This is a genomic window from Roseibium sp. SCP15 (assembly GCF_040329435.1).
In the GTDB taxonomy this organism is placed as follows: domain Bacteria; phylum Pseudomonadota; class Alphaproteobacteria; order Rhizobiales; family Stappiaceae; genus Roseibium.
On record NZ_JBDZYI010000003.1, the window covers coordinates 1,136,326 to 1,193,996 of the forward strand.

Annotated in this window: 45 protein-coding genes and 1 tRNA gene (2 of these 46 only partly in view); 25 read left to right on the forward strand and 21 right to left on the reverse strand. The window is 55.8% G+C overall.

The window, feature by feature from the left end; genetic code table 11:
• A protein-coding gene (locus ABLO27_RS19310) for a GNAT family N-acetyltransferase (RefSeq protein ID WP_353034835.1) crosses the window boundary here: on the reverse strand, positions 1 to 410 show its 5' end (the start). It extends 1,255 nt beyond the left edge of the window; 410 of the gene's 1,665 nt are visible here — the first part of the coding sequence; the start codon lies at positions 408 to 410; the stop codon falls past the left edge of the window.
• Between the two features lie 472 nt (positions 411 to 882).
• Here ABLO27_RS19310 and mnmA point away from each other — a divergent pair, with 472 nt between their 5' ends.
• The 4 genes from mnmA to ABLO27_RS19330 all read left to right on the forward strand — a co-directional run bounded on the left by mnmA (position 883) and on the right by ABLO27_RS19330 (position 3,651).
• The gene (gene mnmA / locus ABLO27_RS19315; protein ID WP_353034837.1) at positions 883 to 2,061 is read left to right on the forward strand and encodes a tRNA 2-thiouridine(34) synthase MnmA; all 1,179 of its coding nucleotides are present in this window, start codon (positions 883 to 885) and stop codon (positions 2,059 to 2,061) included.
• Between the two features lie 112 nt (positions 2,062 to 2,173).
• Positions 2,174 to 2,250, forward strand: a tRNA-Met gene (locus tag ABLO27_RS19320).
• Between the two features lie 148 nt (positions 2,251 to 2,398).
• Positions 2,399 to 3,124: a hypothetical protein gene (locus ABLO27_RS19325; protein ID WP_353034839.1), complete on the forward strand. Its 726-nt coding sequence runs from the start codon at positions 2,399 to 2,401 to the stop codon at positions 3,122 to 3,124.
• A 293-nt stretch (positions 3,125 to 3,417) separates the two neighbouring features.
• Positions 3,418 to 3,651, forward strand: a complete 234-nt coding sequence (locus tag ABLO27_RS19330) for a hypothetical protein (protein ID WP_353034841.1) — start codon at positions 3,418 to 3,420, stop codon at positions 3,649 to 3,651.
• 522 nt (positions 3,652 to 4,173) lie between these two features.
• Here ABLO27_RS19330 and ABLO27_RS19335 read toward each other — a convergent pair.
• The 3 genes from ABLO27_RS19335 to ABLO27_RS19345 all read right to left on the reverse strand — a co-directional run bounded on the left by ABLO27_RS19335 (position 4,174) and on the right by ABLO27_RS19345 (position 8,714).
• Positions 4,174 to 4,404 carry a hypothetical protein gene (locus ABLO27_RS19335; protein ID WP_353034843.1) on the reverse strand — a complete coding sequence of 77 codons (231 nt, stop codon included), beginning with the start codon at positions 4,402 to 4,404 and terminating at the stop codon, positions 4,174 to 4,176.
• Between the two features lie 336 nt (positions 4,405 to 4,740).
• Positions 4,741 to 7,533 carry a bifunctional aconitate hydratase 2/2-methylisocitrate dehydratase gene (locus tag ABLO27_RS19340; RefSeq protein ID WP_353034844.1) on the reverse strand — a complete coding sequence of 931 codons (2,793 nt, stop codon included), beginning with the start codon at positions 7,531 to 7,533 and terminating at the stop codon, positions 4,741 to 4,743.
• A 308-nt stretch (positions 7,534 to 7,841) separates the two neighbouring features.
• Positions 7,842 to 8,714 carry an NUDIX hydrolase gene (locus ABLO27_RS19345; RefSeq protein WP_353034846.1) on the reverse strand — a complete coding sequence of 291 codons (873 nt, stop codon included), beginning with the start codon at positions 8,712 to 8,714 and terminating at the stop codon, positions 7,842 to 7,844.
• A 273-nt stretch (positions 8,715 to 8,987) separates the two neighbouring features.
• Between ABLO27_RS19345 and ABLO27_RS19350 the strand changes: the two genes are divergently transcribed.
• From ABLO27_RS19350 to ABLO27_RS19385, 8 genes are all read left to right on the forward strand, one after another.
• Positions 8,988 to 9,422 (forward strand): NUDIX domain-containing protein, encoded by a 435-nt coding sequence (locus ABLO27_RS19350; protein ID WP_353034848.1) that lies wholly within the window; start codon positions 8,988 to 8,990, stop codon positions 9,420 to 9,422.
• Entirely contained in the window at positions 9,415 to 11,049 is a 1,635-nt protein-coding gene (locus ABLO27_RS19355; RefSeq protein ID WP_353034850.1) for a phosphotransferase, read from the forward strand. Before ABLO27_RS19350 ends, ABLO27_RS19355 begins: the two co-directional genes overlap by 8 nt.
• Positions 11,042 to 11,923 carry a GAK system ATP-grasp enzyme gene (locus ABLO27_RS19360; RefSeq protein WP_353034852.1) on the forward strand — a complete coding sequence of 294 codons (882 nt, stop codon included), beginning with the start codon at positions 11,042 to 11,044 and terminating at the stop codon, positions 11,921 to 11,923. The genes ABLO27_RS19355 and ABLO27_RS19360 overlap by 8 nt, the downstream gene beginning before the upstream one ends.
• Complete coding sequence (locus ABLO27_RS19365) at positions 11,920 to 12,993, forward strand: HprK-related kinase B (protein ID WP_353034854.1); 1,074 nt, start codon at positions 11,920 to 11,922, stop codon at positions 12,991 to 12,993. The genes ABLO27_RS19360 and ABLO27_RS19365 overlap by 4 nt, the downstream gene beginning before the upstream one ends.
• Complete coding sequence (locus ABLO27_RS19370) at positions 12,990 to 13,679, forward strand: histidine phosphatase family protein (protein WP_353034855.1); 690 nt, start codon at positions 12,990 to 12,992, stop codon at positions 13,677 to 13,679. Before ABLO27_RS19365 ends, ABLO27_RS19370 begins: the two co-directional genes overlap by 4 nt.
• A gap of 11 nt (positions 13,680 to 13,690) precedes the next feature.
• The gene (locus ABLO27_RS19375; protein ID WP_353034857.1) at positions 13,691 to 15,010 is read left to right on the forward strand and encodes a metallophosphoesterase; all 1,320 of its coding nucleotides are present in this window, start codon (positions 13,691 to 13,693) and stop codon (positions 15,008 to 15,010) included.
• A 10-nt stretch (positions 15,011 to 15,020) separates the two neighbouring features.
• Positions 15,021 to 15,290: an amphi-Trp domain-containing protein gene (locus ABLO27_RS19380; protein WP_353034859.1), complete on the forward strand. Its 270-nt coding sequence runs from the start codon at positions 15,021 to 15,023 to the stop codon at positions 15,288 to 15,290.
• A gap of 376 nt (positions 15,291 to 15,666) precedes the next feature.
• A complete protein-coding gene (locus ABLO27_RS19385) occupies positions 15,667 to 15,912 on the forward strand; it encodes a hypothetical protein (protein ID WP_353034861.1) in 246 nt (81 codons plus the stop codon).
• Between the two features lie 188 nt (positions 15,913 to 16,100).
• On the opposite strand, the gene rfbA is transcribed toward ABLO27_RS19385, so the two are convergent.
• Genes rfbA through rfbC form a run of 4 tightly spaced genes read right to left on the reverse strand, consistent with a single transcriptional unit; the run spans position 16,101 to position 19,427 of the window.
• Entirely contained in the window at positions 16,101 to 16,970 is an 870-nt protein-coding gene (gene rfbA, locus ABLO27_RS19390) for a glucose-1-phosphate thymidylyltransferase RfbA (RefSeq protein ID WP_353034863.1), read from the reverse strand.
• The gene (gene rfbD, locus ABLO27_RS19395; protein WP_353034865.1) at positions 16,967 to 17,815 is read right to left on the reverse strand and encodes a dTDP-4-dehydrorhamnose reductase; all 849 of its coding nucleotides are present in this window, start codon (positions 17,813 to 17,815) and stop codon (positions 16,967 to 16,969) included. Before rfbD ends, rfbA begins: the two co-directional genes overlap by 4 nt.
• The gene (gene rfbB, locus ABLO27_RS19400) at positions 17,812 to 18,867 is read right to left on the reverse strand and encodes a dTDP-glucose 4,6-dehydratase (protein ID WP_353034867.1); all 1,056 of its coding nucleotides are present in this window, start codon (positions 18,865 to 18,867) and stop codon (positions 17,812 to 17,814) included. The genes rfbD and rfbB overlap by 4 nt, the downstream gene beginning before the upstream one ends.
• Positions 18,868 to 18,875: 8 nt before the next feature.
• On the reverse strand, positions 18,876 to 19,427 hold the full coding sequence (gene rfbC, locus ABLO27_RS19405; protein WP_353034869.1) for a dTDP-4-dehydrorhamnose 3,5-epimerase: 552 nt from the start codon (positions 19,425 to 19,427) through the stop codon (positions 18,876 to 18,878).
• A gap of 1,064 nt (positions 19,428 to 20,491) precedes the next feature.
• Between rfbC and ABLO27_RS19410 the strand changes: the two genes are divergently transcribed.
• Both ABLO27_RS19410 and ABLO27_RS19415 read left to right on the forward strand, forming a co-directional pair.
• Entirely contained in the window at positions 20,492 to 21,166 is a 675-nt protein-coding gene (locus ABLO27_RS19410; protein ID WP_353034871.1) for a sugar transferase, read from the forward strand.
• Positions 21,167 to 21,536: 370 nt separating this feature from the next.
• A complete protein-coding gene (locus ABLO27_RS19415; RefSeq protein ID WP_353034873.1) occupies positions 21,537 to 23,555 on the forward strand; it encodes a lytic transglycosylase domain-containing protein in 2,019 nt (672 codons plus the stop codon).
• A gap of 77 nt (positions 23,556 to 23,632) precedes the next feature.
• Here the strand turns inward: ABLO27_RS19415 and ABLO27_RS19420 are convergent, their stop codons facing one another.
• The gene (locus ABLO27_RS19420; RefSeq protein WP_353034875.1) at positions 23,633 to 24,640 is read right to left on the reverse strand and encodes a helix-turn-helix domain-containing protein; all 1,008 of its coding nucleotides are present in this window, start codon (positions 24,638 to 24,640) and stop codon (positions 23,633 to 23,635) included.
• Between the two features lie 194 nt (positions 24,641 to 24,834).
• Here ABLO27_RS19420 and ABLO27_RS19425 point away from each other — a divergent pair, with 194 nt between their 5' ends.
• The 3 genes from ABLO27_RS19425 (at position 24,835) to ABLO27_RS19435 (ending at position 26,939) form a co-directional block, all read left to right on the forward strand.
• Positions 24,835 to 25,215, forward strand: coding sequence for a hypothetical protein (locus ABLO27_RS19425; RefSeq protein ID WP_353034877.1), 381 nt, complete (start codon positions 24,835 to 24,837; stop codon positions 25,213 to 25,215).
• Entirely contained in the window at positions 25,212 to 26,426 is a 1,215-nt protein-coding gene (locus ABLO27_RS19430) for an HlyD family secretion protein (protein WP_353034879.1), read from the forward strand. The genes ABLO27_RS19425 and ABLO27_RS19430 overlap by 4 nt, the downstream gene beginning before the upstream one ends.
• A 213-nt stretch (positions 26,427 to 26,639) precedes the next feature.
• A complete protein-coding gene (locus ABLO27_RS19435) occupies positions 26,640 to 26,939 on the forward strand; it encodes a hypothetical protein (protein ID WP_353034881.1) in 300 nt (99 codons plus the stop codon).
• Between the two features lie 55 nt (positions 26,940 to 26,994).
• On the opposite strand, the gene ABLO27_RS19440 is transcribed toward ABLO27_RS19435, so the two are convergent.
• The 11 genes from ABLO27_RS19440 to ABLO27_RS19490 form a co-directional block, all read right to left on the reverse strand.
• Positions 26,995 to 27,912 (reverse strand): dimethyl sulfoxide reductase anchor subunit family protein, encoded by a 918-nt coding sequence (locus tag ABLO27_RS19440; protein WP_353034883.1) that lies wholly within the window; start codon positions 27,910 to 27,912, stop codon positions 26,995 to 26,997.
• On the reverse strand, positions 27,912 to 28,661 hold the full coding sequence (locus tag ABLO27_RS19445) for a 4Fe-4S dicluster domain-containing protein (RefSeq protein ID WP_353034884.1): 750 nt from the start codon (positions 28,659 to 28,661) through the stop codon (positions 27,912 to 27,914). The genes ABLO27_RS19440 and ABLO27_RS19445 overlap by 1 nt, the downstream gene beginning before the upstream one ends.
• Positions 28,658 to 31,480: a molybdopterin oxidoreductase family protein gene (locus ABLO27_RS19450; protein WP_353034886.1), complete on the reverse strand. Its 2,823-nt coding sequence runs from the start codon at positions 31,478 to 31,480 to the stop codon at positions 28,658 to 28,660. Before ABLO27_RS19450 ends, ABLO27_RS19445 begins: the two co-directional genes overlap by 4 nt.
• On the reverse strand, positions 31,480 to 32,619 hold the full coding sequence (locus ABLO27_RS19455) for an acetate/propionate family kinase (RefSeq protein ID WP_353034888.1): 1,140 nt from the start codon (positions 32,617 to 32,619) through the stop codon (positions 31,480 to 31,482). Before ABLO27_RS19455 ends, ABLO27_RS19450 begins: the two co-directional genes overlap by 1 nt.
• A 23-nt stretch (positions 32,620 to 32,642) precedes the next feature.
• Positions 32,643 to 34,421 carry a sulfoacetaldehyde acetyltransferase gene (gene xsc, locus ABLO27_RS19460; protein ID WP_353034890.1) on the reverse strand — a complete coding sequence of 593 codons (1,779 nt, stop codon included), beginning with the start codon at positions 34,419 to 34,421 and terminating at the stop codon, positions 32,643 to 32,645.
• A gap of 472 nt (positions 34,422 to 34,893) precedes the next feature.
• On the reverse strand, positions 34,894 to 37,335 hold the full coding sequence (locus ABLO27_RS19465; RefSeq protein ID WP_353034892.1) for a GcvT family protein: 2,442 nt from the start codon (positions 37,333 to 37,335) through the stop codon (positions 34,894 to 34,896).
• A 46-nt stretch (positions 37,336 to 37,381) separates the two neighbouring features.
• Positions 37,382 to 38,932: a trimethylamine methyltransferase family protein gene (locus tag ABLO27_RS19470; RefSeq protein WP_353034894.1), complete on the reverse strand. Its 1,551-nt coding sequence runs from the start codon at positions 38,930 to 38,932 to the stop codon at positions 37,382 to 37,384.
• 48 nt (positions 38,933 to 38,980) lie between these two features.
• Positions 38,981 to 41,422 (reverse strand): GcvT family protein, encoded by a 2,442-nt coding sequence (locus tag ABLO27_RS19475; protein WP_353034896.1) that lies wholly within the window; start codon positions 41,420 to 41,422, stop codon positions 38,981 to 38,983.
• Positions 41,423 to 41,445: 23 nt separating this feature from the next.
• Positions 41,446 to 42,006: a helix-turn-helix domain-containing protein gene (locus tag ABLO27_RS19480; protein ID WP_353034898.1), complete on the reverse strand. Its 561-nt coding sequence runs from the start codon at positions 42,004 to 42,006 to the stop codon at positions 41,446 to 41,448.
• Positions 42,007 to 42,303: 297 nt separating this feature from the next.
• The gene (locus tag ABLO27_RS19485) at positions 42,304 to 43,782 is read right to left on the reverse strand and encodes a PLP-dependent aminotransferase family protein (protein WP_353034900.1); all 1,479 of its coding nucleotides are present in this window, start codon (positions 43,780 to 43,782) and stop codon (positions 42,304 to 42,306) included.
• 192 nt (positions 43,783 to 43,974) lie between these two features.
• Complete coding sequence (locus ABLO27_RS19490) at positions 43,975 to 45,354, reverse strand: aspartate aminotransferase family protein (RefSeq protein WP_353034902.1); 1,380 nt, start codon at positions 45,352 to 45,354, stop codon at positions 43,975 to 43,977.
• Between the two features lie 314 nt (positions 45,355 to 45,668).
• On the opposite strand from ABLO27_RS19490, the gene ABLO27_RS19495 reads away from it, so the two are divergent.
• From ABLO27_RS19495 to ABLO27_RS19510, 4 genes are all read left to right on the forward strand, one after another.
• Positions 45,669 to 46,670 (forward strand): ABC transporter substrate-binding protein, encoded by a 1,002-nt coding sequence (locus tag ABLO27_RS19495; RefSeq protein WP_353034904.1) that lies wholly within the window; start codon positions 45,669 to 45,671, stop codon positions 46,668 to 46,670.
• Between the two features lie 80 nt (positions 46,671 to 46,750).
• Positions 46,751 to 47,557 carry a taurine ABC transporter ATP-binding protein gene (locus ABLO27_RS19500; protein WP_352941044.1) on the forward strand — a complete coding sequence of 269 codons (807 nt, stop codon included), beginning with the start codon at positions 46,751 to 46,753 and terminating at the stop codon, positions 47,555 to 47,557.
• Complete coding sequence (locus ABLO27_RS19505; RefSeq protein WP_353034906.1) at positions 47,554 to 48,816, forward strand: ABC transporter permease; 1,263 nt, start codon at positions 47,554 to 47,556, stop codon at positions 48,814 to 48,816. The genes ABLO27_RS19500 and ABLO27_RS19505 overlap by 4 nt, the downstream gene beginning before the upstream one ends.
• A gap of 689 nt (positions 48,817 to 49,505) precedes the next feature.
• Complete coding sequence (locus ABLO27_RS19510) at positions 49,506 to 51,548, forward strand: methyl-accepting chemotaxis protein (protein ID WP_353034908.1); 2,043 nt, start codon at positions 49,506 to 49,508, stop codon at positions 51,546 to 51,548.
• 172 nt (positions 51,549 to 51,720) lie between these two features.
• Here the strand turns inward: ABLO27_RS19510 and galE are convergent, their stop codons facing one another.
• Positions 51,721 to 52,743 carry a UDP-glucose 4-epimerase GalE gene (galE, locus tag ABLO27_RS19515; RefSeq protein ID WP_353034910.1) on the reverse strand — a complete coding sequence of 341 codons (1,023 nt, stop codon included), beginning with the start codon at positions 52,741 to 52,743 and terminating at the stop codon, positions 51,721 to 51,723.
• Between the two features lie 786 nt (positions 52,744 to 53,529).
• Here galE and ABLO27_RS19520 point away from each other — a divergent pair.
• The 4 genes in view from ABLO27_RS19520 to ABLO27_RS19535 are tightly spaced (at most 8 nt apart) and all read left to right on the forward strand, a layout consistent with a single transcriptional unit that may run on beyond the window.
• Positions 53,530 to 54,294: a glycosyltransferase family 2 protein gene (locus tag ABLO27_RS19520; protein WP_353034912.1), complete on the forward strand. Its 765-nt coding sequence runs from the start codon at positions 53,530 to 53,532 to the stop codon at positions 54,292 to 54,294.
• Between the two features lie 8 nt (positions 54,295 to 54,302).
• Positions 54,303 to 56,516 carry a glycosyltransferase family 2 protein gene (locus ABLO27_RS19525; protein WP_353034914.1) on the forward strand — a complete coding sequence of 738 codons (2,214 nt, stop codon included), beginning with the start codon at positions 54,303 to 54,305 and terminating at the stop codon, positions 56,514 to 56,516.
• Between the two features lie 6 nt (positions 56,517 to 56,522).
• Positions 56,523 to 57,356 (forward strand): polysaccharide deacetylase family protein, encoded by an 834-nt coding sequence (locus ABLO27_RS19530; protein WP_353034916.1) that lies wholly within the window; start codon positions 56,523 to 56,525, stop codon positions 57,354 to 57,356.
• A protein-coding gene (locus tag ABLO27_RS19535) for a tetratricopeptide repeat protein (protein ID WP_353034918.1) crosses the window boundary here: on the forward strand, positions 57,356 to 57,671 show its beginning. 1,397 nt of this gene lie beyond the right edge of the window; the window shows 316 of its 1,713 coding nt (coding positions 1-316); the start codon lies at positions 57,356 to 57,358; its stop codon lies off the right edge, out of view. Before ABLO27_RS19530 ends, ABLO27_RS19535 begins: the two co-directional genes overlap by 1 nt.

Here is a 57,671-nt window from a genome sequence, read left to right on the forward strand (position 1 = left end):
TCTTTCCGTCTTTTGGATGTCCGCACATACTCGAGCTTCAGAAACGCCCAGGACATCGTGTTCAGATGCGCCGCAAAGGCAGGGATCGCCTCATCCTCATATTCTGTCAGGCACAGAAAGCCGGTATAGTCCGCGGCGTAATTGCCAGCCATGTTGAAGCCGTTGATAAACTCTCCGCTCTTCCGTCGTTTCTTCAGCTTCAGTCTGAGAGGAAAAAAGGCAACAGGCGCGTCAGCCCCATCGGGCGTTGCGATCAGGACGACCCAGCCGTCATCCGTCTTGCTCATGAAATCGGTAAGCCACCACCAGGACAGGAAGAACTGGCTTTCCGGATCACGCCGATAGACGTCACACCAAGCGCTTTCAAGCGCCTGAAGCTGCTCGGTGGTTTCGACAAGGCTCACATGCATGACAACGCCTCACCTGGAAATACGCCCCATTATGAAACACATTTCATACTTCCCTTGCGGAAACTTTAGTAAATATTCAATCACTTAACAAGACAACATGGTAAACATGCTTAACATTGCCAGGCCGTTCAACGTCCAAACACCGCCACCGACCAGGCAAGGCAGCAATGACCGCGCCTGACGGCGCATTGCCTGTCAAAGGCCTGCGGGAACAGCCAATTTCAGCACCGTCCGGCAAGCGTCCCTTCGGTCCGAAGCCACCTCAAGAAGACAGTCCCGATCTGGTAAACGCAAGCAATTGGCATGAGCGATGCTTGTCTGTATAGTGCCGCCAACTTTGAAAAGACATGTACCGGTGCGTTTGCACTTGAGCGTACTTGCCCCTGGCGGTCAACAAGCTCCAAGGCACCAGCGCTTGAGCGCTGTCGCGCTCCGCCGCACCGGTCACGAAAGACTTCTGGAAGAGTAGTTCATGCGAAACAGTCTGGATTTGCCCGGCCGCCCGGAAGACACGCGTGTTGTCGTCGCCATGTCCGGCGGCGTCGACAGTTCCGTGGTCGCGGCAATGATGCATGCACAAGGGTATGATGTGATCGGCGTCACCCTGCAGCTTTATGATCACGGCGCGGCGGTCAGCAAGGCCAAGTCGTGCTGCGCAGGTGTCGATATTCACGATGCGCGGCGGGCAGCGGAAAAGATTGGCATTCCCCATTACGTGCTGGATTACGAAAGCCGCTTCAAGGAACAGGTGATGGACCGCTTCGCCGACAGCTACATTGCCGGCGAGACACCCATCCCCTGTGTCTCCTGCAATCAGACAGTCAAGTTTACCGACCTGCTCAAGACCGCTCGTGATCTCGGTGCCGACGCGCTTGCCACCGGCCATTACGTTCGCTCCGCACAGATGGGCAACAAGCGCGCGCTCTATCGTCCGACCGACCTTGACCGGGACCAGAGCTACTTCCTGTTTGCCACGACACAAGAGCAATTGGACTTCGTCCGTTTTCCGTTGGGCGGCATGCCCAAGGCAAAGGTGCGCGAGCTGGCTGCCGAGTTCGGGCTTTCTGTCGCCAACAAGCCGGACAGTCAGGACATTTGCTTCGTTCCCAATGGCGACTATGCCGAAGTCATCCGCAAACTGCGCCCCAATGCGGCCGAGCCCGGAGACATCGTGCATATGGACGGCCGTGTACTGGGCAAGCATGACGGCATCATTCATTTCACCATCGGCCAGCGCCGCGGCATTGGTGTTGCCACCGGCGAGCCGCTCTATGTCGTTCGTCTCGATCCCGATACCCGCCGGGTGATTGTCGGCCCGCGTGAGGCTCTCGCAACGAGAACGATCCTGCTTCGGGAGATGAATTGGATCGGCGACCAACCGCTTGACGAAGGTGATGAGATCGACGTCTTTGCCAAGGTCCGCTCCACGCGCCCGCCGGCACCGGCAACACTTCGTATTCTGAACGGCAAGGCTTTCGTCGACCTTGCAAATGGTGAGACCGGTGTTGCCCCGGGGCAGGCCTGTGTTTTCTTCGACAGCGACGACGAAACCGCACGCGTTTTGGGCGGCGGCTGGATCCACAAGACCGAACGCACCGGCACCTGGGCCGTTGATTTTCCACAGGCGGAAAGCCCGGTTTCTGCCGCCTGAAGGCAAACAAAAAAGAATGCGGGCAGACGCACATTCTGCGCTTGACGCCTGCCCGCAGCCTCACTATAAGCACCCCACATCGCGCGGGCGTTCCAAGCCTGATCGCGCAGATGGCGGAGTAGCTCAGGTGGTTAGAGCAGCGGAATCATAATCCGCGTGTCGGGGGTTCGAGTCCCTCCTCCGCTACCAAATTTCCAAAACCGTTAGCTTTGTTAGAACCGCTCAGGTGAAAGCGCGTTAGCGTTTTGTTTGAAAACTTCCCCCATAAGTTTCACCTGTTAGCTGCTACAATTTATCAATGCATCGTTGAGATTGGCGTGAAGTGATAGAAAGCCCGGTGAAACGATCGAGTAGGTCGTTCCTAAAATGGATTGCGTTTGCCATTGCTGGCTCAGCGGGGATGTGGCTTGCTTGGAAACACTATTTCCCGAAGTCGATCCTGCACTACCGGCTTGAAGCTACGTTCGTGGTTGACGGTGTTCCTGTATCGGGCTCCGGCGTTCAAAGGCTGGTTGTCAATCGTGTTCGCGGGCTCGGACAAAAACGAGCTGGCTGGTGGACTTTCGGGGAAGCTGTTCGAGTTGAGTTGCCTGGCTATGGAGCCGTGTACCTGCTCATGACCACTCCAACACCTGATGGCACGTACACCTTTGCAACCAAGGGCAGGTTCGACTTCCTCGTTTCTGATGCATGTAAGCTCAAGGAAAAACGTGGGAACCGAAGTTGGAGCGACTACGTGCGGATGGTTGGCGAGGTTTCAGGTACATGCCAAGTACCAGACCGGTCTCTGCCGCTAATGGTCCGCTTTAGCAATGAACTTGACCCTGAGACAGTAGAAAGAGTGCTCCCGTATCAACTCGAAAAGAGTTTTGGGCCGAACGTACATTTTGTCAGCGCAACAATAACGATCACTGACACCCCCCTGACACTTGGCATCAGTAATCATTTGCACTGGCTGACAGAGAAAAGAGAAAAGCGACTTACTCCGGGCTATGCGGGATCTGAAAACCCGTCGCTGTCAGACACGCTGAAGCACAGTTACTTTCTCAGACACGAAAGCTAAGAGGACATATAAAAATCCAGCTTCTCTATGTAGGAATCATGATCCGCGTGTCGGGGGATCGCGTCCTTACTTCACTACCGGTTTTCTCCCGCCTCCTGCTGCAAATCTCATCTAGCTGCTATTCATTACTCGGCTTTACGCAAAAACTGTTGCAAGCGAGATCACCTCTGACGATTGAAGCGCGCCTTTGACAAGGGCTTCCATCACCGCCCAAGTACATTCCCATCAACTCTTTTTGGTATCGGGCCCAATAATGTGTTATGCGCCCGAAAAACAACATCGGGAATGTACAAGTGAGCGAACTGACCGTAGCGGATGCGACCAACCGCATTTATCAATCTCTCGAGGCAGACAATGAAGATATTGACCTGCACATTGCGGCACTCAAGGCAGCGCTGAAGGATGAGGGTTTGAAAGAGGCGGTCCTGGATCCGGCCAAGCTCGTCCAGAACAATCGTTCGGGCCGCAAGCTTCTGCAGGCCTACTTTCGCCAGCGCGGGGTGAAGGTCAAATTCGCGTCTTCATAAGGCGAAGGCGCCGTCGATCTGCTGTCGACCGGTCACCAGGACAACCGGCACAACCGAGCAAAGCCGGTTGATCCATGCGGTTCACGCGCGTTGTTGGATATTTCAGGATTATCTGTTCGCTGCTCGCTCAGACACTGCTTCCGCAGGTTCGAACTGGAATCATAATCCGCATTTCGGAGCTTTGTGCGTCTAAAGGCACCTTTTGTCCTAACGCGGCTGAAGAGTGAGATTGTGAAAAGTCGTCAGTGTTTGAGGCCGTTGCCGTTTCAGCCCGTGACCAGCAAAGAAGCAAATCAAAATTCGCGCAATGTTCTGCGGGTGAAGGTCAAACCCATGAGCAGAAACGCCATTCGCGGGCAAATCGATTGCTTTGGCGTCATCAGGCCAGGGCTGGTCAGCAGGTCTGAGTTTGCTGTGTATCGATTTGCTCCGCGGATGAGGCGACAGGGATAACCAATTCAAAAGTTTGAGGTTACACCCATTGAAGCCGCTGATGCTGCCTGTGGCAGCGGGAGATGGTTATCAGCGGGACTTCTGTCTTGATGCAGCCGTCTTTTTCAGCGTCTGGGACTGCTGCTGGTTCGGCTGTTCGGTCTCGTGACCGGTCTGGGCAATTTCGTCGACCATTTTTCCGATGCAGTCCTTGAGTGCCTGGCCTTCAAGCCCCCAGCAGTTCTGACCTGCGTTTGCGGCACTACCCTGCATGACAAGGACGGAAAAAACGGCCGCTGACAAGATGGATGCAGTTTTCATTGTAAGTCTCCATTCAGTTTATGTGACATCGGCGTCGCTGCCGATAGAACTGAAGTGGGAACCGACTGTTTCCGCCCCGTGTCGTCGCATGTTTCAATTGTATCAACTCGAGGAATGACTGACACAAACGAAACACGTGGAGACCTGAAATTGCTCCTCAACAATCACCCGTTTCACATTTGAACATTTCTTTGAACGCCGTGCCTCAGCGCCTCTTCAAATGGGCTCCTGCACCGACTGCACTAAAAAAACGCGGGGCGTTGCCTGAACAACGCCCCGCGAATTCACGATATTCAACTCGTCTCAGTGACCGATAGCGGTCTCCGCCAGCGGCTCTTAAAAGTGAACCGACCGCGCACCAGCCGGCTTGTTGAGCGGCGGCGCAAATTTGGTCAGGTCAATTCCCTCAACGGCCTCTTTGTACTCTTCCATGTCGGGAGTTCTGCCGAGAATTGCCGACAGGACGACAACAGGTGTTGAGGCAAGAAGGGATTCCCCTTTCTTTTCTGCCGAATCTTCCACGACACGTCCCTGGAACAGGCGGGTGGACGTCGCCAGAACTGTGTCACCCTTCTCAGCCTTTTCCTGGTTGCCCATACACAGGTTACAGCCCGGCCGCTCCAGATACAGGATGTTCTCGTATTCTGTGCGAGCAGTGTTCTTGGGCTTCAGGTCGTCAAATTCAAAGCCGGAGTACTTCTGCAGAATTTCCCAGTCACCCTCTTCCTTCAACTCATCGATGATGTTGTAGGTTGGTGCTGCGACGACCAGAGGTGCGTTGAACTCGACCTTGCCGGACTTTTTCTCCAGGTTTTTCAGCATCTGGGCGACAATTTTCATATCGCCCTTGTGCACCATGCAGGAGCCGACAAAGCCCAGGTCCACCTTCTTGTCGCCACCGTAAAAGGAGACAGGCCTGATGGTGTCGTGGGTGTAACGTTTGGACACATCCGCATTGTTTACATCCGGGTCGGCGATCATCGGCTCGTCGATTTCATCGAGATCGACGACGACTTCGGCAAAGTACTTGGCATTGTCGTCCGGAGCCAAAGCCGGTTTCTCGCCGGACCTGATTTCGGCAATACGCGTGTCCGCCTTTTCGATCAGTCCATGAAGGGTCCGGGCTTCATTTTCCATGCCCTTGTCGATCATGATCTGAATGCGGCTCTTGGCGATCTCGAGCGATTCAATGAGAGTATCGTCTTCGGAGATACAGATAGAGGCTTTCGCCTTCATCTCTGCCGTCCAGTCGGTAAACGTGAAGGCCTGGTCCGCAAGCAGCGTGCCGATATGGACCTCGATGATCCGTCCCTGGAAGACGTTGTCACCGAACTGCTTCAGCATCTGGGCCTGTGTCGCGTGCACGACATCACGAAAATCCATATGATCCTTCATGCTTCCCTTGAAGGTCACCTTCACCGACTCAGGGATCGGCATGGTGGCTTCCCCGGTTGCCAGGGCAAGCGCAACCGTTCCAGAGTCAGCACCGAATGCGACGCCTTTGGACATTCTCGTATGAGAGTCGCCACCAATGATGATCGCCCAGTCATCGACGGTAATGTCATTCAGGACCTTGTGGATCACGTCTGTCATGGAGTGATAAACACCCTTCGGATCCCTGGCCGTGATCAGACCGAACCTGTTCATGAAATTCATGAGCTTCGGAATGTTGGCCTGAGCCTTCAGGTCCCAGACGGAGGCCGTGTGGCAGCCTGACTGATAAGCACCATCAACTGTCGGCGAAATAACTGTTGCAGCCATCGCCTCCAGTTCCTGGGAGGTCATCAGGCCGGTGGTGTCCTGCGAACCAACGATATTCACCTTCACCCGGACATCAGAACCTGCGTGCAGGACAGCTCCTTCAGCCACACCGACCGCGTTCTTGTTGAAGATTTTTTCTACCGCCGTGAGGCCCTGCCCCTCATGGGAGATTTCCCTGGACGGCGCGAATACGGGTGTCCGTTCAACGCCGAGGGTCTCGGCAGCAAAGTTCTGGAGCTTCTTGCCGAAAACGACGGCATACGAGCCACCGGCTTTCATGAACTCCACCTTTTGCGGCGTGAACGCGGAAGAGACATCAACAAGCTCTTCTTTTCCATCTTCGCTGTAGAGCTTCTTCTTCTTGGTGTTGATGGTCAGAACCGTACCGGTCTCGACAGAATAAGTCTGCTCGAGGATCGGATTGTCGTCGTTGTTCAGGATCGGATTGCCGTCGGAATCAAGTTTCTTGACCCAGTTCTTCAGATCGATGCCGATGCCACCTGTCACACCGACAGTGGTCAGGAAGATCGGGGAGATGCCATTGGTACCTGCAACGACCGGTGCAATATTCACAAACGGCACGTAGGGGCTTGCCTGTTTGCCGGTCCACAAGGCGACGTTGTTGACGCCGGACATGCGGGAGGAACCAACCCCCATCGTGCCCTTTTCGGCGACCAGCATTACCCTTTTGTCCGGGTGCTGTTTCTGCAGGTCACGGATCTCGGCCTGAGCGGCTTCCGAGATCAGGCACTTGCCGTGCAGTTCACGATCGGATCTGGAGTGGGCCTGGTTGCCAGGTGAAAGCAGGTCAGTGGAAATATCCCCTTCCGCCGCGACATAGCTGACAACCTTGATTTCTTCTTCCACGTCGGGAAGCTTGGTGAAGAACTCGGCTTTCGCGTAGCTTTCGAGAATCTCTTTCGCGACTTCGTTCCCGGCAGCATAGGCTTCCTTCAACCGGTCCGTATCTGCCTCGTAGAGGAACACCTGGGTTTTCAGAACATCCGCTGCGCTTTGGGCAATGGACGCATCATCACCGAGAGCCAGATCCAGCAGAACCTCAACAGAGGGCCCGCCTTTCATGTGCGACAGCAATTCAAACGCAAAAGACGGAGAGATTTCCTCGACAACGGAATTGCCAAGAATGATGTCCTTCAGAAACTTGGCTTTCTCGCCTGCCGCGCTGGTCGTCCCGGGCAACGTGTTGTAGATGAAGAACTTGAGGGAATCTTCCCGATGCTCGTTCGTGAGGTCTTTGATCTGTTCGACAATCTCATTAACAAGCGCGCCGTCTTCGATCGGCTTGGGGTGCAATCCCTGGTCTTTTCGAGTGTCAATCTCTTTCAGATAGTCTGCGTACAAGCTCATGATTATCCCGGCGCGTTTGTGTTGGTTGTCGCTTAAACCGCGGATCGCAGGTGTCTCTGGCGAGCCGGGAGAAAGCTAGCTGAGCGCCGTAATATTTCAGTATACAATGGTATGCAATATGTTTTTGGCCATTTTGTTCAGGATCGTTGCCTATTGCCGCGTCCGGTAACGCCCTCGGCCTCATCCTTCATCGGGCCAGCACCTTGAAATACAGAAAGTTTCCGGCTTTGGCTCCTCAAATTTGAACGAATGAGACGCTTTTGTCGTTTCAGTTTTCCGACAGATGAAGAGTTTCTTCCGGGCCTGCCTCAAATTGCCGAAATCATCGGTGCAAAAGCTGGCTGATGCAGGAGTTGGCCCGCGATGGCGGCAGGCACCCATTTGCGATTACGGTGCCGCTCTTCCCACGCTTCGTCCTCAATGACATCGGTAACTTCCATTGCATAGACGGCAACTTCGCAAGTCGCCCCCCATTTCTGGTAGGTGAATGTTCCAAGCGGTTTTTCACCAACCTTCCCCGTGACGCCTGCCTCTTCCCTGGCCTCCACCGACGCAGAAACAGCCGGATCGAAGCCTGGTTCGACAATTCCCTTGGGCACAACCCAGTGGCGGCCACTGCTAGAGCCGACGATCAGGATTTCCGTTTCGTCACCACTACGGCGAAACGGAATGACCGCCGATTGAGTGTAGTAATAAGCAGGACGCTCGCGACACTCCGGACCATCTGGAGCGGGATAGGGAAAGAGGTCCGGGAGATCCCGAGGATCAATCCTCTCGATCAGGCAGGTTTTCCCTGCCCTCTGAGCAAGCTGATACAGCACACCAGGCGTAACTTCGGGATCGAAACCAAGCATTTTCAACAGCTCCCCCGCTGCCTTCGGGGGAAGGACCAGCAGGTAAGTGCCTTCCTTGGGCAAGGTAGGAAGACTGCCGGCAGAGAGCTCATCGGACCTCTTTATATTGCGCGCGGTCCATCCCGCTGCCTTGAGGGCCTTTTGAGCAGTCACCCTGGACCTCAGGTCCGAACTTGTCAGGACGAGATCGGGAGCCAGCCTCTGTTTGCCCAGCCAGGCGCCGATTTTCTGGGATTGCCGTTTGCCGCGGGTGCGCAAAGGTCGCCTTGACTTCGGCCCGGACCAGGATTTGTCGGCCGCACCGGCACACAGGATCAGCACCTCCATTTACACCTCCCTGTCCAAGCGCCCGGAAATTCGCCAACGCGAAATCTGGTTCCCGCAAATTATAGCGTGACCCAGACCAACTGGCACGTGACGGCCTCTCTGACCGGGGATGGCAAAAACAAGTGTCTCGATGCAGCTTCAACCGACTGCGCCATGATGCAGAGGACTTTCTGGCTTGTTTTGTGATAGAAATTGCCAAGCGACTGACCTCGTTGTCATTTTCTTTTATCAGAGCCTCTGTAAACTCCGATGGAATCGCCGCAGAACAACTTCTTGTCACCGATCCGCCCAACCGTGCGGGCGGTAATCTTCCGGAACGGAGAGCTCCTGGTGCAGGTCAAGGAAAAATTGGGCCTGCCCCCTTATCTCACCTTGCCCGGAGGCAAACAGGAGCCTGGCGAAAGCGCGACCGACGCCTTGATGCGTGAATGCTCCGAAGAGATCGGGACCGAAGTTACCGTCGGCTCCCTTATCCACGTTGCCGAGGTCTTCAAACCCAAGCAGGAGGGCACACGTCATCAGCTTGAGTTGCTCTTTGCCTGCAAGGTTGCCGAGGATTACCTGCCGATTGTTGGTCCGCACCCCGATCCTTCTCAAGTTGACACCGTCTGGGCATCGCCCAAGGCGCAGGCAACGTTGTTCCGTCCTGCCTACGCACATGCGTTGACCGAAGACGCCCCGCTCTACCTGGGGGTCTTTGATGGCTAAATTGCCGCGTGCAATCGAGGAGAACCTCTATTTCCTATGTGTCGAAATTGACGGGCAGCTCCTGGGTCTGCAGGACTATTTCAGATGCCCGGGACAGGCTGCTGCACAAAAGGTACTGCTACGCGCCGGGCACTCCTACAATCTGGCTTCCAAGGTCAGCAATGCCAGCACACGGAAACTGACGACCAAAAAGGTCAACCACGAGACCCAGAACCTGCTGCGCAACGTGGAACTAGTCGCCCGCAACCTCGACTTGATCAGCCGCCTGGCGCGGCGCAGCCTGAGCCACGCGGAAGATGTCGCGCGCAAGGAGTATCTGCGGCCCGATGCGTATGCAAAAGTCATCACACAGGTACGCACCGGCTTGAAACTCGTTCAGCCTGCCCTGTCGCGCTCGGACAGCAAGTCGGCGGTGCGCATCGGCCAGACACGAGACAAGCTGGAAGATCTCTATGACCGGGTCTTCCGTGCGCTTACCGCAGACATGCGCAAATCCAAGCACACGGCAGATCTGGCCAACAGCCTGCTGGTCGCCAACGAGATGCGCCGGATCGGCGACGCGTTGCAGTCAATTTCTGAAGCAATACTGTCGGTGAACATCGGCCAACCGGTGCAGTTTGAACGCTATTTCACCCTGAAAAGCCTGCTTCCCGACACCAAGGAGGATGACCCGCCGGAGCTGGAGCCGTTGGCGGAAACACGATCCGGTAGCGCAATCTCATCCGTCCGCTCCCGTGATGCTTCCGGCGAGGCCGTGAATGCGGTTTTCAAAGGCGGAGAGCTGAGCAAGGTGCGAAACGAACGCGCGGGCGTCAAGAGCTGGCATTCGATCTATCCGGGATTGGCTCCCAAAATCCTGTCATATGAAAAACGTGGGCAATCGGCGGCGCTCCTGATCGAGCACTTGCCGGGTTACACCTTCGAGCAATTGGTCCTGAACGAAAATGATGGTCTGCTGGCAGACGCTCAAAGGACCCTGGCCAGGACCCTCAACGATGTCTGGCGTAGCACGCGCATGGAAGAGCCGGCCGAGATGTCGTCGATGCTCCAGCTCTCACGGCGCTTGCCGGAAGTCTACCGCGTTCATCCCGAGTTCAAAGTGAAACCGCAAAAGCTTGGCACTTTGCAATTGACCGGGTTCGATGACCTGGTTCGCGCCGCGGCGTCGCGCGAAGCACAGTTGGAAGCCTCTTTTTCAGTGCATATTCACGGCGACTTCAATCTCGACAATGTTATTTACGATCCGAGCGAGCGAAGAGTGCATTTCATTGACCTGCACAGGTCACGCTACCTGGATTACGTGCAGGACGTTTCCGTTTTCATGGTCTCAAACTACCGCTTGCAAATTCAGGACATTCCCGTGCGCAGGCGTCTGGCGAAAGTGGCCTGCGACCTTCAGGCGGTTGCCTCAAAGTTTGCCCGGTCGCAAAAGGACAAAACCTACGAGTACCGCCTTGCACTCGGGTTGGCGCGAAGCTTTGCAACGTCGACGCGGTTTGTCTTCGACAAATCCCATGCAAGGCGGATGTTCAACCGGGCCAGATTCCTGATGGAACTGGCCTTGAGTTGCCCGGAGGGAAGCGAAGCCCGCTTCAAACTGCCCACCAGGGAGTTGTTCTTTGACTAATCTGAAAATCGGGGTGGTTGGCATTCCGGGTAAATGGTCAACCGAAGCGCTGGCAGATGCTGTGGAAGCCAGAACCGGCTTTCGCCTCGTGATCGATATGGCCGAGGTCGCACTGGACCTGAACAGTGGATCCTTGATGTATCGGGGTCGGGATCTTTGTACACTTGATGGCTTGATCATAAAGAAGATCAGCGAAACCTACAGTCCGCATGTGCTGGATCGGCTTGAGCTTCTGCGGCTGGCGGAAGCACGCGGCGTTCGGGTTTTTTCCCGTCCGGAAGCGGTGCTGCGTCTTGTCGACCGGCTTGCCTGCACTGTCAGCCTGCGCGCTGCCGGAGCCCCCATGCCGTCAACGGTGATTACAGAAGACGCAAAAGCAGCCCTCTCCGCTGTCGAACGATTTGGTGCGGCGGTTTTCAAGCCGCTTTATTCCACCAAGGCTCGCGGCATGTGCGTGATCGAGGCGGGCGAAGGAGCCACGGAGGCAATTGCCGCTTTCTCTGCCGAAAACCCGATGATGTATATTCAGGAGAAGCTCGATCTGTCGGGCCAGGACCTGGGTATGGTGTTTCTGGGTGGAAATTATCTTTGCACCTATGCGCGCGTCAGCCAGTCAGACAGCTGGAACACGACAATCCATAGCGGTGGGAAGTATGCACCTTTTTCACCCGAACCCGAGCTGATCGAGCTGGCCCGGAAAGCCCAGGCCCCCTTCAACCTTGATTTTACCACGGTAGACGTCGCCTTCACCGACACCGGGCCAATCATCTTCGAAGTGTCCGCGTTCGGCGGCTTCCGGGGAGCCAAGGAAGGCTGCGGCCTGGATGCGGCCGGGGCTCTGGCCGAGCATGTGATTTCAAGGACACGCAAATGAACCGTGTCGCCGATGTCCTTGATGGCCTGGACCGCTCCGGGGTGCCTGAAACGCTCTTTCTGGAAACCGGACCCGTTCGCATTGCCGTACGATGCGACACCTCCATGGCCAATGTGCTAAAGCGCCATTTGGCCGATGCCCTTGCCGCAGAGGGACCGGTCTCGGCTGTTGTTGACGTTCTGAACGGACAGAAGCTGAAGAGCGAACCTGCATGGACCGACTGGGCTCGAGAACCCGGCAAGACGGGGCGCAAGGACGCCTATCATGACCTTGAAGATGGTCGGTTGGTGCGAAAAGTCCGGACCGGCATGACCTTCCTGCAGTCCTCACAGGCGCTCTTGGCGTTTGGTCCTTGCCTGAACTGCCCCAATCAGGTGATCAATTTCATCAACACTCAGATCCTGAACATCTGCAAACGAGACGGTTGGGAAATTTGCCACGCAGCCGCAGTGACCGATGGCGTGAACGGATTGGCCATTGCCGGGCTTTCCGGGGGCGGAAAGTCCACAACGATCCTGAGATTGATGGATCTCGAAACCAGCCGGTTCGTCACCAACGACCGGCTGATGGTTCGCGCGACGGCGGATGGTGTCACCGGACTGGGGATTCCGAAAAACCCGAGGATCAACCCGGGAACCATTGTCGGCAATCCGCGCCTCGCACCGCTTCTGACAGACGCCAGGCGATTGGAACTCGCCCGGATGTCAACGGAAGACCTCTGGCAGCATGAGGAAAAGCACGATCTTTTCATCTCTGATGTTTACGGGACGGGACGCGTTCAATTCACGATGCCGCTCACCGAATTCTGGGTCTTGAACTGGAGCCGCCAGAGTTCATCGCCAACCCGGGTTCAGGATGCAAATCTGGCAGACCGGCCGGATCTGCTGCGGGCAATCATGAAAAGCGCAGGTCCTTTCTATCAGGACACGCGGGGTAGGTTTCTCCGCGATGATGATCCCCTTTGTCCGGACGCGTACCTTGCTCAACTGAACTCTGTCCGTTTGCGTGAGGTTACCGGCACCATCGATTTCGATGCCCTCGCCCTTGCAGGACGGGAGCTTTTTTCATGAACGGTCCGCAAGCAGCCCTCATCAGGCACGGCGCTTATCATCAGCGACCTGACGTCCCAAGCGCGCTGCAGCCTTTTCCACTGACGGATGAAGGCGAAGCACAGGCGCATGCTTGTGGCGAAAATATCGCCGCACTTATTGCCAAAGAGGGTCTGACCCTTGATCCGGTCGTACATTGCTCCTGCCAGCTCAGGGCATGGCAGACTGCGCAGATTGCCTGCAAAGTCCTGTCGAGCCACGGACACAAAGTCGAAATCAATCAGACACCGGCCTTGGCTGAGCGCTCTCTTGGCAGCGCTGCGAACCTGACCGTCAACGAGATCGAAGCGGTTCTGGCCGCCGACCCGCGCTTTGCCTCTCCTCCTCCGGGTTGGAAATCGGACAGCGATTACTGCCTGCCCCTGCAGGGAGCGGAATCCTTGATGATGTCGGGCAATCGAGTGGCCCAACACCTTCGCCAGTCGGTTGCCGGCAAGGCTCCCGGCTCGTTGACGCTGAACTTCGGTCACGGAGCCTCTTTCAGGCATGCAGCACACCATCTTGGGATACTAAGCTGTGAAGAGATCGCCCATTACAGCATGCATCATGCCCACCCGTTACAAATCCGTCACAATCCGGATGGTACATGGGCGCATTCTGGTGGCGTGTGGAAGATCCGCCAGGCGAAGGAAAAAATCCTGGATTGAAGGAATGAGCCATGGCCGAATTGGCTGGCGACGTTTCGGGCGCGGCATCGCTGCTGCCTCCCGTATTCGATGATGCGTGTGAACTGAACGCAATCCCCCGTGACTTCGAGACCTGGCCCGTACACGAGCCCCACTCCGGTGGAAATCTGGACGCGGTTCGAGCAAGTTTGAGAGCCGCTGCATGTCATGGGGCTTGGAACTGGCCGGACAAGCCAGTGGTATTCGTGTCCGACCCGCACGCAGATGCAGACGGTTTTTTACGCTCGCTCGTAACAGCAGGTGTCGTTCGCCGAAGCTCCGGGAGACTTTCACTGACCCCATTCGGGAGAACTGCCAAGATTGTGGTTGGCGGCGATTGCCTGGACAAGGGCCCCTCAAATCTCGACATGCTGGATGCATTGCGGGACCTGATAGACAGCGGTACCGATCTGCATCTTCTGGCAGGCAATCATGACTTGAGGCTGCGGTTGGCAATCAGGGCACTGACCTTGCCAAGATCAACGTTGACTGAGCATCTGTTTGTCCGCATGGGCCGAAAGATCCTTCCGCTTCTGCGCGAGGTGAGAACCCGATTTGTCACAGCTGCGGATCTCGCAAAGGTCCCTGACGAAAGGACCTGCCGCGAACGGATTTTCCCTTCAAAAGGATGGAGCAAGGCTTTTCCGGCTGAAGCCGCAGCTTACTTGACGTCGGCCGGCATCGAAAAAGAGTTGCGAAAGCTGAAGAAGAAAAAGAAACAGTTCGCCAGACAGGCGGCAGCTGAAAATCTTTCCATGCGCGAGGTTTATGCTGCTGCCTTGCGCTGCAGCGATCTCTTTCTGGCGTCGGGCGGGGCTTACAACTGGTTCTATTCCTCGATGGACGTTGTGACGCGGATCGGCTCCCTGTTGTTTGTGCATGCCGGAATCGATGACGCGATGTGCACCTTGCTTTCCGAAGACGGTGCCGATGCGGTGAACAGCCGTTACAGACGGGAAGCGGAAAAGGACCCCTTTGCGTTTTACACCGGTCCCGTCGCAAACCTCGTGCGCACAAAATACCGGCCTGCGGACCTGTGTCTCACAGAGGACGGGGTATGTCGTCTGCATCAAAACGGCATCAAGATGATTGTCCAGGGTCACGTAAACAATCATCGCGGCCAACGGATCCTCTCCAAGAATGGACTGTTGCATCTTGAAGGTGATGTCACTTTGGACCGAACATCACGACTGTTGGAAGGACTACCTGGTATCGGCGCTGGTGCCACAATGATTTTTCCTTCCGGAGATGTTGTAGGCTTGAGTTCAGACTATCCAAAGGCCAAACATTTCAAGCCTGAACAACATTTTTGAGAGGGGCACAATGCATAACGGTGACGGCAGCTTTCGCCATGAATCGATTCAGAGTCGCAAGTCGATCAAGGCATTGCTGGAAGCGGTAACCAAGGGAATCGGCAAAGGCGAATTGACCTTGGGTGACGGTGAAGACGAACTGGTGATGGAACCAGGCGGATTGATCACGCTCCGTGTCCGGGCCGACCGATCCAACGGTTCCAACCGCATCGACTTGCGAATGACCTGGACCGAAACAGCAGAAACGCCGGCGAAGAAAGGCGATCTGAAGGTGCGTTGACCTTCGCGCTTGTCAGGAAAGCCGGCTCCCGGCCCGATGTTTGTCTCGCCAGCAAATTACCCGGCGCGACGAACGTCACCCTTGTCACCACCTTCAACAAGATTTGTCGACCGGCAGACAGCGGAAACTCACGCGATTTTGAGAGGCCCCGAAATGCAATCGGACACGGCAATTGTTGTCTTGATCGGGGTGATTTCGGCAGAAAACGGGCTTTTTCCGGCCCTTATAGTCCCATCCTCAGGTTAGTTCACCAGATGCATCAACGCTGGACCAGTGCCAATTTCCCCCTTGCAACATATGACCAGGGTAATAATCTATTAACCATTGCAGTCTTTTGTACAACTTCCACGAAATGATATTCGGGTTAGGACGTTAGATGATGCTGCTCGTGTTCGGCCTCGGCATTGGTATTTATCTTTTGATCGCTTTGGCTTTTTTCACGTTAAGTGCAATGGAACTGATCGAAACCGGCCAAGGCAAACTCAGTTCGTTGCTGATTGCTTTTCTGACGGCGGTTCTTTGGCCAGTCACGCTGGTTTCCGTATCTCTGGTACTCTGCGTCTCAAAGCTCGGTGACGCAATGGTTGGCAAGAAACGTTCCTTGCAGACCCGTGTTCCGTGAAAATCTGACGTTTTCCACTTGCCCGTGGTGAAGATCAACCGGAAGCCGCCGCTGCCTGTTCAGCCAGGAACCGGCAACGCCCCCTAGTCTCTTCAAAGCGCTTCTATTTGACTGGATCTGGTTTGATCGCGATCCGGCACATCAACCTGAGCTGACCGGCCTCGAATTGTCGGCGCTGAAGCAGACGATCAGGCCAGCGATTCCAAGTATCTACCATACTGGGTTTTGCCAAAGATCTTTGCGTGTTCAAGCAATTGGGCCCTGTCGATCCACCCATTGTTGAAAGCGATCTCTTCCGGGCAACCTGACTGCATTCCCTGGCGTACGGAAAGAGTTCGGACAAAGTTGCCCGCATCGAGAAGGGATTCGTGTGTTCCGGTATCCAGCCAGGCAAACCCACGCCCCAGACGTTCCACGTTCAGCGTGCCTTCGTGTAGATAACTTTCCAGGAGCGTCACGATTTCAAGTTCACCGCGCGCAGACGGCTTCACTTCCCTCGCACGCCGCGGAGCGTCGCCATCAAGGAAATAAAGCCCGGTGACCGCATAGTTAGACGGTGGGACTTCCGGTTTTTCGATGATTTCCTCGGCCAGCCCGTCCTGGTCGAATTTCACGACACCATATCGCTCGGGATCGGAAACGTGGTAACCGAAGACCGTACCGCCCGTCTGGCGTTGGTCCGCTGAAGCCAGCACTTCCGGCAAGCCGTGACCAAAGAATATGTTGTCTCCCAACACCATTGTCGACGGTGCGCCATCCAGAAAGTCTTCGGCCAGGATATATGCCTGCGCCAACCCATCCGGGGACGGTTGCTCGACATATTCGATGCGCATGCCCCACTGGCTGCCATCACCCAGTAATCGCTTGAATTGCGGCTGATCAGCAGGTGTCGTGATGATTACAATTTCCCGTATTCCAGTCAGCATCAGAACGGAAAGCGGATAATAGATCATCGGCTTGTCATAGATCGGCATCAACTGCTTGGACACAGCCATTGTAAGGGGAAACAATCTGGTGCCGGAGCCCCCGGCGAGAATGATACCTTTGCGCTCAGTCATGAAATTGCGTCCAGTTTAAGCAAAGTGTTGGTTACGGCGGTCTTCCAATCAGGACGTTCAAGACCAAAAACGGATAGAGAACTGCAATCCAGCCTGGAATTCGCCGGACGAGCAGCGGGCGTTGGGTACTCAGAAGTCGGAATGTCCTCAACCACGACGCCTCGTTCGGCTTGCCTGAAAATTTCACGGGCAAAATCAGCCCAGCTCACATCCGGAGCGCCCGAAATGTGATAAACGCCGGATTTCGTCGGATCGTTCTGAAGTGTCTGCACGATTTTCACACAGGCTTCGGCAATTGCCCTGGCCGGTGTCGGTCCTCCGACCTGATCTCCCACGATCTTCAATTGGTCGCGCGTTTCGGAAAGCCGCAGCATTGTTTTCAGAAAATTTGCGCCATGGTCGGAAAACACCCAGCTTGTCCGCAAGATGGCAAATGTCGCCCCTGTGCCGCAGATCGCTTGTTCGCCGGCCAGTTTGCTCCGCCCGTAGGCGCTCAGGGGGTCGGGAGCAGCCTCCGGCAAGAATGCCCTTTCTCCCTGGCCGTCAAACACATAGTCCGTAGAGATATGGACCAGGGGCACCTCTAGCCTGCAGGCAGCTTTGGCCATCTCCGCCGGCGCTTCCGCATTGATCCTGAGGGCGTTCTCTTCCTCCTGCTCGGCCTTGTCGACTGCAGTATAGGCAGCGGCGTTTATGATGCCTTCCGGACGCAGTGCCTCGATTTTCGCGCACAGGTCGGTTTCCGTCAGAAGATCGACCTCGCCACGCCCCCAGAAAACGGCGTCCGGCAACAGAGACTTCAGTTCGCTGGCGACTTGCCCGGAAGACCCGAAAACAAGAATCATTGCGCAGCATCCACCTTGGTACCGAGACGTTCTCCGACGCCGCTGCGTGACTGCAATTTGCGCCACCAAGGCTCATTGTCCAGATACCACTGAACCGTGCGCTTCAGACCTTCCTCGACACTGACACTCGGGCGCCAGCCAAGCTCTTCTCGAACCCGCGCCGGATCGATCGAGTAACGCTGATCGTGGCCCGGCCGATCTTCCACGAAAGTGATCTGATCGGCATAAGATCCCGCAGTTTTCGGGCGTTTCTCGTCTAGGATCGCACAGATCGAATTTACCAGATCGATGTTACGTCTCTCGTTCTCACCGCCAATATTGTAGCAACGACCGTTTTGTCCTTTGCTGAGAACAAGCAACAGGGCGTCAGCATGGTCTTCGACATATAGCCAGTCCCGAACGTTCTCGCCATTCCCATAAACGGGAATGCTTTTGCCAGCCAATGCATTCAAAATGACAACGGGAATAAGCTTCTCGGGGAAGTGATACGGACCATAGTTGTTTGAGCAATTGGTGAGAACTATGGGCAAGCCATATGTCTCGTGCCATGCACGGACCAAGTGGTCAGAAGCTGCTTTTGAAGCAGAGTAAGGACTGCGCGGATCGTATGGGGTGTTCTCGGTGAAATAGCCTGTCTCTCCCAGAGAGCCGAAGACTTCATCAGTCGAAACATGATGGAATTTGAACGTCTCGGGCTTCCCGCGTTGTTCCCAATAGTGTCGCGCCACTTCCAGCAAATTGAAGGTGCCGCCGATATTCGTATCGATAAAATCCGACGGGCCATCAATGGAACGATCAACGTGGCTTTCCGCCGCGAGATGCATCACGGCGTCCGGCTGGTGCGCTTCGAAAATGCGCATCAAGGCTTCCTTGTCCCGAATATCGGCTTGTTCGAAAGCGTAGCGAGGGTCTCCGCTGACCGTTGCTACATTGTCAAGGCAAGCCGCATAGGTCAGCGCATCAACATTCACGACGCTCAGTCCGCGCCGGATCGCCGTTCTGATCACGGCTGATCCAATGAAACCTGCGCCTCCAGTAACAAGAATTTTCATGAAATCCCTCAGATCGAAAAAGGTGTCTTAAAATCTGCGAGCGCTGGTGCCACGGCGTCTTTTTCAGACAAGACCGGGTCTGCAATAGATAGTGGCCACTCGATCCCGCAACTGTCCCAACGAACGGCTCCGTCACATTCCGGAGCGTAAAAGTCGGTGCACTTGTAGATAATTTCACTGTTTTCTTCCAGGGTCATGAACCCATGGAGAAAGCCTTCCGGCACAAACAATTGTCTTCCATTGTCAAAGCTGAGCTCAACTCCAAACCAGTTTCCGTAAGTGGATGAGCCTTTCCTTATGTCGACAGCGACATCAAATATTCGACCGTGACCGCACCGCACGAGCTTGGCTTGAGCATGAGGCGGAGCTTGAAAGTGCAGCCCTCTGACTGTGCCCTTCGTGGCGCTCAACGAATGATTGTCCTGAACAAATTCTGCTTCGATACCATGCTTGGCGAATGTGCGTTTGTTCCAGCTTTCGGAAAAGAAGCCTCGCTGATCCCCAAACCTCTTGGGCTGGATCAATAAAACGCCCGGCAAAGCAGTTTCTTCGACAATCATTTGTTCTCCATCCAAGCAACAATGCCGGTCAAATATGAATCTTCGACAATTGGCAAACGTAATCTGTTCTGCTTCAACGCAACGATCTCAACGACCTGCCACCGGTGCCCAATCCTGACAGCGTGATCGCGTCTTCCCGCTCCGCTCCGCGCCGCTCGATCAGTCGCGTCAATACGCTCCCCAGCTTTGCCATTCAAATAGCAACAAGTTGATGTTGATGTAAGCAGAAGCAGAATTGATAACTGGAAAAACTGGCAGATTGGTAAACTCGGTAACTGCCGGGCATCCGTCCAGGCTGGCCACCCAAAATCACACTGTTCCGTATTCGCGATCGATTATTCCCCCGAATCGAACACCTTGTTCGCCACTCGATGATTGCCCTGCACTTTTTCGCAGGGCATCGAAAGGATCAAATACACCTATCAAGACACACCTCTCGCCAAGTTAAACTCAAGAAAAATGCAAAAATATATTTGCTGCTCACCTAATAAATCCGCCTCCTCAAATCACTTACTGCATTAATAATCCAAATTTAAGTCAAAATTTAACAATGAAATGCTCACGAAACCTCCCTTAATTATGTTTAAAAATGTATTAAAAATGGATTTTTCGGTAAACGACTGAATTTCTTATGGAACAAATTCCAACAAGCTACTTGGGAAAATTTACACCTCGAAAAACACCATTGAAAAATTAAACAATCATGACCCAGTCTTCTCCTCGCAACAACGTAAGTTTTGGCCAAACTCATCATCATCGGCAATTTCGTTCGGTAAATCATCAATATTATTTAGAATATTTCTTCTAGAAATAAAAAAATACCAAATAGATACACAATCTATATTTTTGTTCACATAAATGAAACAAACAAACAAGCCGATTTTCCAGCATTTCAACTAGCGAAAAATTTGAAGTTGCATTAACCTTATTTATCGTTTAACGTCCCATTAACTAAATTTATGAAGATAGAAAATTTTGTTAGTGACCTAAATGCAAACAACAACTCACTGACCCAAAAAACTTGAACTTGACGTTTTTAAGTAAGTTTTCAAAGAGTTTCAGAAATGAGCGATGAAGTTTATAGCTTAGATAATGCTGAGTTGCGGAACTCAGCACGATACTCAAGCAACTCAACAGTTTTAAACGTTGCCAAAAGAGCTTTCGATCTTCTTGGCGCGACACTTGGAATAATTCTTCTTTCACCGTTACTTCTGTGCCTTGCGATTGCGATCAAGGCAACAAGTAAAGGACCAATCCTGTTCAAGCAAAAGCGGTATGGGTTGAACAATATTATGTTCACAACCTACAAATTCCGCTCGATGTACCTGGACCGGTGCGATCAAACAGGTGTGCAGCAGACAGTCAAAGATGACCCGCGTATTACACGCGTTGGCAATTTTCTACGCCGCAGCAACTTTGATGAATTGCCTCAGTTGATCAACGTCCTGAAAGGCGAGATGTCAATTGTCGGACCTCGTCCTCATGTCCCCGGAATGCTGGCAAACGGGGTACCATACGAAGATTTTGACCCTCGCTACCTAAGCAGGCACCAGGTAAAGCCGGGCATTACCGGCCTGGCACAGGTCAACGGTTTTCGCGGTGAAACCAAGAATGCCTACGCTGCTTCCATGCGACTGCATTTCGATTTGGAATACATTCGCACACGTTCCATGACGCTTGACCTGAAGATCATAGTGAACACGATCATCAAGGAATTTTTCAAAGGCAACGGGTACTGATCGTGGAATTCAACTGCTTGGATTGAGTGCTGCCGGGTTTGTGCCGATCTATTCCCGGCAGTCTTGTCACACAGGAAGCCCGGAGTGGACACTACCTGACATGTACAAACACCTGCGAAGGCCAGGCTGTTTCGCCAAACCACAGAGCCCCTACCGGCAATTCTTCGGATGACAGGATTACCAGCAGCAAAACGGAAACAATCGCGACCAGTTGGCACTGGTCACACCTATTGAGGCTGGACAAGAGTACTTGTCCCGAAAAATGTATGCCGGAATGGCTTCGCTGCCTCATTTTGCCCTCGCCAATACGTCACAAGAGACCCTCTGCCCGTCTCGCGCGCGACCACGGGAAAACAGAAGGTGTCATGGAATGCTTTTCGTTGGACTTGCCTTTGGAGCCGGTTTCCTTTTGGCGACTGACTTCGCCGCCGCTACAACGCCAATCCCACCCAAACGTGAGACGCCACAGCAACAGGTAGAAGCGTCTGCCCCTCTCCTCCCCGAGAACACACGATTGTTGTCAGTGGGACTTGAGGCCGTGGACGGCAAGAACTTCACAAAGTCGTTAAAGATCCGAGAGCAACTGACACCGGGTTCTGTTGAACACAAGGCCTTGACCTGGGCAATCGCATCAGAGAGCGCACCGGCTGTTTCCAGTTTCGAACTGGCTGAGTTCATAAGCGAACTCGACGGCTGGCCCATGCAGGCCCGTATGCGAACGAATTATGAGCGCGCCTTTCTCAACGATCGCCCGACGGCCAAGGCAGTTATTGCCGAATTTGAAAAGAACAAGCCGGTAAGCAATTACGCGGTGGTATCTCTGGCACGGGCCTATCTTCAGGCAGATCAATCTGAAAAGGCGGAAAGCCTCATTCGCACCTGGTGGCCGGAAGCAAGGCTGAGCTCCAAGCAGCAGGCCCGGTACGCCGAAAAATTCAAGTCCGTTCTTGAAGCATCAGACCATAAATTGCGCATGGACACGCTGCTCTATGAAGGCAAGACCAGACTTGCGCTCCGGATGTCCGCCCTGGCCAAGGCCGAGAGCCTTGCCAAAGGCCGTGCCGCTGTCGTCAACAAGCGTTCGGATGCTGCGCGATCGCTCGGCAAGGTACATGAAAGCTGGACAGACGATCCCGGTTTTCAGTTCAGCAAGATCCTGCATGCACGGCGAAAGGGCCAATACGAAACCGCAGCAACGCTGCTGCGCAAAACCCCGTATGACCCGGACGTTCTGGTCAACCCGGACAAGTGGTGGGTGGAACGCCGGATCGTGTCACGTGAAATGCTGGAACGCGGCAAGGCCATACAAGCCTATGTTCTGGCTGCGGCCCATAGCGCAACCGGCCATATCGCCGTTGCCGACGCGGAGTTTCATGCTGGCTGGTTTGCCCTGCGGTTCCTTGAAAAGCCCGAGGCCGCAGAAGAACACTTCGCTGCCGTCAAGGAAATCACCACCACCCCAATCAGTCAGTCCAGAGCTCTCTACTGGCTTGGCCGGGCGGCGGAAGCGGATGAACGTCCTGAAGATGCCGCCAGATATTTTGAGCAGGCCGCTGAATATCCCGGAACCTTTTATGGTCAACTGGCACATGAACGCCTGGGGCGTCCCGAATTGGAGTTGCGGAAGGTCTCCATTTCCCACCAAGACCGCAAGGCCTTCAGTTCCAACATACTCGCCAGGGCGATAACCGAGTTTGAAAACATTGGTGATCAGAAGCGGGCAGCAAGGCTGTACCGCCATCTGGCAAAAACACTTACCGATCCGGCTCATCTCCGGCTGCTCGCTTTGCGGCTTGAGCTGCAAGACAAGCACAACTCGGTCCTGATGGTCGGCAAGTCGGCATTCAATCGAGGTATCCAGATTGAAAAACTTGCGTTCCCGACAGGAGCCATCCCGCAGGAAATGGTACAGTCTACCCCCGATCTGGCGATGATGTACGCCATAGCCAGACAGGAAAGTGCCTTCAGGGTAGACGCAATTTCACCGGTCGGGGCCATGGGTCTGCTGCAGGTCATGCCGAAAACAGCCCGGGCGATGGCCAAGGAACTCGAGTTGCCATATAGCAAGAACGCGCTTCTGCGCGATCCCGGGCTGAATGCAGCAATTGGAGCGGCCTATTTTCATGAGCAACTGGACCATTGGAACGGTTCCTACGTGTTGACGCTGGCGGCCTACAACGCAGGCCCCGGCCGCGTTCAAGACTGGCTCAAACGGTTCGGCGACCCGCGCGGGAAGAGTACGGACGAAATTGTCGACTGGATCGAGAGCATCCCGTTTCCGGAAACCCGGAACTATGTCATGCGGGTCATGGAAGGCTATCAGGTTTACAAAACCCGACTTTCTCAGCAACCGCTGCAACTTGAAGAAGACCTGGCTGCAGGCAGCTGAGAACATTCCCGGGCAGACCAGGTTGACCTCGGTGAATCACCTTTCCGCTGCTTGAAGATCAGGACAGCTGCGTTCGATCAGATATGTGTCCTCTTGAAGCTCGCAGGTGTTGTCCCTGTCCACCGCTTGAACGCGACGGAGAAGGCTGCCTGGTCGGCAAAATCAAGAAGAAAGGCGACCTGCGCAATACTGTCCTCTCCCAGAAGCATGCGTTTGGCCATGTCGCATCGGGCAGTGTCGGCAAGCAGTTTGTAACTGGTTCCTTCATCGGAGAGACGACGGGTAAGCGTACGCCGTGTCATGCAGAGCTCTGCTGCCACTTCGTCACCACTTGGCAGGTGCCCCGGTAATCGCGAAAAGACCAGCTTGGCAACTTTCTCCGATACGCCGTTCATATTCTGCGGCATCTGCCGAAGACGCTCCTCCCCGTGTTCAAGAAGGTGGTCAAGCAATGCCGGGTCAGCCGTCGGGATTGGATAGGCCAATCCGTTTGGGGGCAATTGCAGACCATTGAATGATTGCCCGGCTTCGATTTCACATCCGGCAATCTGGGACAGTTGCTCGCAATGCTCATGATCGCCGCACTTCAGGAGCAGGGACAGCTCACCGAAATCCGGTCCCGCGATCTGCCTGGTTCTCTTGTACATTCCGAACATCAGGAATTCAGTATGTCTGGGGAATTCCTTTGCTCCCAGCATGCCACTGTCGAGGACGACGATAGGCCCCTTGGCACCTTCCTTTGCCGCAAACTTCATGTGCGGGTCTTCCAGCGCGTAGTACCTTTGCGCAAGCTGGAGAACCTGACCCAGAGTCCTGCTTGCACGGGCCAGATAAGCCAGAAGCGTTTTTGATCCTTGCGTCGATAGCCCGGCACGCGCGGCAAATGTCTTGTCGGACAGAGCCTGGCAAGCCATCTCCACGACCCTCGCCTCATCAATCAGCTTGATTCTGCTGTCCATCGTCGTGAGGACGTCCGGATCGATCCCCACTTCCCCGAGGACATCGGCGAACGGCACCGTGACTGCCGGTTCGCTCTCATACACCCGCGCAAGATGCTTTAGCCTGTAGGCGCTGATCCGCGGCACGCTGCTGCTCCTCATTCCTGGCCTGGCATCAGTTTCAGCTCAATCGCCGGTCAATATTGCCCGATTGTCCAGAACAAAAAAACACGTGGCCAGAAGCCTAAAGAACGACCTCTGCTTTTTTCTTAATTCTGCAGCATCAGCAAACGGTGCTGCCGGGGAGGCAGCCAAAACCCAGAAAGCAAAGGATAATCGCTGTGAAATCGATCGTTTTGCCGGTCCTGCTGCTGGTCGGCACCATGACAACCAAAGCTGCCGCGAGCAGCGGAAACCCGCGATGGTGGGTCCAGCCCGGACAGGATGACTTTTATTCCCATGTCGGATTGGTCGTCTTCTTCCTGGCCATTTACCTGATCATGCATCTCTATGCACGCTTCGACCACTATGCGGAGCGCCTGGCCAAGGGAACACCGCTGCGCACCACCGTGCCCGTGATGCTCACCGTCGCCCTTGCATACGAGATCATGCCGGCACTCGCTCACTTCAGCATTCTCCTGCCGGCAGCTCTGATTGCCACTGCCATCGCACGAGACTTCATGCTCTGGTGGCGCCCCGGACACGAGGAGCTGGCCAAATGATCGAGATTCTCGTCACTTCGTTTCCATTCGTGTTCAGGGTGATCTACCTGAAATGGCGAGGCATGCCTGTCACGCTCTACAGTGTCCACACGGCATTGTTCATGTGGTTCATTCTTGCGCTGATCGTGTTCTTCGCAGTCTTTTACTACTACCCCAAGTCCCATACCGGACTGGTCCCGTTCCGAACTGTCCCGGTGGTTGCCGAAAACGGCGGCACTGTCACCGAGGTTTTCGTCAAGGGTGGTGATCACGTAAAGGTTGGAGATCCGCTCTTTGCCGTTGAAAACTCGACTGAGCTTGCAAAGGTCGAGTATGCCGAGCGCAAGGTAGGCGAGATAGATGCTGCAATCGATGCAGCTCTTCTGGAAGTCGACACTGCCGAGGCCGCGCTGGATGCTGCCGAAGCTTCCCTGAAACAGGCTGAGACCACCCTTGAGGATCATCGCGAATTGCAGGCACGTGGCTCAGCGGCGTTCCAGCCGAGCCAACTGGAGCGCGCTATCTCGCAGCGAGACACCCGGTCAGCGGAGGTTGAGGCTTCAAAGAGCCAACTGGCAGCGGCAAAGGTTCAGGCGGCTGCTGTTCTTCCCGCACAGCTTGAAAGTGCCAGGACATCTCTGAAGCAGGCTGAAATCGAACTTGAAAAGACACGCGTTCACAGCTTTGTCGACGGGACGGTTGAGCAGGTTACCTTGAGCATCGGGTCACGAGCTGCCCAGGCCGCGATGAGCCCGGCGATGGTGATCATCCCAGACCGGAGCACAAGGGAAAGTTCCCGGATCGTAGCTGGATTTTCGCAGGTGTCCCGCACCGAGCTCTACGAAGGCATGGCCGCTGAAATTGCTTGCGAAAGCAACTTCAACATCGGTATGCGCAACACAGTGCTGCCTGCTCGGATCACAAGAATCCAGAAGCCCATTTCTTCCGGTCAGATGGCCCCGAGCGGGCGTCTCATGGAACCGTCGGAACGCGTCAAACGCGGACAGATCGTAGCCCATCTCGATCTTGTCCACCCTGAACACGCAGAACTTCTGGTTCCCGGCAGCGGCTGCATCGTCCAGGCCTATACCACGGGGCTCAAGGGTTCGATGGAAGGCACAATGACCTCCCATGTCATCGAGGCGATGGGAATTATCAAGGCCGTCGGCCTGCGCATCAAAGCCTGGCTGGGATTGGCATCAGGCATCGGCCTGACAGGCAGCAGCCACTGATCCCGACGAGCATCTCACAAAACCGAACGTCAAACCGGAAACAGAATTCTTCCGAGCCTTGGGCCTGGCACGCAGTTGAAATCCAAGCCAGGTGCCGAAAGCCCCGGAAGCTGACCCGAAGAGACTGGAAAACACCAGCTCTTCAACTTCAACCGACCGCAGTCTCAACAACAGCTCTCAGGCTGCGGTCCTTTACTGAAAAGGAAAAGTACAATGAAAGCCAAGATCCTCACCATCGCCGCAGTCGCATTCTCCATCGGATATGCAGGCGAAATTGACTTCAACTCCGCCGAAAACGGTTCTCCCCTTTCTCTTTCCATGGGCAAGGCAGAGGCACAAACCGCCTCCCAGAACACGGCGCGGCGAACCGCTCGCAGAACCTCTCGCCGCGTCAACCGCCGGCAGTCCATTTCAGGCTGCACACCTTACAACGCCTATTACAATTGCGGTGGCGTCTACTATCAGGCCGTCGTTGAAAACGGAACAACCGTCTACGTCGTCGTCAATCCTTGACCCCGGCCGCTCCAGCCTCTTGTCACATCTGTGACAGGAGGCTGGCCGAGCCTGTTCATGACCTGGCGCGGCTCAGACCGGACTGGTGCTGCTGCGAAGGGTCAACGCCATAGTAAAGGCCGACGACATGTTCCGCTTCGGCAAAGAACAGCCAGCGGGAAGCAAAAGTCCCCACCATATAGAACAGGATTGCGATACCCGTCGTCGCTACATTGACCGGGAACAGTGCAAGGATCGCAAAGGGCAACAACACCATCCCGGCAAAGGCGATCAACCGAAGTTTCTGAGCGTGTTTCCGCCCGACAACATGCACCATCTCCTTCATGAGATAGTTGGTTCCCGTATGCGGCGGCTCGAACAGGCGAACAGCTCCCTTGTCGCCCAGTCCTGTCGCACTTCCGATCGAATGTCCGCGCTCCTCAAACCGCCGATCCCCCAAAATCCATGCGAAAAGCTGTGCAACTCCGGCACAGACAAGCAGAAGCAATGCAGCCGGCACCTGTTGCGCCAGAATGGCGCCTCCAGCAAGAGAAAGCGTCAGGAAGTGAACCGGTGTTATCCAGTGGTTCCACCTGGGAACCGTCTTCAGCTGCGTGTAGATCATGGCAGTGGCAAGCACAGTCGCCACTGATAACGCTGCGCCGAGCCACCCGAAAATCTTCGGTGAAAAGCCGAGGAACACGGCACAAAAACCAAAGACAGCCATAGCGACAAGCGCTGCTGTAGACAGCCAGGCTTCACGTGAGAGCCAGCTGGTTTTCCATTGCGTGAATGCCTTCAGGGCCCGTTGAGGATTGCCGAGGTGAAACGTCGATGCCACGAGCCCTGCGATTGCCAGTGCGAAGGCAAGAGCAAAATAGAAGAACGCCGACCAGCCTGACACTTGCGGGAAACCGAGTCCGAGGAATGCCAACAAGCCAAAACCGAGACCCGACAGGACGGTAAAAATGATAACGGAAGGTGCCGGATGCATCAGAGCGCCTCCAGTGCTTTGTCCAGCCAACCGAGAAAGCCCTTGGGCTCCTCTGCGACAGGTTTCAGGAGAGGTGAAAGCACATCCGTGTCAATGAGCTGATCCTTCGGCCTCGGCGGCAAGTATTTGTTGGTCGGTTTTGTGCCCTGCTCCGGCATCAGGTCGAAGCCGCCGCGCTCGGCAACCAGTCTTGAAACATTGCTGGCAGGATCCGCCAGGTCACCGAAATGCCGGGCTCCTGCCGGACAGGTTCGAACACAGGCAGGAACGCGATCTTCCTCCGGCAAGTTTTCATTGTAAATCCTGTCGACGCAAAGCGTACATTTCTTCATGACGCCTGCGGCTAGGTCCAGCTCGCGCGCGCCGTAGGGACAAGACCAGGCGCACAGGCCGCATCCGATACAGGCATCTTCTTCAACCAGAACAATGCCGTCTTCCTGTCTTTTGTAACTCGCTCCCGTCGGGCACACGGTGACGCAAGGCGCATCGTCGCAATGAAGGCAGGATTTCGGGAAGTGAACGGTCTGACTGCATCCGCCGTTTTGAGGCTCGACCTCATAGGCGTGCACCCTGTTCAGAAACGTGCCGACCGGATTGCTTCCGTAGGCATTGGTGTCGCTCAGAGGTTCGCCGTAGTTCTCCGTGTTCCAGCCCTTGCAGGCGGTCACACAGGCATGACACCCGACGCAGGTGTCCAGGTCGATGACAAGACCTAGCTTCTTTTCGGTTGTTTGCGGCAGCTGGGTCATTTGCTCACCTTCTGACGAACCACGTTCGGTCCCTTTCCGACCGGTGACACCTGAGCGTTGAACACGGGCTGGCTTTCCTCCGGAGGCTCAGCCTTTTCAATCCTCACGCGAAGATCAAACCAGGCGGCCTGCCCGGTAACCGGATCGGAATTCGCCCACCTCAGACCATCGCCCTTGGAAGGCAACAACTCGTGGATCAGGTGGTTCAACAGGAACCCCTTGGTCGCTTCGGGCGCATCTTCATCAAGCGCCCAGGCCCCTTTACGCTTGCCGATGGCATTCCAGGTCCAGACCGTGTTGTCATTCAGCCCGGCCATGTGAGCAACCGGCACGATGATTTCACCATGAACCGATGTGACCCTCGCCCAATCGCCGTCTTCAAACCCGTTTTCCGTCCAGATCTTCGTCGGAACATAGAGCGGATTATGACCATGGATTTGCCGTAACCAGGCATTCTGACTGCCCCAGGAGTGATACATGGCCATGGGGCGCTGTGTCAGGGCATGGACCGGATAGGCTTCGTGATCCACCAGGCTCTCTTCAAGGCCTGGATACCAGACCGGCAACGGGTCGAGACACTCGATAATCTGCTGCCGCAGATGATCGGGCGGTTGCCGCTCTCCATGACCTTCAGCGGCCAGCTGAAAGCGCCGCAGAGGCTCGGAATAAAGCTGAAAGAGATACGGCTGCGGCTTGTCGTAGAACCCGAGACCGACGGCCCAATCCTGATAAGCATTGTTCCACGGCTTGTAGAACGCCGCCTCGTCCGGAACGTGTTCCACGAAGAAACTGCCGTTCTCAATGTATTTCTTCAACTGGTCGGGGTTGACGTCGCCCCGGCCGGTTTTGGTTCCATCGCCGCGGAAGCCGGCAAGCGGTCCAATGCCGGGTCGGCGCTGGTGATTGACCATATAGTCGGCATAGTCTTCGTAAAGCGGCTCTCCGCTGTCATCGACAAAGCCGGGCAGCCCCAGTCTGGAGCCGAGATCAATCAGGACAGACTGGAAACCACGAACGTCCCTGTCAGGCTCGATCACCGGCCAGCGGATCGCATCTGCCGCAGCTTCCGCTTCGCAGATCGGCCGATCCAGCAACGAAATACAGTCATGGCGTTCCAGATAGGTCGCATCCGGCAGGATAAGGTCCGCATAAGCCACCATCTCGGAGGAGTATGCATCGGAATAGATGATGCGCGGGATGACATAGTCCCCGTTCTCGTCCTTGTCCGTCAGCATGTCCATGACACCGCGCGTGTTCATGGACGAGTTCCAGGCCATATTGGCCATATAAAGGAACAGGGTGTCGATCTTGTAGGGATCACCGGCATGGGCATTGGAAATGACCATGTGCATCAACCCATGGGCCGAAAGCGGATTTTCCCAGGTAAAAGCCTTGTCGATCCGCGCTGGTGTTCCGTCTTCCTTCAGCGCCAGATCTGCCGGGCTGCGTACGAACCCCAGGTGCGGCCCGTCGAGCGGGCAATCGGGCTTGGAGTGACAGTGGGGCGTCGGGTGCGCTTCAACCGGCTTCGGATAAGGCGGCTTGAAGCGGAAACCGCCTGGAACCTCGACCGTGCCGAGAAGGATCTGAAGGACATGCAGCGCACGACAGGTCTGAAAGCCGTTGGAGTGCGCAGAGATCCCCCGCATCGCGTGAAAACTGACCGGTCTGCCGGTCATTTTTTCATGCCGTTCTCCGCGGAAATCCGTCCAGGGCTGGTCAAGTTCGAAAGCCTCTTCGAAGGCGACACGAGCAAGCTCTGCGGCAATGGCCTTGATGCGACCCGGCTTGATGCCGCATTTTTCCGAAACGGCTTCCGGACTGTATTCGTCCGAGAGAAAACGCTCGGCAAGATGCTGGAAGACGGTCCGATGTGTCACCCCATCGATCTCAACACTCGCCGCCAGATCTGGTTTCACACCAGCTTCATCAAACGTCTTGAGTGTTCCTGAGTGACGATCCTTCACAAGCGGCTTGCCGTCGTCATTGCGCAGCAGAAGCCCCTCTTCCGGCGACCCTTTTGTTTCGTTCAAAAGGCATGGCGCATTGGTGAACCTGGCAAGATACTGCAGATCGATCTTGCCGGCCTTGAGCAGCAGATGAATGAGCGCGGAAATAAACAACCCGTCGGTTCCGGGCGTGATGCCGACCCATTCGTCGGCGATCGCGTTGTAGCCCGAGCGGATCGGGTTGACGCCGATGACCTTGCCACCGCGGGACTTCAGCTTGCCAAGCCCCATCTTGATCGGGTTGGAGTCGTGGTCTTCCGCAACACCAAAAATCATGAACAGCTTGGTGCGGTCCCAATCCGGCTGACCGAATTCCCAGAAAGCGCCTCCCATCGTGTAGATGCCGGCAGTCGCCATGTTCACCGAACAGAAGCCACCATGGGCGGCATAGTTCGGGGTACCGAAATTCTGGGCCCAGAAACTGGTGAAACTCTGCGACTGATCGCGTCCTGTAAAGAACGCCAGTTTTTCCGGTGCAGATTTGCGGATCGGTTCCAGCCAGGAAGTCGCAAGCTCCAGCGCTTCGTCCCAGGAGATTTCCTCAAACTCTCCCGAACCGCGCGGTCCCTTGCGCTTGAGTGGTGCCCGCAGCCTGGACGGCGCATTGACCTGCATGATGCCGGAAGAGCCCTTGGCACACAAAACACCCTTGTTGACGGGATGATCCCGGTTGCCCTCGATGTAGGCAACCTTGCCATCTTTCATATGCACGTTGATCCCGCAGCGGCAGGCGCACATGTAACAGGTCGTCTTGCGAACCTCGTCCGACACCTTTGGCGACGTATCAAGCATCCGGTCGACGCCAGCCATCAATGTCCCTCCATCAGAGACATGGCATTTCGTGCAATCATCTCTTCCTCCTCCGCTGGCACAATCCACGCTGTTACGCGTGACGCATCGCTGTGCAGCCCTGGTGAGCCAGCCTCGTTGGCCTTTGGGTCCACGTCAATGCCAAGCCAGTCCAATCCCTCAAGTATTCGCGCCCGCGTCTGCGCGTCGTTTTCGCCAATCCCGCCTGTAAACGCGATCGCATCCAATCCTCCCATGGCGGCGATCATCGAGCCTGCGTGGCGTATGGCCCAGTAACAGAAATGCTCGATAGCAAAGCGTGATTGGTCGGTTTCAAGCGATCTCAGCTTGCGCATGTCGGAATGTCCTCCGAGCGCAAGAAGACCGCTTTCCTTGTTGAGTATCTGCGACGTCCTCTCCGCACCGTGATCGGCTACCATCTTGAGCACAACATTGCCGTCAATCGAACCGCATCGGGTTCCCATCGTCAGGCCTTCAAGAGGCGAGTACCCCATAGTGGTGGCAACTGACTTGCCATGCTGAATGGCACACAGACTGGCACCATTTCCAAGATGCAGCGCCAGCACCCTGTCCGGGATGTTTTCACCAGAAATACCGGGAAGCTTGTGCACCAGGCTTTCATAGGAAATGCCATGGAACCCATACCGTTCCAGACCAGCCAGGGTCTCGGCTTCGGGAATGGCATACCGCCTTGCAACGGGTGGATTGTCAGCGTGAAATGCGGTGTCGAAACTCACACATTGCGGCAGGTCGGGCGCCACTTCGGCGACGGCACGGATGGCGGCAAGATTATGCGGATTGTGCAGCGGCGCCAATGGAACGCAGCGTTCAATTTCTTCAAGAACGTTCTCGGTCACCCTGCACGGTGCCTGGAGGTATCTGCCTCCATGCACCACTCTGTGCGCAGCTGCGGTGAGCCGGGAAAGGTCGATGCCCTTCCCTTCCAACGCCTTGAAGATCGCCTTCAGGGCCTGAACATGGTTGGAAAGCGGCATCTCGACACCGCTTCCATCCACAATCAGACTGGAAGCGCCGCCGATTTCGACGGCACTTCCTGAAGTTTTTTTCGACAAGTCTGCTGCGAACAGCGCGAATTTGATCGAGGACGATCCTGAATTCAGGACCAGTATTTCGTCCATAACGCTACGTGGCCGACTTCATATCAGGTCGCGGTTTGCGAACGCATATCGGACGCTGAGATTCCGGCAACTTCAACCGGCTTCTTCATTGCATCGCGACGGAACGGCTCACCGAGCTCCTGGTTGATCAGGGCTTCGATCAAGGTCGTCTTGCCTTCCTTCATCTGCCGCTCGATTGCCTTGTCCAGCTGCTCGGTCAGCTCGGTCATGGTGCGTGCCTGAACGCCTTCCAGACCACAGGCATTCGCGATGCCTGCGTAGCTGACCTGCTCGTCCAGTTCGGTGCCGACAAAATTATCGTCGTACCAAAGGGTCGAGTTCCGCTTCTCGGCACCCCACTGATAATTGCGGAAGACAACCATCGTGATCGCGGGCCACTCACTGCGACCGATGGCAGTCAGTTCGGTAACCGCGATGCCGAAAGCACCATCCCCGGCAAAGCCGACCACAGGTGTGTCAGGGCAGCCGATCTTGGCACCAACGATCGAAGGAAGGCCGTAACCGCACGGACCGAACAGTCCGGGTGCAAGATACTTACGTCCTTCTTCAAAGCTCGGATAGGCATTGCCGATCGCACAGTTGTTCCCGATGTCGGAACTGATGATGGCTTCTTTCGGCAGGGCTGCCTGAATGGCACGCCACGCCTTGCGGGGGCTCAGCCAGTCCGGCTTGGCCTCACGTGCACGCTCGTTCCATGTCGTACCCGGATCGTCGTCCTCGTGGTCCATGGAAGACAGTTGCTGCGCCCAGCGCGATTTGGTCTGCGCGATCGTGTGAACACGATCTTCCCGACCGTCGTTGCCCGCAGTCGGAGACAGTTTTTCAAGAATGGCTTCGGCAACCTTCTTCGCATCCCCAACGATGCCGACGGAAATCGTCTTGGTAAGACCGATACGGTTCGGATTGATATCAACCTGAATGATGCTGGCGTCCTTCGGCCAGTAATCAATACCGTAACCCGGCAGGGTGGAGAACGGGTTGAGACGGGTGCCGAGCGCGAGTACGACATCAGCCTTGGAGATCAGCTCCATGCCTGCCTTCGATCCGTTGTAGCCGAGCGGACCGGCAAACAGACGGTGCGAGCCCGGGAAAGCATCGTTGTGCTGATAGCCGCAGCAAACCGGTGCATCCAGACGTTCCGCAAGCGCCATCGACGCCGGGATTGCCCCACCGATGACCACACCGGCACCATTCAGGATCACCGGAAACTTGGCATTGCTCAGCAGTTCGGCAGCTTCGGCAATTGCCGTCTCGCCACCTTCCGGACGCTCGAATTCAACGATCGCCGGCAGCGCGATATCGATGACCTGAGTCCAGTAGTCACGCGGAACGTTGATCTGTGCCGGAGCGCTTGCGCGTTTCGCCTGCATGATCACGCGGTTCAGAACTTCAGCGATGCGTGTCGGATCGCGGACTTCTTCCTGGTAGGCCACCATGTCCTTGAAGAGGTCCATCTGCTCCACTTCCTGGAAGCCGCCCTGACCGATGGTCTTGTTGGCCGCCTGCGGTGTTACCAGCAGCAGCGGGGTGTGGTTCCAGTAGGCCGTTTTCACAGCGGTCACGAAGTTGGTGATGCCCGGACCGTTCTGGGCGATCATCATGCTCATCCGGCCGCTGGCGCGGGTGAAGCCGTCGGCCATCATGCCGCCTGAACACTCGTGTGCGCAGTCCCAGAAGGTGATACCGGCTTTTGGAAACAGATCCGAAATCGGCATGAATGCGGAACCGATGATTCCAAACGCATTGTCGATCCCGTGCGCCTGAAGCACTTTGACGAATGCTTCCTCGGTCGTCATTTTCATGTCGAATACTCCCGTGAATTCAATGAGGTCTGCACTGCTTATGCAGTTCTGGTTCTTGTGTTGGCACTAGTTTTAACTCTGTTTCCCTCATCTCTCTTAGGGCCAGATTGCCAGCCTGCATATAGCCAGAGGCGGATTGAACCAGCGCACGTGGCATCAAGTCTTTCATAAGCAAGGCAAGACAAACGACAACAACTGGACTGATGGAGAAACTGAAATTGAAAAAAGCGCGGAACAGGGCCGCTAAAGAGCAATCGAAAGAGGATCTTGCTCGGCCCTCGACAGACAGATACCGACGACACTACCGCATCTGTTTTCATTCGCTCGGTCCGCAAAACCAAAACGGACCAACCTCGCGCTCATACCGTTGAAAATGCGCCACATGTTTCAACGCCATGCCCGTAAGGCTGGCCCGTTCTGCTTGCAGTGCGCCCGACCGCCAAACCGTCCCGGAGGCCGGGCGCACTTCTGGTCAGACTTTTACCCGTTCGGATTTCGGATCGTAGAACGGTTTCAATGAAGCCTCGGCTTTTACCCGGACACCGGCGACTTCGATTTCATATGAGGAAGCCAGCAGTTGCTCCGCATTTTCCCCAGCACATGGCACGTAGCCCAGACCGATCGCTCCACCGAGTGAATGGCCGTAGTTTCCGCTGCTCAGGAATCCGACCACTTCACCGTCTCTGAGGATCGGTTCCGCGTGATAAAGCAACGGCTCAGGATCGTTCAGACGGAACTGAACCAGTCTCTTTTGCAGACCTTCCTCGCGCTTGCGCAGGACCGCGTCCTTGCCGATGAAATCGGGCTTGTCCCGCTTGACGGCGAAACCGAGTCCAGCCTCCAGCACATGGTCCTCGCAAGTGATGTCATGACCGAAGTGACGGAAGCCCTTTTCAATCCGGCACGAATCCATCATGTGCATGCCGCACAGCTTGGCATTCATCTCCTGTCCGGCGGCATGGAGCGTTTCGAAAACGTGGGCAGCCATATCGGAGGAGATGTAGATCTCCCAGCCAAGTTCCCCGACATAGGTCACCCGATGCGCACGAGCGAGCGCCATGCCGATTTCGATTTCCTGAGCAGTCCCGAAAGGATTGACGGCATTGGTGAAATCATTTGGCGACACCGCTTGCAGCAGCTTGCGCGAATTTGGGCCCATGACCGCCAGAACAGCCTCACCAGCGGTCACGTCGGTGATCACCACACGGAAGTCGCCTACATGGCGGCGCAACCAGGTTTCATCTGCCAGGCGCGTTGCGGCCGGGGTAACGACCAGATAGGCCGTTTCGGAAAGCCGGGTCACCGTCACATCCGCCTCGATGCCGCCGCTGTTGTTGAGCAACTGGGTGTAGACGATCTTGCCATTCGGAACCGAATAGTCACCGCCGGCGACATAGTTCAGAAAAGCTTCCGCGTCCGGGCCTTCAACCCGGATCTTGCCGAACGACGACATGTCGTAGATACCGACATTCTCCCGGACAGCCATGTGCTCGCGTGCCGCGTTATCGAACCAGTTCTGACGCTTCCAGGTATATTGGTACTCTCGCTCCTGACCTTCGTCTGCAAACCAGTTCGCACGTTCCCATCCCGCCAGCTCGCCAAACACCGCGCCCTGCGCCTTGAGGTGCTCATGGAAAGGCGTCCGGCGAACACCGCGTGCGGTCGCCTTTTGCCTGTAGGGGAAGTGATCGGCATAGAGCAGCCCAAGCGTTTCCTTGGAGCGTTCGAAGAGATAGTGCTTGTTGCCCTGGAAAGGCTGCATGCGCGAAATGTCGACATCACCGAGATCGAACGGCTTGGCTCCGGTATCCATCCATTCGGCCAGCGCCATGCCGGCACCACCCGCCGACTGGATTCCGATGGAATTGAATCCGGCCGCCACCCAGACGTTATCCATCTCCGGCGCAAGGCCGAGGTGGTAAGCATCGTCCGGCGTGAAGCTTTCCGGTCCATTGAAGAACGTATGGATGCCCGTCTCCGCCAGCAGGGGCATTCGGTTCACAGCCGCCTCGAGAATGGGTTCGAAGTGGTCGAAATCCTCCGGCAGCTGATCGAACTCGAAGTCGTCCGGTATACCCTTCATGCCCCAGGGCTTTGCGTTGGGCTCAAAGGCACCGAGCAGGATCTTGCCGGCATCTTCCTTGTAGTAGGCGCATTCATCCGGCACCCGGAGAACAGGCAGTTGCTTCAAGCCGGGGACATTCTCGGTGACGATATAGAAGTGTTCGCATGCATGAAGCGGAACGTTTACGCCCGCCATGTGGCCAAGCTCATGGCCCCACATGCCCCCGCAATTGACGATGTGATCGCATTCAATGACGCCGGTTCCTTCAGCGGACTCCCATTCGACACCGGTTACCCGGCGAGCGTTCTTTTGAAGACCGGTGACTTTCACGCGCTCCAGAACCTTGGCACCGCCCATACGGGCGCCCTTTGCCAGCGCAAGCGCAATATTGCCAGGATCACCCTGACCATCGCGGGGCAGATAGACACCGGCAACAACATCTTCGGTGTTCAGGTGCTCGTAGCGGGCCTTGACCTCATCAGGCGAGATTTCCTCCACTTCAACCCCGAAGGCGCGCGCCATGGAGGCCTGACGGAAAATCTCTTCCTTGCGCTCCTCGGTCAGAGCAACAGTGATGGAGCCGCAGCGACGGAAACCGGTGGCAACCTCGGTTTCCGCTTCCAGTTTGCCGTAAAGCTCCTGACTGTATTTGGCCAGTCTGGTCATGTTCTCGGTCGCGCGCAGCTGAGCGATCAGTCCGGCGGCATGCCACGTTGTGCCGGACGTCAGCTGCTTGCGCTCCAGGAGAACGACGTCAGTCCAGCCCTTCTTGGTCAGATGATAGGCGACGGAGCAGCCGACGACGCCGCCACCGATGACGACAACCCGGGCTTTGGAAGGAGGTGTCACGTTCTTGTCTTTCTGTTCTAGAATTCAAAAGTCAGGCGCAGCCCCCTCAGGGCCGCGCAAGTTTCGCCAGCGGCAAGGCCGCCTGAAGGGCAGCTTCGGTTGTCGGGTCGATCTGATGACCGTCTTCGGCCAGAATGCTTCGAACCCTATCCGATGCCGTATTCAACAGGATCGGCTTTCCGCGCTCTTCCCATTCCTTCGGGCTCGAACGATCGGCCAGCTCCGGATAAACGTATTCGCTCTGCATCAGCTGCAGCGTCTGGTCATGCCCGAGATAATGGCCTGGGCCTTCCAGAACGACGGAACTCACCACTTCAAGGTCAACATACTCATCCTTGACTTCGATGCCGCGGACACAGCGTTGCACCTGTCCCAGCATGTCGTTGCCGAGTACGAGCGATTCCAGGCAGAAGCCGAGCAGCGAAGCATGCATTCCCACGGCCTCGTAGACCATGTTCAGGCCTGACAGCCCTGCCATGACATTGCTGATCCCCTGCTCCCAGCCGGCCTGCATGTCAGGCAATTTGGAATCGGCAATCCCTGCAGCAGCACCACCCGGCAGACCATAATGCTGGTGCATCTGCGCGCAGGCGGCACTCAGGAGAGCCTGTTCACCGCTGCCACCGGACATGGCCCCCGTGCGCAAATCGCTGACGAACGGCCAGGTTCCGAAAATCGCCGGATGCCCGGGCTTGACCGCATTGACATAGACAACGCCGGCAAGACACTCGGCAACGGCCTGCACCACCGCAGTGGCGATCGGCGCTGGCGCTGTAGCACCTGCCTGACCTGCAGAAAGCAGCAACACCGGCATGCCGGCCAGAATGCAGGCCTCCATCACCTCGCAGCTTTCTTCAGCGAACGTCAGCGGAGGAACCACAAAACAGTTTGAGTTTGACACGAAAGGTCGCGCCCGCCATGCCTCCTCACCTCCCGCAATCTCGTGCAGAAGCTTCATGCAGCGCGCAACGTTGGTTGCTTCGGTAAATGACGTGCCGACGTGTTTTGTCGTTCCGGCACAGGCTGCATAAACCGTGTTCAGATCCAGCTCCAACGGGTCGGCAAACTCGCGGCAGACGACCGGGCGCTGAAAAAAATGGACGTTGTCCAGGCGCTGAACGATGCGCGCGGCATCATAAAGATCCTGAACGGAGGGATTTCGGTATTCGGCCGTATCCGGATCAACCATGTGAACGGCGGCACCTGCGGTGCCGAAATGCACATTGGTGCCTTTAAGATGCAGGTCATATTGCGGGTCCCTGGCGCACAGCGTGATGTCCTTTGCCGCTTTCGCCAGCATGTCTTCTACAAGCCCACGCGGGAAGCGAATACGCCCGTCATCACCTTCAATGGCCCCTGCGGCAATCAGATACTCCCGGCCCGACGCCGGTGCGGACCCCATTCCGATCTTTTCGAGCGCCGTAATCGCTGCTTCGTGGATGCGTCCGACATCCTCCTCCTTGAGAGGTCGAAACTGCCCCCCAGGCAATCCCGGCCGCACCGGCCGGATTGCCTCATCCAGGGGACGGGCCCTGGCTGCGGTACGTGCGGACCGTCCACCGGAACGGCGGCGTTGCTTCAGTTCACTTCCGCTCATGAACTCTCCTCCAAATGAAGCCAAGGGATAGAAACTGCTCCGGGCGACTTACGCCCGGATACGTTCATTCTCTGGGTCCCAAAGCGGTGCATCCGGCTGCACTGTCGCCTTGCACCTCTTTCCGTAGATCTCCACTTCCAGCTCGGTGCCCGGCTCCGCCAGATCAGAGCGGACAATGCCCAATCCGATCGAGGCATTTACCCGGTAACCCCAGCCACCCGATGTGATTTCACCGACCAGGTCATCGCCGTTCAGAACCGCCGCCATGTAAGGAGCGTCGCAGTCCTCCGCGTCGATGATCATCGTGACGAACCGCCGTGTGGAGCCCTGCTGCTTCTCGTTCATCAAGGCAGCCTTGCCGGGGAACTCCTGAGGCTTGTCAAGTTTCACGAAGCGATCGAGACCCCCTTCAAAGAGCGTGTAGTCGGTAGAAAGGTCCCCCTTCCAGGCGCGATAGCCTTTTTCCAGACGCAGAGAATTGAGCGCGTACATCCCGAACGGTTTTGCACCTGCCTCCAGAATTGCGGCGTAGATTGCCGGCATGTCATCGAAACTTGCATGAACTTCCCAACCGAGCTCACCGGCAAAGGAGACCCGGACCAGCATCGCTTCCTTGCCGGCAACCATCGCTTTCTGATGAGTGAGCCAGCCGAGCGTGAGATCAGCTTCGGCGATCTGCTCGAAAAGGTCGCGTGACTTCGGTCCGCTCACGATAAGTGTCGTCAGCTCCCGCGTCCGGTCGCTTAAGGTCAACCCATCGGCCAGATTGAACTTCAGAACTTCGAAATCGTGCCATTGGGCCGCTGCCGCGGTGATCAGGGTAAAGTCGTCGTCACCGTGCCTGAGAACGGACATCTCCGTCAGGATACGCCCGCGCTCGTCCGCAAAATAGACCAGATTCATCCGGCCGACTTTTGGCAGCGCTCCGGTAATCCTTCCGCGCAACCATTCCGCAGCGCCAGTTCCGCCCAGGCTGAACCGGGAGAAACCAGGCAGATCCAGAACACCTACATGATCGCGAACGGCTTCGCATTCCTCGCGAACGCGCGGCTCCCACGGACCTGACCGGGTCCAGGTCTGTGTCCCTTCTTCGGAAGTATCATCGCCAGGCAGTGCAAACCAGTTGGCACGTTCCCAACCGTTATAAACACCCATCTGGCCACCCAGTTCCAGCACCTTGGCATGGACCGCTGACTGCTTTCTGTCACGTCCTGCCGGCCAGGCGTGATGGGGGAAGTGCATGGCGTATTCGTGACCATAGACCTCCATCGCCTTGTCGATGCAGTACTGCTTGTCGGTGTAGTCGGTGTACCGGCGAGGATCGCACGACCACATATCCCACTCTGTTTGGCCGTGCATGATCCACTCTGCAGCAACCTTGCCGGCCCCGCCACCTTGCGCGATGCCGAAGGTGAACGAGTGCGCTTCAAATGCGTTCGGCACGCCCGGCATCGGCCCGACCATCGGCAAACCATCCGGCGCATAAGGGATCGGTCCGTTGATGTTGCGGCTGACACCCTGCGTCCCCAAAAGCGGGACACGGGCCATTGCATCTTCAATGTACCACTCCAGGCGATCCAGATCGTCCGGATAAAGCTGGAAGCTGAAATCGTCCGGCATCGGATCATCCGGCCTGACCCAGGCCGCCTGACAATTCCGCTCATATGGACCAAGGTTAAAGCCGCTGGTTTCCTGACGCAGGTAATAGGAGGTGTCGACGTCGCGGAGCAATGGCAGTTTGCGGCCGTGCTTTTCGCTCCATTCCATGATTTCGGGCACCGGTTCGGTCAGAAAATACTGATGGCTCATCACCGCCGCCGGCACCGGGCGACCGCCATAGGGAATGAACCACTCGCCAACTCGCGGAGCATAATAGCCTGCTGCGTTGACCACGTATTCGCAGCGGATCTCGCCCTTTTCGGTCTCCACGATCCATTCGCCATTTTCACGCCGCACGCCGGTTGCAGGCGTGAACCTGATAATCTTGGCCCCGTGCGCGCGCGCACCTTTTGCCAGTGCCTGTGTTACCTGAGCCGGATCGATATCACCGTCCAGAGGATCCCAAAGGCCACCTTCCAGGTCATGAAGTTCCATGAACGGGTAGTGCTGCAAAAGCTCATCCGGCGTGCAGACGTCCATTTGCAGACCCATGTGGCGCGCCATGGTCGCCGCATGCTCAAATTCCATCATCCGCTCATGGCTGTGGGCAAGGCGCACTGATCCGGTCACGTGATAGTTGATCGGATAGTCAACTTCATCCGCCAGACCTCGGTATAACTCAAGCCCGTATCGCTGCATGTTCATGACGCCGAAGCTCATGGCAAAGTTCGGACAGTTGCCGGCGGCATGCCACGTCGAACCTGCGGTCAGTTCATTCTTTTCCAGCAGAACACAATCTGACCAGCCGTCCTTGGCAAGGTGGTACAGCGTTGACACACCAACGATACCACCACCGATGATAACAACCCGGGCTGTAGAGGGCACAGACATTCGAATGACCTTTTGTAAGGGTGTCAGTAAACGGGCGGGGAAATCACCCAGACGGCAATGGCCGGTTCCGAGTATGGATTTTCCCAGCGGTAGGAAGCGTCCCGGATGCGGAAGCTGTCACCCGTCTCCACGGTGAATTTCTCTTCATCAAGCCAGATATCGAGCTTGCCCGAGACCATGTAGGCAACTTCCTGAGTGGGTCGCGAAATCATTTGCACACGGCGTGAACCGGGCTGGAATGTCGAGTGGATCATCTCAAAGCTGTCGGTGAGGTCGGGAGAGATCAACGTCTCGACCAGCCCCTGATCCCGCTCGCCAATCACCCTGCGTGCCCCTGCTCGAACGATACGACCCTGTTCATTTGCAGGCGCCTCGGTATTGCCGAAGAAAAGCGACAGCTGAACACCGAAGATATCGGCAATCTGACTGAGGTCCGACATTCTGGGCGTGGAAATGTCGCGCTCGATCTGTGACAGCCAGCCAACCGACCGGCCAAGCTTCTGAGCGAGCTCCTCCAGGGTCATTTTCCGAGCCGTTCTAAGGGCCCTGAGATCTTCTCCCAGGCTGTTGCTGGCGTCCGTCATGGCGATCCGTTCGTGAAAATTTGACGGATAATTTCACGCCACTTCATGAAAAAATCAACCAAAATTTCACGGTCGGATGAATTTCGTTTCAGGACCTGAGCCAGTGCGGCCCACCGAGCTCGTTCAAATTCACGCCAACATATTGAAAACAAAAGCTTGTTACTGAAACCGGTTGCGAAGAAAAATATTCGCAAGCACGGTCCTTGACGACCTCGGCACGGCCTTCAATAGGCAAGCATTGTGGCTCTGATCCCTTCGATCAGGGCATCAAGTTATCCGTAGAAATTACGATGAACACTAGGCGTGTTTGGAACCGACTTCATCAATCCCCTTGGCGATGAGCGAAATTCCTTCAGGAATACGCACCGAAGCGATGGAAGAATAGGCAAGGCGATAAAAACCGGGACGCTCCTGACCGTTTGCGAAAAACGCACGACCCGGCTCGACCAACACTCCGTCTTGCCTCAATTTCAGCGCCAGTTCCGAACTGTCGATCCCTTCCGGCGCCTTCATCCAGAAAGACGACCCACCGAACGTGAATTGCCCGGACTGGGACAATCCATGCTCGCTCATGCATTCTTCCATGATGGATCTGCGCTTTCGATAGATCCGGCCCATGCGAGCAATCTGGGCATCGTAGTGCCCGAGAGAAAGAAAATAAGCGGCCGTTCGCTGGATCAGGCCCGGCGGATGCCGCAAGACAAGCGAGCGCAGCGCGCGTGCTTCGCGAATGAACGGCTCGGATGCCACCAGATATCCAAGACGCAAGCCGGGAAATAGCGACTTTGAAAACGAGCCCACGTAGATCACGGAACCCGTTGGATCCAAGGACTTCAACGCCGGAGAAGGAGATTTCAGAAAGGATATCTCGAATTCATAATCATCCTCGACGATCACAAAGCCCTTGCGCGCAGCCAGCTCCAACAACCGGTGACGGCGCGAAACCGGCATGGTGGCGTTGCTCGGGCAATGATGACTTGGCGTGGTAAAGACCACATCCAACGTGTCAGGCAGATTTTCCGGTGGCAGACCTGCTGCATCGACGTCGACAGATACGGTGTTGCATCGGGTCTGGTTGAGGATCTGACGCAATCCGGGAAAGCACGGGTTCTCGATGACCGCGGTGCGGCGCTGGGTCAGAAGGATCTGCGCTGTGATCCAGAGCGCGTGCTGTGCGCCCATCGTGATCAGGATTTCCTCAGGACGTGCTGTAATACCTCGGCGGGGCAGGATCTGGCGCAGGATGAATTCCACCAGCATGGGGTCGTCCCGCTCGTAGTAGTCCGTCGCCAGAATGTCGAAATCCTTCCGCCCCACGGCCCGAAGAGCGCAGTTTCGCCAGTTGTGGTGGTCGAACAGCCTCGGGTCCGATTGACCGTAGATGAAGGGATATTTGTAGTCCTGCCAGTTGGATGGGCGAACAAGCGGCACATGTTCGGAGAAGCGCTGCCCGATGGCGCGCGCCCAGTCGATCTGACCATCTTCCTCCTGGTCCGGCAAATCGAATTTCGGCCGGCTCGGAGCGGTCTGCGCCACGAAATAACCCGAACGCCCCTTGGAAACGAGATACTCGTTGGAGACCAGCTCTGTATAGGCAATCGTCACGGTAATTCGAGCGACGCCCAGATGATCGGCCAGCTTGCGTGTCGAGGGCATCTTCTCGCCCGGCAAACACCGTCCCGACAGGATCGCCTCTACGACCAGCCGCTGAATCTGCTGCTGAAGTGTCGTTTCGTTGTCTGGCTGAAGAAAAAAAGTCTCCGCCGGAATCGCCATAGCTGGCCCTAAAGTCTGATTGAACTGGACCTATTAAACAACCGGATTGTCAATTTGGCAAATTCGGTCGGAACGGACTTTCACAGCACCAAGATTTTCCGGCCTGGCCGGCAAGCCGGCATGACGGAAATCACCGTCATGCCGCTGACTTGATTGGTTGGCGCCCCATCAGTCCGGGGCGCTAAAGCCCGATTAGCCGAAAACCCGGGTCAGGGCTCCGTCGATCGCAGCCGTGATCTCATCGATGTCGTCAGATGTCGCGATCAGGGCCGGAGACAGGCAGATCGTGTTGTTGAGGCCCGGCAGGGAACGGTTCGTGGCGCCAATGATAACGCCCTGCGCACCACAATCCGCGACAACGGCCTGGACCAGCTTTTCCGCAACCGGCTCCTTGGTTGCCCGGTCTGCAACCAGCTCCGCGCCGCAGAACAATCCCTTGCCGCGCACATCACCGATGACACGATGCTTTTCCATAAGCGAGTTGAGGTTGCTCACCAGACGCTCGCCCATGGCGGTCGTATTGTCCAGAAGGCCTTCATCTTCAATGATGCGCATGTTTTCAAGCGCAGCAGCGGGACCGGCTGTACAGCCACCGAAAGTGGAGATGTCCCGGAAGAAGTTCATCGGATCGGAAGCATCGTCCTTGAACATTTCAAAGACTTTTTCGGTGGTGACCATGCAGGCGATGGCGGCGTAACCGGAAGCAACGCCTTTTGCCATGGTCACGAAATCCGGCTCGATGCCGTAATGCTGGTAACCGAACCATTTGCCCGTCCGGCCGACACCGCAGACCACTTCGTCGATATGCAGCAGGATTTCATACTTGCGGCAGATTTCCTGGACGCGCTCCCAATACCCCTTCGGCGGAGTGATGACACCGCCTCCAGCCGTAACGGGTTCCAGGCAAAGCGCGCCAACCGTGTCGGGGCCTTCGCGCAGGATCACTTCCTCGATGGCATCTGCTGCCCGCTCTCCATAGGATTCGACATCCCATTGTGCCCGGTACTCGCAGCAATGCGGCACTTCGACAAAGCCCGGAGTGTATGGACCGTATTGAGCGTTTCTTTCCGGCTGGCCACCGGCTGAAATCGCGGTGATTGAGGAGCCGTGGTAGTCGCGCTCGCGGAACAGGATCTTGTGCTTGCGTCCACCATGGCGCTTGTGCGCGATCTGGCGAACCATCTTGAAGGCTTTTTCGTTCGCCTCGGTTCCCGAGTTGGTCAGGTAGACACGGCTCATTCCCGGCATTTTTGCAATCAGCTGTTCAGAAAACAGCGCACCTGGAATAGACCCGGCCGAATTGGCGAAGTAGTTCAGCTTGACCAACTGCTCGCGAACCGCATCAGCGATGGATTCACGGCCATATCCGACGTTTACGGTCCAGACACCTCCGGAAACGGCGTCGAGGTGCTCTTTGCCGGTGGCATCCCAGAGCCGCATCCCCTTTCCTTCGACCATGATTTTCGGATCGTTCGTCTCCAGCGCCTTGTGCTGGAGCAGGTGATGCCAGACATGGGTGCGGTCGGCCTCGATGATATCGCTCATATCGTTTGGAGATGCTGCAATGTTCATGGCAACGGCCTTTCGTGTTTCATCGTCGTGGCAACGATTTCAGTAAGCTCGAACACGAGCAGGACTTGCTTGCAATCTGGCAATTGCCCATTATTGCAGCAGAGCACTGCTGGTTTCGAGTTCAGACTGCACGCACGAGCGGCGACATATAGGGCCAGATCTGGAATTACGTTAGAGCCAGTCGAGTGTTTTTATTGTCACAGCGCCGTTCTGCCGTAACCATTTTTACCTACGCAGGTAAGCCCAATCGAATAGCGGCATAAGACGGGAACACCCGCACGCCTGCAAACAACCAGGGAACAGTGGGAAAAACAATGACCATCAAATCAAAGCTTCTTGGCACTTTGGCAGCCTTGTCCTTCTTGAGCGGCGTTCAGGCATCCAATGCTGCCGATGAACTGACTGTTGCTTATTTTCTCGAATGGCCGATGCCATTCCAATATGCCAAAGCCACCGGCATGTATGACGAAGCGCTCGGCATTCCAGTGACATGGGTTTCCTTTGACACCGGCACAGCCATGTCCGCGGCGATGGCTTCCGGAGACGTTCAGATCGCCGTCAGTCAGGGCATTCCTCCCTTTGTTGTCGCGACATCGGCAGGCCAGGACCTGATCCTCACCGATGTGGCGGTCAGCTATTCCGAGAATGACAACTGTGTTGTCGCCGAAACCCTCGAAATCGAGAAAAACAACGCAAAAGAGCTGGAAGGCAAGAAAGTCGGCGTTCCGATTGGCACCGCTGCCCACTTCGGTTTCCTGGAGCAGATGAAGCATTTCGACGTCGACATCTCGACCCTTGAAATTGTCGACATGGCCCCCGCCGACGGCGCAGCTGCATTTGCTCAAGGCAACCTGGACATGGTCTGCGGCTGGGGCGGCGCCCTTCGCCGGATGAAAGAGCATGGCAACGTTCTGCTGACCGGCGCGGAGAAGGAAGAACTCGGTATTCTCGTCTTTGACGGCATCAGCGTTCCGGCCGACTTCGCATCGGAAGAAGGTGAGCTGCTGACCAAGTTCCTCAAAGTCACCGCCGACGCGAATGCAATGTGGAACGCCGGAGACAAGAAGGCAGAGATGCTTGAGGTGATCGCAAAGGATGCGGGTATGGACCCTGCCGATGCCGAAGCATCTCTCAACACCTTTACCTTCCCGTCCGTTGACGACGCCCTGAGCGACAAATGGATGGGTGGCAATGTCCAGTCGTTCATGCTCGGCGTTGCCAAGGTCTTCCAGGATGCCGGATCCATTCCGCAGGCTCTGGACACATATGTCGACACTGTCGACCCGAGCTACCTGGCAGCGACCAAGAACCAGTAAGTCGACAATCCTGCATAGTATGGGGCGGCCATCGAGCCGCCCCTTCAATTCAACTCTCAAGCTGCAGGAGACGGCAGGCTATGGACGGCCTTCATATTGAGAATCTATCTATGCGTTTCGACCTGCCCAACGGAACGTTTGTTCAGGCACTACAGGATGTTTCGATTGAACTCGCCACTGGCGAAATCATGTCGGTCCTGGGTCCTTCAGGGTGCGGCAAGACGACACTTTTGAACATTGTCGCCGGTTTTCTGGCCCCAACCAGCGGTCAGGTTCGCATGAACGGTCACGTCGTAACGGGACCGGGAGCCGAACGCGGAATGGTATTCCAGAAAGGGGCCTTGTTCGAATGGATGAATGTCCGCAAGAACGTGGAATTCGGCCCGAGAATGAAATCGATGCCGAAGGCGGAACGGGACGATATCGTCGACCACCTTTTGGAGACAGTCGGTCTTCAGGACTTCAAGGAAAAAGCGGTTTACGAGCTTTCAGGCGGCATGCAGCAACGCGTTGCACTGGCCAGATGCCTGGCGAACGATCCCGACGTCATCCTGATGGATGAACCTCTGGGTGCTCTGGATGCCCTGACCCGCGAAAAGATGCAGGGCCTCGTGCTGAAACTCTGGAAGGAAACCGGCAAGACCGTCATCCTGATCACCCACTCGGTGGAAGAGGCATTGCTTCTGGGTGAAAGACTTCTGGTCATGGCACCACGCCCCGGGCGCATCCACAAGGAGTACCGACTGCCTTTCGCGGAGCGCGGCGTCGACAACGACCTGCGGGAGGTCAAGAAGAGTGAAGGCTTTGCCGAAACCCGCGAAGAAATCCTGTCCATGATCTGGGAAATGGAAGAGGAAATCATGGGACGATCGGAGACCGCAGCATGACCGGACTTATCGTTTTCCTGATCTACGCATCGCTGTTTCTGGCAGCTTACTTCCTTGTCACCTATGTCACCGGTCTCAGTCAGCGCAGGCAGGACTTTACCAGCCTGAAGACTGTAACGTTCGGAGATGAAAGTGCTATCCGCCCCAACCGGGCAGCCTCCATCATCTCCATCGTGGTGATCTTCTTCATTTGGGGCGCTTTCACCGGCTCAAGCCTGGTCCCGTTCCATGTCCCTGGTCCGTTCGTTGGTGAAACCAACTTCACCTACACCGTCACCAATGATGCCGGAGAGACCAGCGAGGCGGCGGTCAACGTTGTCGTGCATGAAGTGGGCAACAAGATCAAGGCGCCAGAGCCGGCCCCGCGCGATGGTTTCGCGCAAGATGATGCAGCAAGTGTCGGCGCCTGGCGGTCCGTGCTTCTGAAAGTCACGCGAAACGATGGTGACGGCGCCAAGGTAACGGCCGTTGACGGAACCCCGATTGCGCCGGGCGAAAGCGTAAGCGTCGCCGATGGCACAGTCACCATGACGCCGAAAGGCTCGTTGAACTTCCAGCCAAACACAGGGCTTCAGATGGAACCGATCTGGATGCCCTCCCCTGAAGCGGTTGTGAAGCGCTTTGCGGACATCGCCTCGACGGGCTACCAGAACTTCACCCTCTGGGAACACCTCGGATGGTCCTTGATCAGGGTTATCGGCGGTTTCATCGCAGGCTCGCTGATCGGGATCCCTTTGGGTTATGCAATGGGCCTTTCAAGCTGGGTCCGCGGGTGGTTTGACCCGATCGTTGAGTTCATGCGTCCGGTTCCACCTCTGGCACTGATCCCGCTGGTGATCATCTGGTTCGGCATCTGGGAAACGGGCAAGATCGTCCTTCTGTTCCTGGCAGCGCTCTGGATCATGACGATTGCGGCAAGAGCCGGCGTCTCGGGCGTGAACATTTCGAAAGTCCACGCTGCCTATTCCCTTGGAGCGAACAAACGGCAAGTCCTGCGCTACGTGATCATGCCGAATTCGCTGCCTGAAATCTTCACAGGCGCTCGGGTTGCCATGGGTGTTTGCTGGGGAACTGTGGTGGCAGCTGAGCTGGTTGCCGCACAGAAAGGGGCCGGCATGATGATCATCGCCGCCTCCAAGTTCCAGCTGACCGATATCGTCATCATGGGCATCATCCTGATCGGGATCGTCGGTTACAGCATCGACATTCTGATGCGCATGGCCGAGCGGGTTCTCGTACCCTGGAAAGGGCGCTCCTAAGCACTCTGTTCCGAAACTGTCGAAAGAAGGCCGCCCGCTTCAACACAAGCGGGCGGCCTTGTTTTTCCCAGCGCTGCTTCCTCCGCACCGGGCTTCACGTTCAACCTGCCACCCGACGGAAGCTCTTCCTCCTGACAAGCCCCTCTCAACCCATTCCGCATCACCACTCAGATAAGGACTGCGGTGGCACCAGCCACTTTTCGAAGTCGATTCATCTCACTTCTCAAAGAGCTGGTTTTTTGTTGTTTTCCAGGCAGTTGCACAGAGCAAGCGACCAACTGAACAGACTTCAGTTAGATTTTCAAAGATACAACCCCAGGGGGAATGCGCGAATCTCATTGTCAGATATTCTCCCCAGGAAACAGTTTTTCCACTCCATCCGTTTCCCTATGTCCAAAAACCTTGGGAGATGGAGAAAAAGAAAAAAATCAATGATCGTCTAATTTCGATGAATTCCGTCAACACGATAATTTATTCGAAACAAAAACTAAAAAACTATACAGATGTAATCGTTTACAATAGGAACTATACTACACTAAACATAAAATTTACCTATCTAAGTATTTGTTAATTTCCCAGCAAAGATAATATTTCTCAGTTCTTATTTTTTGATTCCTTGCCTACCTCAGGGCAACTTCAAAACATTAGGGGGGCCTATGCTTAAGAAGCTGAGTATTCAACAGCAGATAATGGCAGCATTGTTTTCTGCCGTCTTTCTTTCTCTCACGCTCGTCATCGGAGCATCGATCTTCACTGCCAACAAGGCATTGAACAGCGGCTCGGTCGAGATCGTTGAGAAAACCGCCGACTACTACTCTTCCAGAACGTCTGAAACTCTGAACCAGTCGATGCATCTGGCAAAGTCACTCGGTGACAGTCTGGAAGCTTTGCATAAGGCCGGCATCAAGGATCGAGCCGTTTACAACGAAGTCATTCAGAATACCCTGATAGCCAATCCCTCTATCCTAGGCGCCTGGACGGGTTGGGAACCCGATGCGCTGGATGGAAAAGACGCAGAATATGTCAACACCGCAGGGCACGATGCATCCGGCCGCTTTGTTCCTTACTGGTACCGCTCTGAAGGCAAGGCGGTCCTGGAGCCACTCCTTTCCTATGATCAGTCTGGCGATGGTGACTATTATCAACTGCCCTTCACCACCGGCAAAGCAGTCATTCTGGAGCCATATCTTTATCCGGTCGGCGGTGTTGAAACACTGATCACGTCCCTCGCCTTGCCGATCCGCGTCGACAACAAGATTGTCGGAGTTGCCGGTGTCGACATCGCCATGACCGATCTTCAGACCATAATGAAGGAGGCCAGGCCTTTCGAAGTCGGTTATGTCAGCCTGCTTTCCGAAGAAGGCACCATGGTTGCCCATACGGTTGAGGGCGCGCCTGGAAAGAGCGCCGCTGAATTCGGCTTTTCGGTGACCAATGCGGAGCAGCTCGCCGGCCAGTCAAGAATGTTGAAAACCGGGATCATCGACCCGCAGTCCGACGAAGAGATCCTGAGGCTCTATGAGCCGCTCAAGATCGCTCTTACCGACAATGTATGGGTGATCGCCATCTCGGTCCCGGAAGCCGTGGCCTTTGCAGCCCAGCAAAACGCCTTGTTTGTGCAGCTTGGCTTTCTTGCGGTGGCTCTGCTGGGTGCCACCCTTTTGGCCTGGTTCATAGGTCGCAGCATATCCCGCCCGATTGTATCAGTGACCAACGCCATGAACACACTTGCCACGGGAGACACCGACGTCACCCTTGATGGTGTCGAGCGCAGAGACGAAATCGGCGACATGAGCCGGGCTGTTGCCGTCTTCAGGGACAATGCAATCGAACGACAGCGTCTGGTGTCGGAAGCCGACACGGAAAGGGAAGCCCAGATTCTTCGGCAGCATCAGATCGATGAATTGATCTCGAGCTTTGACAGCACCATCGAAACAACTCTTTCCGCCGTAAGCGGCAATACGGATGAAATGGAGCAGACAGCCCAGGTCCTCTCCGGAATTGCCGATGACACTTCAGGGCGCGCTTCTTCGGCAGCGGCCGCCTCCGAAGAAGCCTCGACCAATGTGCAGACCGTCGCCTCCGCCGCGGAGGAACTATCGGTTTCCATTGCCGAAATCAGCCGCCAGGTGGAAGAAACCAAGAGCATCGTTGGCGGGGCCGCCGGCGCAGCCTCGTCGACCAACGAGAAGGTCATCAAGCTTGACGCCGCTGCGCAGCACATCGGAGAAGTCGTCAATCTCATTCGCGACATTGCCGAGCAGACAAATCTTCTTGCACTCAACGCCACGATCGAAGCAGCCCGGGCAGGTGAAATGGGCAAGGGGTTTGCTGTCGTGGCGTCCGAGGTCAAGGAACTGGCAACACAGACGTCCAAGGCCACGGAGGAAATCTCAAGTCAGATTTCGGACATTCAAGGCTCCTCACGCGAAGCAGTCGAGGCCATCGAAGTGATCACTAGCACGATGAACGAGGTGAACGACTATACCTCATCCATTGCCGCGGCCGTTGAACAGCAAGGAGCCGCCACTGCGGAAATCAGCCAGAACGTGCAACAGGCAGCCATCAGGACTCAGGACGTGGCGAAAAACATGTCCGATGTCACGAACTCTGCATCCGAGACCACGCAATCGGCAGGCAATGTCCTGTCCGCGTCTCAGGCCGTTTCGAAGGAAGCAACCAACTTGCGCGACGAGATTGCTCAATTCCTGGAACGCGTTCGCGCCGCCTGAGGCGAAACACACTTCCTCAAATTTATCTGCGGTCTCGTATTTCAGGCCGGGGACGGGCGGGGCATTGCCCCGCCCGTCCGCCTTGAAATTCGATTGTGGAGTCGAGATCCTACTTTCATGGCGTCTACTTTGCCAAGGTCGCCACGACCCGGCCGCATCAGCCGAATTTCTTTCAATCACTGTACCCCTTGGGATTTTTGCACACCCAGTTCCAGGTATCCTCGCACATATTGTGCAGCTCGCGTTCAGCACTCCAGGAAAGCAGCTCTTGGGCCTTCTTGGTGTCGGCGAAACATTCAGCGACGTCCCCTGCCCGTCTCGGCACAAAATCATATGAAATGATCCGGTTCGACGCTCGTTCGAACGCCTTCACCATTTCCAGAACGCTATAGCCATCACCTGTACCAAGGTTCACCGCGAAACAGTTGTCCCGCCCATCGAGATTTGAAAGGGCATGGTAGGCACGCAAGTGCCCCTCGACGAGGTCAACGACATGGATATAGTCACGAACGCCGGTCCCATCCCGAGTTTCGTAGTCGTTGCCGAAAACGTTCAACTTCTCTCGTCGCCCGGAAGCAACCTGAGTGATGAATGGCATGAGATTGTTCGGAACACCCAGCGGATCTTCACCTATCAGTCCGCTCGCATGCGCTCCCACCGGATTGAAGTACCGCAAAATTCCGATGCGCCAGCCCGGATCACTGGCAGCCAGGTCACGCAGCATGTCTTCAACAATCAACTTCGTCCGCCCGTAAGGATTGACCGGATTGAGTGAGTGTTCCTCGGTCAAGGGCAGTTGCTGCGGCTCACCATACACCGTTGCTGACGAGGAAAAGATGAGGTCCCTGACACCTGCATTCGCCATCGCGCTCAAAAGCCGGTGCGTGCCGATAACGTTGTTGTCGTAATAGGCAAGAGGATAGCGAGTAGATTCGCCAACAGCCTTCAAACCGGCAAAGTGGATAACAGCGGTACATTCATGTCGCTTCAACAATGTTTCCACCGTTGCCTGATCGCGAACATCTCCCTGTTCGAACACCAGTTTCCGACCGGAGATCTCTTCGGCCCGCGTCAAGGAAGCCGTGTTGGAGTTGCTCAGGTTATCCAGAACGACAACATCATAACCTGCATCCAGAAATGTGACACAGCAGTGAGAACCAATATACCCGGCACCGCCGGTGATGAGTATCGTCATGTTGGTGCAGTTTTCCCGTCAGATAGCGTAGTATTCGGGAGATCGGTATCGAAGTTTCGACCAATTGCCAAGTTCCCACTCACGCTCTCGAACAATTGGCAATCCGATGGCTCGCCTATCACCCGATACACTAGCTTTTTATCCAAGCGTGCAAGGACGCAGCAAGACTTGGTGAAGCAGCATTTCTCCTGGAACCAGAAAACCTGCCATCACGGATGCGAAACGTGGTTTGCCGGGCGCCGCACCTAGTATTTAGCATCTATATATAATTATGTAATTCATTCAAAAGCTTTATGAATTACAATGTATGGGTAATGTGCAAATCACCCCAAACGACTGCCCTATGACTTCGTTTCACTCCTGGAAGTCATAGGGATTTTTTCTACCTTTGGGAGTTGAACCTGCTTCGATCGCAACAGCTGAAAAAGAAAAACTGAGCGAAAGCAGAATTCCATCACATCGAGCACACTGTCGACGCTCCTGTTGTGTGTATCAATCTCTCAGATGCGCACCTTTGGCTACAGACCATTTTTCCGCCAATGCGTGCTGGCATGCCCAATCCAATCGGCAGGCCGAATGGCTCACTGCTCTTTTGATTATACTTATTATTATATATTTCGAATTTTCCGGAAGAAAAATATACTTAACAAAACATAAAAAATGCAACTCACAACCCTACCCTTAACCGCAACTAAGTTTTAGATTCGAGATATACATAAAGAGGCCTATGATATATTTCGTTTTATCTAAAAGCGAATAGGAGAGGAAATGTCGGAGTAGTAAATCATGCGGCAACCAACAGTATGTGTCGTCATCCCTGCAAAAAACGAAGCACGAAATCTTCCAAAAGTGCTCAAAAAAATTCCGGGATGGGTCGATGAAGTAATCCTGGTAGACGGAAACTCCAAGGATGACACAATCGAGGTTGCGCGCAGCCTCATGCCAGACATCAAGATCGTACCTGAAGATCGTCCCGGCAAAGGCGCTGCTCTGAGATGCGGTTTCGCAGCTTCCCGTTCAGACATTATTGTCATGATCGATGCCGACGGATCCATGGACCCGGCAGAAATTCCCGCATTTGTAGGCGCCCTTTTGTCGGGCGCTGATTTCGTGAAGGGTTCCCGCTTCCTGCAGGGAGGCGGCACCGACGACATGGAGTGGTATCGCCGCGTCGGCAACTGGGGCTTCGTCAAGCTCGTAACCTGGCGATTTGGCGGCAAATTCACCGATCTTTGCTATGGCTACATCGCATTCTGGCGTGAGAGTCTCAGACGGCTATCGCTCGAAAACGACGACGGCTTCGAGATCGAAACAAGCATGAATGTGCAGGCCCTCCAGGCGCGCCTGGCCATTTCGGAAGTTCCCAGCAAGGAAGCTCCCCGCATTCACGGCGTCAGCAATTTGCGGACAATTCCCGACGGATGGCGCGTTCTGAAGACGATCGTTCGCCTCGGCTTCACCTCTCAGACCGCAAGACTGACAGGTGTCTCACCTCCTCTCGCCCGCCCAAGCCTGACGACTTCCACAGACGTCCGCGACCCGACACGCTGAGCAGGACCATGAGCACAAATGTCACGATATCGGTCGTCGTCTGTGCCCATACGCTGGATCGGCTGCGTCACATCGGCGAGATGGTCTCTTCTGTGCGGGCGCAAACCTATCCCGTGGCTTCGCTGATCATTGTCAGCGATCACAGCGACGCGCTGCACAGAGTGCTCAAATCCGAATTCTCGACCGCACTCGTTATCAGGAACGAATTTGAGAAAGGCCTGTCGGGAGCCAGGAACACAGGCATAAAGAGCGCCTGCGGTGATGTCGTCGCCTTTCTAGATGATGATGCCGCAGCAAACCCCAACTGGCTTGAACAGCTGGCAAAAGCTTACGAAGACCCGACTGTGATGGCGGTGGGAGGGTTCATTGCTCCCGCATGGTCGACAAAGCGGCCAAAGTGGTTTCCTCGAGAATTCGATTGGGTGATCGGCTGCAGTTATCTCGGACTACCAAAGACACGCAACCAGGTTCGAAACCTGATCGGCTGCAACATGTCCGTTCGAAAAAACGTCCTTGAGCTGTCGGGCGGCTTTCGAACGAGCCTTGGCCGTGTCGGCAACAACGGTGCAGGCTGCGAGGAAACGGAGTTTTTCATTCGCGCCAAATCAAAGCTCCCCAACCAGGTTATCCTTTACGAACCCAAGGCCCGGGTTCGACATCATGTGCCAGCAGCCAGATGCACGTGGAAATACTTTTTGGGACGGTGTTGGGCGGAAGGAAAGTCCAAAGCAGAACTGGCACGTCTTCGGAATGCAGATCACGCCCTGACAACGGAAAAGGGCTATTCCCTCAAAACGCTACCCCTGGGCTTCCTGCGCAATCTCGGCGATACAGCGAAGGGTGATTTCACTGGCCTGATCCGCGCATTCGCCATCGTGGCCGGCTTTGCTGCCACGACCACATCCTATGCATTGACGCGTCTTTGGCCCCATCACCACCCGAACCGTCATCAGCCGCCTTCCTTCGATCCCATTCAAGTTCTGGATTGGGAACTTGATGACCGCTTCCCCTCACGACTGCAGGATCAATTGAAACCGGACGGTTGGTACGGCGGCGCGCTATGTCTTTTCAGATCGAAAGGCACGCCGATTGCCCTGGAAGAAATTCATTTCAACCAGTCCAGTGATTTGAAAACTTGCGTTTCGGACGTCATGAAACGTCTTCCCGATGCAAAGATTTCACACCTGCCAAGGGCACCGAAAGGTCCGTTCAGCCCATGGGTTACGGTGGTGGTAGCAACACGCGACCGGACGGACAGCCTGCTCAGATGTCTTGATAGCCTGCTGAAACAATCCTACTCGGCGATGAACATCGTTGTTGTCGACAACGCCCCGTCTTCGAATGCAACAGCAGATCTGATTGCCGGTGTCTTCGCCCCGAGCGGGCGCGTACACTATGCACGCGAAAATCGCCCCGGCCTCGGACTGGCACACAATACCGGGCTGGCACTCGCGCTCGGCGACATCGTCGCCTTCACGGACGATGACGTCATTGTCGATTCCGATTGGGTTGCTGCGATCGCATCCGAGTTCGCTCTTTCGCGCAAAATCGGATGCGTGACAGGCATGATCCTGCCTGCCGAGCTTGAAACCCGGGCACAATACTGGACCGAACATCACGGCGGGTTCAGCAAAGGCGTGAAGCGCCGCGTCTTTGACCTGGAGGAAAACAAACCGGAGGATCCGCTTTTTCCGTATACTGCCGGAGCATTCGGCTCCGGTGCGAACATGGCATTCAGGCGGAACGCCTTGCTGGAAGTCGGCGCCTTCGACGCCGCACTCGGGGCCGGCACACCGGCTCGCGGGGGCGACGACCTCGCCTCGTTCGTAGCCATTCTCGAGGCCGGATATCAGCTCGTTTATACGCCCGGCGCCATTGTCTGGCACTATCACCGTCGCGCTGAAGCAGGCATTCAGCGTCAAGCTTATGGTTATGGTGTCGGACTGGGCGCCTATCTGACCCAGCAGGTGTTAGACAATCCTACAAAGGTGTTCCGCTTCGCGAAAAAACTGCCGGCTGCTTTGAACCACCTGCTTTCAGGCTCATCCGGCAAAATGAAGCGTTTGCCGGATGATTATCCGCGCCACCTGATCTGGCGCGAACGTTTCGGTATTGCCATGGGCTTGCCCGGCTATCTCAGAAGCCGCTTTGCCAGACCCCGGACAACCTCATCACCAATGCGGCCGCCTATTCTGGCGGGCGCTGACCGAGCGGCGGAGTGACAGGCCATGCTTACTTTGCCGATATTGATGTATCACTCAGTCGCTGCCGATGTGGATGAAAGATACCGAACCTGGTCTGTCACTCCCGAACGTTTTTCGGAGCACATGCAGGCATTGGCAAAAAACGGTTATGCAGTCCTTGGCGTTTCCACAGCCCTGGAAAGGCTGGACGCCGGCACTCCCTTGCCCGACAAAACCGCGATTCTGACCTTTGACGATGGATTGAAGGACTTTCTGGAAAATGCCTTTCCCGTTCTGGACAGACACGGTTTCGAAGCCACACTCTATGTAGTCGCAGGGCTGATTGCCGGCCACAGCAAATGGCTGACACCACTCGGTGAAGGCGGGCGCGCGATGTTGCAGGCCGACGAAATCAGACACCTCCACACAAAAGGCATCGAAATTGGAGCGCACAGTCTGTCCCACCCGGAGATGGACATCCTTGACAGCGCAGCCTGCGAAAGGGAACTCCGGGACAGCCGGTCCATTCTCGAGGAGATCACTGGCGGCAAAGTCAAGGCTTTTGCTTACCCGCACGGGTATGCCTCTGCGGCGACCAGACGGCTGACACGCGATGCCGGTTTTTCCTCCGCCGTCCGTGTTCGCCATGCGCTCTCACACACCTCTGAAAACCGTTTCGGACTTTCCCGCCTGATCGTCACCCAAGACTACGACCAGGCGGGTCTCATCTCCTTGCTGGAAGGCAAGGGGATACCCACCGCGCCGCCACAGGATCGAATTGCCGGGACCTGCTGGCGACTTGTGCGACGCATTCGCAACCGACTAACGCCACCGCTGGCCAGCGATGGCCCCTACCAGCCTGCCGGGGGACCAATTTGATGAAACAGTGTTTTTGCTCGTCCGTGTTTCAGCGCGGCTTCCTGATAATCGCAACCTGCATGGCGACCGGCTATGCAGCAAATGCAACTGACGCAACCAGCTGGCGGGGTACTCCCGACCCTGCGGTCACCAAGGCGATCACACGCATTGGCGACTTATACAGCACCGGCGCCATCGATCGAGCGGGCGAAGAGGTCGCCCTCGCCTACTACCGAAACCTCTCGACCAGCAACGGCAGGATTCTTTCCGCGATGCCTCCGGAACAACTTGTCCCCGGCCTCGCTCACAATCTTCGACCTGACGGCGACAGTGCGG

Coding starts and splice junctions, on each gene's coding strand:
- mnmA (WP_353034837.1), top strand. CDS start 883: ATGCGAAACAGTCTGGATTTGCCCGGCCGCCCGGAAGACACGCGTGTT.
- ABLO27_RS19335 (WP_353034843.1), bottom strand. CDS start 4,404: ATGAAAACTGCATCCATCTTGTCAGCGGCCGTTTTTTCCGTCCTTGTC.
- ABLO27_RS19340 (WP_353034844.1), bottom strand. CDS start 7,533: ATGAGCTTGTACGCAGACTATCTGAAAGAGATTGACACTCGAAAAGAC.
- ABLO27_RS19345 (WP_353034846.1), bottom strand. CDS start 8,714: ATGGAGGTGCTGATCCTGTGTGCCGGTGCGGCCGACAAATCCTGGTCC.
- ABLO27_RS19355 (WP_353034850.1), top strand. CDS start 9,415: ATGGCTAAATTGCCGCGTGCAATCGAGGAGAACCTCTATTTCCTATGT.
- ABLO27_RS19365 (WP_353034854.1), top strand. CDS start 11,920: ATGAACCGTGTCGCCGATGTCCTTGATGGCCTGGACCGCTCCGGGGTG.
- ABLO27_RS19370 (WP_353034855.1), top strand. CDS start 12,990: ATGAACGGTCCGCAAGCAGCCCTCATCAGGCACGGCGCTTATCATCAG.
- ABLO27_RS19375 (WP_353034857.1), top strand. CDS start 13,691: ATGGCCGAATTGGCTGGCGACGTTTCGGGCGCGGCATCGCTGCTGCCT.
- ABLO27_RS19380 (WP_353034859.1), top strand. CDS start 15,021: ATGCATAACGGTGACGGCAGCTTTCGCCATGAATCGATTCAGAGTCGC.
- ABLO27_RS19385 (WP_353034861.1), top strand. CDS start 15,667: ATGATGCTGCTCGTGTTCGGCCTCGGCATTGGTATTTATCTTTTGATC.
- rfbA (WP_353034863.1), bottom strand. CDS start 16,970: ATGACTGAGCGCAAAGGTATCATTCTCGCCGGGGGCTCCGGCACCAGA.
- rfbD (WP_353034865.1), bottom strand. CDS start 17,815: ATGATTCTTGTTTTCGGGTCTTCCGGGCAAGTCGCCAGCGAACTGAAG.
- rfbB (WP_353034867.1), bottom strand. CDS start 18,867: ATGAAAATTCTTGTTACTGGAGGCGCAGGTTTCATTGGATCAGCCGTG.
- rfbC (WP_353034869.1), bottom strand. CDS start 19,427: ATGATTGTCGAAGAAACTGCTTTGCCGGGCGTTTTATTGATCCAGCCC.
- ABLO27_RS19410 (WP_353034871.1), top strand. CDS start 20,492: ATGAGCGATGAAGTTTATAGCTTAGATAATGCTGAGTTGCGGAACTCA.
- ABLO27_RS19415 (WP_353034873.1), top strand. CDS start 21,537: ATGCTTTTCGTTGGACTTGCCTTTGGAGCCGGTTTCCTTTTGGCGACT.
- ABLO27_RS19430 (WP_353034879.1), top strand. CDS start 25,212: ATGATCGAGATTCTCGTCACTTCGTTTCCATTCGTGTTCAGGGTGATC.
- ABLO27_RS19435 (WP_353034881.1), top strand. CDS start 26,640: ATGAAAGCCAAGATCCTCACCATCGCCGCAGTCGCATTCTCCATCGGA.
- ABLO27_RS19440 (WP_353034883.1), bottom strand. CDS start 27,912: ATGCATCCGGCACCTTCCGTTATCATTTTTACCGTCCTGTCGGGTCTC.
- ABLO27_RS19445 (WP_353034884.1), bottom strand. CDS start 28,661: ATGACCCAGCTGCCGCAAACAACCGAAAAGAAGCTAGGTCTTGTCATC.
- ABLO27_RS19450 (WP_353034886.1), bottom strand. CDS start 31,480: ATGGCTGGCGTCGACCGGATGCTTGATACGTCGCCAAAGGTGTCGGAC.
- ABLO27_RS19455 (WP_353034888.1), bottom strand. CDS start 32,619: ATGGACGAAATACTGGTCCTGAATTCAGGATCGTCCTCGATCAAATTC.
- xsc (WP_353034890.1), bottom strand. CDS start 34,421: ATGAAAATGACGACCGAGGAAGCATTCGTCAAAGTGCTTCAGGCGCAC.
- ABLO27_RS19470 (WP_353034894.1), bottom strand. CDS start 38,932: ATGAGCGGAAGTGAACTGAAGCAACGCCGCCGTTCCGGTGGACGGTCC.
- ABLO27_RS19475 (WP_353034896.1), bottom strand. CDS start 41,422: ATGTCTGTGCCCTCTACAGCCCGGGTTGTTATCATCGGTGGTGGTATC.
- ABLO27_RS19480 (WP_353034898.1), bottom strand. CDS start 42,006: ATGACGGACGCCAGCAACAGCCTGGGAGAAGATCTCAGGGCCCTTAGA.
- ABLO27_RS19485 (WP_353034900.1), bottom strand. CDS start 43,782: ATGGCGATTCCGGCGGAGACTTTTTTTCTTCAGCCAGACAACGAAACG.
- ABLO27_RS19490 (WP_353034902.1), bottom strand. CDS start 45,354: ATGAACATTGCAGCATCTCCAAACGATATGAGCGATATCATCGAGGCC.
- ABLO27_RS19495 (WP_353034904.1), top strand. CDS start 45,669: ATGACCATCAAATCAAAGCTTCTTGGCACTTTGGCAGCCTTGTCCTTC.
- ABLO27_RS19500 (WP_352941044.1), top strand. CDS start 46,751: ATGGACGGCCTTCATATTGAGAATCTATCTATGCGTTTCGACCTGCCC.
- ABLO27_RS19505 (WP_353034906.1), top strand. CDS start 47,554: ATGACCGGACTTATCGTTTTCCTGATCTACGCATCGCTGTTTCTGGCA.
- ABLO27_RS19510 (WP_353034908.1), top strand. CDS start 49,506: ATGGCAGCATTGTTTTCTGCCGTCTTTCTTTCTCTCACGCTCGTCATC.
- galE (WP_353034910.1), bottom strand. CDS start 52,743: ATGACGATACTCATCACCGGCGGTGCCGGGTATATTGGTTCTCACTGC.
- ABLO27_RS19520 (WP_353034912.1), top strand. CDS start 53,530: ATGCGGCAACCAACAGTATGTGTCGTCATCCCTGCAAAAAACGAAGCA.
- ABLO27_RS19525 (WP_353034914.1), top strand. CDS start 54,303: ATGAGCACAAATGTCACGATATCGGTCGTCGTCTGTGCCCATACGCTG.
- ABLO27_RS19530 (WP_353034916.1), top strand. CDS start 56,523: ATGCTTACTTTGCCGATATTGATGTATCACTCAGTCGCTGCCGATGTG.